Source organism: Mesorhizobium jarvisii (assembly GCF_003601985.1).
Taxonomy (GTDB): Bacteria; Pseudomonadota; Alphaproteobacteria; order Rhizobiales; family Rhizobiaceae; genus Mesorhizobium; species Mesorhizobium jarvisii.
In genome coordinates this window covers 114022-169056 of sequence record NZ_QZXA01000010.1, presented here as the reverse complement: position 1 = coordinate 169056, position 55035 = coordinate 114022, and the positions used below count along the sequence as shown (strand labels likewise).

Annotated in this window: 58 protein-coding genes and 1 tRNA gene (2 of these 59 cut by a window edge); 19 read left to right on the top strand and 40 right to left on the bottom strand. The window is 62.7% G+C overall.

The features are described from left to right. From D3242_RS24885 to D3242_RS24875, 3 genes are all read right to left on the bottom strand, one after another. On the bottom strand, positions 1-1349 hold the 5' portion of the coding sequence (locus D3242_RS24885) for an alpha,alpha-trehalose-phosphate synthase (UDP-forming) (RefSeq protein WP_064985535.1). 421 nt of this gene lie to the left of the window's left edge; only the first 1349 of its 1770 coding nucleotides appear in the window; its start codon is at positions 1347-1349; its stop codon lies off the left edge, out of view. 109 nt (positions 1350-1458) lie between these two features. Then, the gene (locus D3242_RS24880) at positions 1459-3621 is read right to left on the bottom strand and encodes an amylo-alpha-1,6-glucosidase (protein WP_064985730.1); all 2163 of its coding nucleotides are present in this window, start codon (positions 3619-3621) and stop codon (positions 1459-1461) included. Positions 3622-3668: 47 nt separating this feature from the next. Then, the gene (locus D3242_RS24875; RefSeq protein ID WP_019858244.1) at positions 3669-4730 is read right to left on the bottom strand and encodes a glycosyltransferase family 4 protein; all 1062 of its coding nucleotides are present in this window, start codon (positions 4728-4730) and stop codon (positions 3669-3671) included. A gap of 175 nt (positions 4731-4905) precedes the next feature. Here D3242_RS24875 and D3242_RS24870 point away from each other — a divergent pair, with 175 nt between their 5' ends. Continuing rightward, the gene (locus tag D3242_RS24870) at positions 4906-5454 is read left to right on the top strand and encodes a hypothetical protein (RefSeq protein ID WP_223217733.1); all 549 of its coding nucleotides are present in this window, start codon (positions 4906-4908) and stop codon (positions 5452-5454) included. Between the two features lie 261 nt (positions 5455-5715). Next, positions 5716-7782 (top strand): acyltransferase family protein, encoded by a 2067-nt coding sequence (locus D3242_RS24865; RefSeq protein ID WP_064985536.1) that lies wholly within the window; start codon positions 5716-5718, stop codon positions 7780-7782. Positions 7783-8112: 330 nt separating this feature from the next. Here D3242_RS24865 and D3242_RS24860 read toward each other — a convergent pair whose 3' ends face one another. After that, positions 8113-8610, bottom strand: a complete 498-nt coding sequence (locus D3242_RS24860; protein ID WP_051726796.1) for a cupredoxin domain-containing protein — start codon at positions 8608-8610, stop codon at positions 8113-8115. Between the two features lie 260 nt (positions 8611-8870). Between D3242_RS24860 and D3242_RS24855 the strand changes: the two genes are divergently transcribed. Genes D3242_RS24855 through D3242_RS24845 form a run of 3 tightly spaced genes read left to right on the top strand, consistent with a single transcriptional unit; the run spans position 8871 to position 10321 of the window. After that, positions 8871-9149, top strand: a complete 279-nt coding sequence (locus tag D3242_RS24855; protein WP_019858251.1) for a PepSY domain-containing protein — start codon at positions 8871-8873, stop codon at positions 9147-9149. After that, a complete protein-coding gene (locus tag D3242_RS24850; RefSeq protein WP_223217732.1) occupies positions 9127-9723 on the top strand; it encodes a cytochrome b/b6 domain-containing protein in 597 nt (198 codons plus the stop codon). Before D3242_RS24855 ends, D3242_RS24850 begins: the two co-directional genes overlap by 23 nt. Then, positions 9716-10321, top strand: coding sequence for an amino acid kinase family protein (locus tag D3242_RS24845; protein ID WP_223217731.1), 606 nt, complete (start codon positions 9716-9718; stop codon positions 10319-10321). Before D3242_RS24850 ends, D3242_RS24845 begins: the two co-directional genes overlap by 8 nt. Before the next feature lie 262 nt (positions 10322-10583). On the opposite strand, the gene D3242_RS24840 is transcribed toward D3242_RS24845, so the two are convergent. Both D3242_RS24840 and D3242_RS24835 read right to left on the bottom strand, forming a co-directional pair. After that, positions 10584-11834 (bottom strand): MBL fold metallo-hydrolase, encoded by a 1251-nt coding sequence (locus tag D3242_RS24840; protein ID WP_223217730.1) that lies wholly within the window; start codon positions 11832-11834, stop codon positions 10584-10586. Between the two features lie 104 nt (positions 11835-11938). After that, entirely contained in the window at positions 11939-13279 is a 1341-nt protein-coding gene (locus D3242_RS24835) for a glycosyltransferase (RefSeq protein WP_223217729.1), read from the bottom strand. Between the two features lie 163 nt (positions 13280-13442). Here D3242_RS24835 and D3242_RS24830 point away from each other — a divergent pair, with 163 nt between their 5' ends. Then, entirely contained in the window at positions 13443-14270 is an 828-nt protein-coding gene (locus D3242_RS24830) for a hypothetical protein (RefSeq protein WP_064985539.1), read from the top strand. Positions 14271-14420: 150 nt separating this feature from the next. Here the strand turns inward: D3242_RS24830 and D3242_RS24825 are convergent, their stop codons facing one another. The 3 genes from D3242_RS24825 to D3242_RS24815 form a co-directional block, all read right to left on the bottom strand. Beyond that, positions 14421-14747: a hypothetical protein gene (locus D3242_RS24825; protein WP_064985541.1), complete on the bottom strand. Its 327-nt coding sequence runs from the start codon at positions 14745-14747 to the stop codon at positions 14421-14423. Positions 14748-14844: 97 nt separating this feature from the next. After that, positions 14845-15135, bottom strand: coding sequence for a hypothetical protein (locus tag D3242_RS24820; protein ID WP_064985542.1), 291 nt, complete (start codon positions 15133-15135; stop codon positions 14845-14847). Further along, on the bottom strand, positions 15132-15914 hold the full coding sequence (locus D3242_RS24815) for a phage tail tip lysozyme (RefSeq protein ID WP_147377487.1): 783 nt from the start codon (positions 15912-15914) through the stop codon (positions 15132-15134). Before D3242_RS24815 ends, D3242_RS24820 begins: the two co-directional genes overlap by 4 nt. 294 nt (positions 15915-16208) lie before the next feature. On the opposite strand from D3242_RS24815, the gene D3242_RS24810 reads away from it, so the two are divergent. Next, positions 16209-17369: an acyltransferase family protein gene (locus D3242_RS24810; RefSeq protein WP_081296197.1), complete on the top strand. Its 1161-nt coding sequence runs from the start codon at positions 16209-16211 to the stop codon at positions 17367-17369. Between the two features lie 2267 nt (positions 17370-19636). On the opposite strand, the gene D3242_RS24805 is transcribed toward D3242_RS24810, so the two are convergent. The 12 genes from D3242_RS24805 to D3242_RS24745 all read right to left on the bottom strand — a co-directional run bounded on the left by D3242_RS24805 (position 19637) and on the right by D3242_RS24745 (position 35476). Next, on the bottom strand, positions 19637-22177 hold the full coding sequence (locus D3242_RS24805) for a hypothetical protein (protein WP_064985548.1): 2541 nt from the start codon (positions 22175-22177) through the stop codon (positions 19637-19639). A gap of 4 nt (positions 22178-22181) precedes the next feature. Further along, positions 22182-24401 carry a hypothetical protein gene (locus D3242_RS24800; RefSeq protein ID WP_064985550.1) on the bottom strand — a complete coding sequence of 740 codons (2220 nt, stop codon included), beginning with the start codon at positions 24399-24401 and terminating at the stop codon, positions 22182-22184. Continuing rightward, on the bottom strand, positions 24401-27253 hold the full coding sequence (locus D3242_RS24795; protein ID WP_064985552.1) for a phage tail tip lysozyme: 2853 nt from the start codon (positions 27251-27253) through the stop codon (positions 24401-24403). The genes D3242_RS24800 and D3242_RS24795 overlap by 1 nt, the downstream gene beginning before the upstream one ends. Further along, positions 27254-27817, bottom strand: a complete 564-nt coding sequence (locus D3242_RS24790) for a hypothetical protein (RefSeq protein ID WP_064985555.1) — start codon at positions 27815-27817, stop codon at positions 27254-27256. Further along, on the bottom strand, positions 27817-30306 hold the full coding sequence (locus D3242_RS24780; protein WP_064985557.1) for a phage tail protein: 2490 nt from the start codon (positions 30304-30306) through the stop codon (positions 27817-27819). Before D3242_RS24780 ends, D3242_RS24790 begins: the two co-directional genes overlap by 1 nt. Then, on the bottom strand, positions 30307-30948 hold the full coding sequence (locus D3242_RS24775; RefSeq protein WP_064985558.1) for a phage connector family protein: 642 nt from the start codon (positions 30946-30948) through the stop codon (positions 30307-30309). 27 nt (positions 30949-30975) lie between these two features. Then, positions 30976-31275, bottom strand: a complete 300-nt coding sequence (locus D3242_RS24770; RefSeq protein WP_081296198.1) for a hypothetical protein — start codon at positions 31273-31275, stop codon at positions 30976-30978. A 74-nt stretch (positions 31276-31349) separates the two neighbouring features. Then, entirely contained in the window at positions 31350-32231 is an 882-nt protein-coding gene (locus D3242_RS24765) for a phage capsid protein (protein WP_064985560.1), read from the bottom strand. 159 nt (positions 32232-32390) lie between these two features. Next, entirely contained in the window at positions 32391-33311 is a 921-nt protein-coding gene (locus D3242_RS24760; RefSeq protein WP_064985562.1) for a hypothetical protein, read from the bottom strand. Continuing rightward, positions 33295-33675, bottom strand: a complete 381-nt coding sequence (locus D3242_RS24755; protein WP_147377486.1) for a hypothetical protein — start codon at positions 33673-33675, stop codon at positions 33295-33297. Before D3242_RS24755 ends, D3242_RS24760 begins: the two co-directional genes overlap by 17 nt. Continuing rightward, complete coding sequence (locus D3242_RS24750) at positions 33672-35282, bottom strand: portal protein (RefSeq protein ID WP_064985565.1); 1611 nt, start codon at positions 35280-35282, stop codon at positions 33672-33674. Before D3242_RS24750 ends, D3242_RS24755 begins: the two co-directional genes overlap by 4 nt. Further along, positions 35282-35476: a hypothetical protein gene (locus tag D3242_RS24745; protein WP_064985567.1), complete on the bottom strand. Its 195-nt coding sequence runs from the start codon at positions 35474-35476 to the stop codon at positions 35282-35284. The genes D3242_RS24750 and D3242_RS24745 overlap by 1 nt, the downstream gene beginning before the upstream one ends. Here D3242_RS24745 and D3242_RS24740 point away from each other — a divergent pair. Continuing rightward, positions 35475-35861: a hypothetical protein gene (locus tag D3242_RS24740; protein WP_064985568.1), complete on the top strand. Its 387-nt coding sequence runs from the start codon at positions 35475-35477 to the stop codon at positions 35859-35861. The genes D3242_RS24745 and D3242_RS24740 overlap by 2 nt on opposite strands. 16 nt (positions 35862-35877) lie before the next feature. Here the strand turns inward: D3242_RS24740 and D3242_RS24735 are convergent, their stop codons facing one another. The 4 genes from D3242_RS24735 to D3242_RS24715 form a co-directional block, all read right to left on the bottom strand. Then, a complete protein-coding gene (locus D3242_RS24735) occupies positions 35878-37497 on the bottom strand; it encodes a hypothetical protein (protein WP_147377485.1) in 1620 nt (539 codons plus the stop codon). Between the two features lie 300 nt (positions 37498-37797). Then, positions 37798-38433, bottom strand: a complete 636-nt coding sequence (locus D3242_RS24730) for a hypothetical protein (protein ID WP_064985572.1) — start codon at positions 38431-38433, stop codon at positions 37798-37800. Positions 38434-39374: 941 nt separating this feature from the next. Continuing rightward, positions 39375-39599, bottom strand: a complete 225-nt coding sequence (locus D3242_RS24720; protein WP_064985575.1) for a hypothetical protein — start codon at positions 39597-39599, stop codon at positions 39375-39377. Positions 39600-39671: 72 nt separating this feature from the next. Continuing rightward, positions 39672-39893: a DUF768 domain-containing protein gene (locus D3242_RS24715; RefSeq protein ID WP_064985577.1), complete on the bottom strand. Its 222-nt coding sequence runs from the start codon at positions 39891-39893 to the stop codon at positions 39672-39674. Positions 39894-40028: 135 nt separating this feature from the next. On the opposite strand from D3242_RS24715, the gene D3242_RS24710 reads away from it, so the two are divergent. Both D3242_RS24710 and D3242_RS24705 read left to right on the top strand, forming a co-directional pair. Further along, a complete protein-coding gene (locus D3242_RS24710; protein ID WP_064985578.1) occupies positions 40029-40916 on the top strand; it encodes an ATP-dependent DNA ligase in 888 nt (295 codons plus the stop codon). Between the two features lie 105 nt (positions 40917-41021). After that, on the top strand, positions 41022-41252 hold the full coding sequence (locus tag D3242_RS24705; protein ID WP_120145534.1) for a hypothetical protein: 231 nt from the start codon (positions 41022-41024) through the stop codon (positions 41250-41252). Positions 41253-41254: 2 nt separating this feature from the next. Here D3242_RS24705 and D3242_RS24700 read toward each other — a convergent pair whose 3' ends face one another. From D3242_RS24700 to D3242_RS24650, 10 genes are all read right to left on the bottom strand, one after another. Further along, positions 41255-43129 (bottom strand): hypothetical protein, encoded by a 1875-nt coding sequence (locus D3242_RS24700; protein WP_064985582.1) that lies wholly within the window; start codon positions 43127-43129, stop codon positions 41255-41257. A gap of 94 nt (positions 43130-43223) precedes the next feature. Next, on the bottom strand, positions 43224-44180 hold the full coding sequence (locus tag D3242_RS33345) for a hypothetical protein (RefSeq protein WP_147377484.1): 957 nt from the start codon (positions 44178-44180) through the stop codon (positions 43224-43226). Between the two features lie 51 nt (positions 44181-44231). Beyond that, positions 44232-44468 carry an Acb2/Tad1 domain-containing protein gene (locus D3242_RS24685; protein WP_064985588.1) on the bottom strand — a complete coding sequence of 79 codons (237 nt, stop codon included), beginning with the start codon at positions 44466-44468 and terminating at the stop codon, positions 44232-44234. After that, complete coding sequence (locus tag D3242_RS24680; RefSeq protein WP_064985589.1) at positions 44468-45634, bottom strand: DUF7146 domain-containing protein; 1167 nt, start codon at positions 45632-45634, stop codon at positions 44468-44470. Before D3242_RS24680 ends, D3242_RS24685 begins: the two co-directional genes overlap by 1 nt. Then, a complete protein-coding gene (locus D3242_RS24675) occupies positions 45631-46461 on the bottom strand; it encodes an SAM-dependent methyltransferase (RefSeq protein WP_064985591.1) in 831 nt (276 codons plus the stop codon). Before D3242_RS24675 ends, D3242_RS24680 begins: the two co-directional genes overlap by 4 nt. Further along, positions 46461-46709, bottom strand: coding sequence for a DUF2312 domain-containing protein (locus tag D3242_RS24670; RefSeq protein ID WP_064985741.1), 249 nt, complete (start codon positions 46707-46709; stop codon positions 46461-46463). Before D3242_RS24670 ends, D3242_RS24675 begins: the two co-directional genes overlap by 1 nt. Before the next feature lie 20 nt (positions 46710-46729). Then, positions 46730-47257 (bottom strand): hypothetical protein, encoded by a 528-nt coding sequence (locus D3242_RS24665; protein WP_147377483.1) that lies wholly within the window; start codon positions 47255-47257, stop codon positions 46730-46732. Continuing rightward, positions 47190-47558 carry a hypothetical protein gene (locus D3242_RS24660; RefSeq protein WP_147377482.1) on the bottom strand — a complete coding sequence of 123 codons (369 nt, stop codon included), beginning with the start codon at positions 47556-47558 and terminating at the stop codon, positions 47190-47192. Before D3242_RS24660 ends, D3242_RS24665 begins: the two co-directional genes overlap by 68 nt. Positions 47559-47566: 8 nt before the next feature. Next, positions 47567-47749 carry a hypothetical protein gene (locus tag D3242_RS24655; protein ID WP_064985596.1) on the bottom strand — a complete coding sequence of 61 codons (183 nt, stop codon included), beginning with the start codon at positions 47747-47749 and terminating at the stop codon, positions 47567-47569. Then, a complete protein-coding gene (locus tag D3242_RS24650; protein WP_064985597.1) occupies positions 47742-47942 on the bottom strand; it encodes a helix-turn-helix domain-containing protein in 201 nt (66 codons plus the stop codon). The genes D3242_RS24655 and D3242_RS24650 overlap by 8 nt, the downstream gene beginning before the upstream one ends. On the opposite strand from D3242_RS24650, the gene D3242_RS24645 reads away from it, so the two are divergent. Next, positions 47942-48667: a helix-turn-helix domain-containing protein gene (locus tag D3242_RS24645; protein ID WP_147377481.1), complete on the top strand. Its 726-nt coding sequence runs from the start codon at positions 47942-47944 to the stop codon at positions 48665-48667. The two genes, D3242_RS24650 and D3242_RS24645, sit on opposite strands and share 1 nt — an antisense overlap. Positions 48668-48792: 125 nt before the next feature. Here D3242_RS24645 and D3242_RS24640 read toward each other — a convergent pair whose 3' ends face one another. Beyond that, positions 48793-49056, bottom strand: coding sequence for a hypothetical protein (locus D3242_RS24640; RefSeq protein ID WP_147377480.1), 264 nt, complete (start codon positions 49054-49056; stop codon positions 48793-48795). A gap of 138 nt (positions 49057-49194) precedes the next feature. Here D3242_RS24640 and D3242_RS24635 point away from each other — a divergent pair, with 138 nt between their 5' ends. The 5 genes from D3242_RS24635 to D3242_RS24620 all read left to right on the top strand — a co-directional run bounded on the left by D3242_RS24635 (position 49195) and on the right by D3242_RS24620 (position 51654). Further along, entirely contained in the window at positions 49195-49476 is a 282-nt protein-coding gene (locus D3242_RS24635; protein WP_064985604.1) for a hypothetical protein, read from the top strand. Continuing rightward, on the top strand, positions 49473-49742 hold the full coding sequence (locus tag D3242_RS24630; protein WP_064985606.1) for a hypothetical protein: 270 nt from the start codon (positions 49473-49475) through the stop codon (positions 49740-49742). The genes D3242_RS24635 and D3242_RS24630 overlap by 4 nt, the downstream gene beginning before the upstream one ends. Then, entirely contained in the window at positions 49739-49960 is a 222-nt protein-coding gene (locus tag D3242_RS24625) for a hypothetical protein (protein WP_064985608.1), read from the top strand. The genes D3242_RS24630 and D3242_RS24625 overlap by 4 nt, the downstream gene beginning before the upstream one ends. After that, complete coding sequence (locus D3242_RS33640; protein ID WP_155772708.1) at positions 49957-50106, top strand: hypothetical protein; 150 nt, start codon at positions 49957-49959, stop codon at positions 50104-50106. Before D3242_RS24625 ends, D3242_RS33640 begins: the two co-directional genes overlap by 4 nt. Before the next feature lie 216 nt (positions 50107-50322). Beyond that, positions 50323-51654, top strand: coding sequence for a site-specific integrase (locus D3242_RS24620; protein ID WP_064985610.1), 1332 nt, complete (start codon positions 50323-50325; stop codon positions 51652-51654). A gap of 32 nt (positions 51655-51686) precedes the next feature. Here D3242_RS24620 and D3242_RS24615 read toward each other — a convergent pair whose 3' ends face one another. Both D3242_RS24615 and D3242_RS33340 read right to left on the bottom strand, forming a co-directional pair. Then, the gene (locus D3242_RS24615) at positions 51687-52100 is read right to left on the bottom strand and encodes a hypothetical protein (RefSeq protein WP_064985611.1); all 414 of its coding nucleotides are present in this window, start codon (positions 52098-52100) and stop codon (positions 51687-51689) included. Continuing rightward, positions 52097-52426: a hypothetical protein gene (locus D3242_RS33340; RefSeq protein ID WP_147377479.1), complete on the bottom strand. Its 330-nt coding sequence runs from the start codon at positions 52424-52426 to the stop codon at positions 52097-52099. Before D3242_RS33340 ends, D3242_RS24615 begins: the two co-directional genes overlap by 4 nt. A gap of 285 nt (positions 52427-52711) precedes the next feature. Between D3242_RS33340 and D3242_RS24610 the strand changes: the two genes are divergently transcribed. Then, positions 52712-53464 (top strand): DUF3800 domain-containing protein, encoded by a 753-nt coding sequence (locus D3242_RS24610; RefSeq protein ID WP_147377478.1) that lies wholly within the window; start codon positions 52712-52714, stop codon positions 53462-53464. Between the two features lie 192 nt (positions 53465-53656). Then, positions 53657-53863: a hypothetical protein gene (locus D3242_RS24605; protein WP_064985616.1), complete on the top strand. Its 207-nt coding sequence runs from the start codon at positions 53657-53659 to the stop codon at positions 53861-53863. A gap of 127 nt (positions 53864-53990) precedes the next feature. Here the strand turns inward: D3242_RS24605 and D3242_RS24600 are convergent. After that, positions 53991-54066: transfer RNA gene (locus tag D3242_RS24600), tRNA-Lys, on the bottom strand. 302 nt (positions 54067-54368) lie between these two features. On the opposite strand from D3242_RS24600, the gene D3242_RS24595 reads away from it, so the two are divergent. Further along, a complete protein-coding gene (locus D3242_RS24595; protein WP_064985618.1) occupies positions 54369-54860 on the top strand; it encodes a BA14K family protein in 492 nt (163 codons plus the stop codon). 55 nt (positions 54861-54915) lie between these two features. On the opposite strand, the gene glpK is transcribed toward D3242_RS24595, so the two are convergent. Beyond that, positions 54916-55035: the 3' end of a glycerol kinase GlpK gene (glpK, locus tag D3242_RS24590; protein WP_064985743.1), read on the bottom strand. The gene runs 1371 nt beyond the window's last position; only the last 120 of its 1491 coding nucleotides appear in the window; the start codon falls outside the window, past its right edge; its stop codon occupies positions 54916-54918.

The window sequence follows — 55035 nt, the reverse complement described above, 5'->3', positions numbered from 1 at the left end:
TAGACCTGCTGCTGCGAGTGATGTTCGGTTATCATCAGGACGGGCGTGTAGCCTTCGCGACCATAGCGCCGGTTGAGATCCTCGGCATGGCTCAGGCACTCCTCGTAGAGTTGCTGATAGGCAGGCAAGGTGCCGCGGCTGGGCGCAGCGATCTGCAGGAACGCCACCTTGCCGATCCATTCGGGATGAAGCGTCAGCAGCTCATCGAGGGCATTGAAGCGATCGAGGATGCCCTTGGTGTAGTCGAGACGTTCAACGCCCACGCACAGCTTGACATTTTCGGCCAGGCCGAATTTCTCGCGAACCTGCCGGCGGCTTTGCGCCACGTCAGGCAGTTCGCCCAGTTGCGCCGGCGGCCATTCGATCGAGATCGGATAGGCATGGACCAGGCTGATCTGGCCGCCATAGGAAATGGCCGAATCCTCGCGCTCGATCCTGCTTTCCAGGAAACGGTCGACGCTGTCGATGAAGTTGTTGCAATGGAACTGGGTGTGGAAACCGACGATCGAACTGCCGAGCAGGCCGTCGAGAATCTTCTCGCGCCATGGGCAAATGCTGAATACCTCGGAATTCGGCCACGGAATATGCCAGAAGGTGATGATGATCGCCTCGGGCAGCCGCTCACGGATCATTCGCGGCAGCAGCGCGAAATGATAATCCTGGACCAGAACGATCGGCCGCTCGTTGCGGGCCTCCGCGACAACGGTGTCGGCGAATTTGCGGTTGACCGCCTCGTAGGCCTCCCAATCCGAGGCGCGGAATATCGGCCGGGTGAAAGCGATATGGCACAGCGGCCAGAGGCCTTCATTGGCAAAGCCGAGATAATAGCCTTGCTGTTCTTCCTCGCTCAGCCAGACACGGCGCAGCGTGTAGGAAGGGTTGTCCGGCGGCACCTCGATCCGATCGTTCTTGTCGACCACCAGCTTGTCGGCCGAACCGCCGCCATAGGCGATCCACGTGCCCGCACAGGCGCGTGTGATCGGCTCCAGTGCCGAGACGAGCCCGCTCGCGGGTACGACCAGCTGGATGTCGTCGCCCTCGCGGTTGTGGATATACGGTTCACGGTTTGAGACGACGATCACCTGGGCATCGGGAAGTTCGGTGGCCAGGATGTGACGCAGCGTTTCGGGCGACCACTGCACCAGTGCCGCGGCCGCCGACTGCCCGTTCTTCTCGAATTCCGGCAATGGGCCGCGAGCTGGGTCAACCTCCACAGCGGCCAGCCTGCTGCCCTTGCGCGCCCGCAACACCATCGTCACCAGCACAATGGCCAGGACGCAGACAGCCGCAACAACGAAGAGCCACAATGTGAAAACGGGAACGACTAGATACGAACTGTTGTCGGGCATTGAAATCGATTACCTTTCAATGGGATACCGCAGCGGCTTTATGGGCTGGAGTTTCGGCACCCCATGGCGTGGTGGTCCAACGCTCACGGTGCAGGATGGTTCCGATTTTTCAGCTCCTGACCACGAGCGGCACCAGCCCCTCATGCGGTTCGGCAAGGAAGGCGCCGACGCGATCCCCGACGCGCTGGAACGTCAGATCCACCGCCGCCTGCCCTACCGAAAGATGGCGGATGACGAGGTTGTCGATGCCGATCGGCAGGCGCGGCCGGGTCACATGGATTTCGCCTGTCCAGCCGTCGATCTGCAGGCCGAGGCACGATTGCATGAGCATGAAGGCGGAGCCGGCGGACCAGGCTTGCGGCAGGCAAGCCACCGGATAGGCGATCGGTGCTTCGCCGGCCGCGCGCGTGAAGCCGCAAAACAGTTCCGGCAACCGCATGTTGAAATGGACAGCGGATTCGAAGGTGCCGCTCATCAGCCGCACGACGCTGTCGCGGATACCGTACCGCGCCAGCCCGGCAGCACAGATCGCTGTATCGTGCGGCCAGATGGAGCCGTTGTGGTAGGACATCGGGTTGAAGAAGATCGCGTCGTCCGCCAGCGTCCGCAGCCCCCAGCCGGAATGAAACGAGGCCGACAGCAGCTGATCGGCGACCATGCGCGCGCGATCCGGACCGGGAAGGCCGACATAGAGCAGGTGACCGGCATTGGACGTGCGCACCTTGCAAGGTTGACCATCGCCGTCCAGCGCCAGCGCATAGTAGCCGAGGTCTTCCATCCAGAAATGGCGCTCGACTTCTTGGCGAATGGTGTCGGCGCGTATTTCCCAGCTCTCGGCGCGTTCCGCCTCGCCACGCAGCCGTGCCAGCTTCGCCAACCCCTGGAACGCCGCGAAGACGTAGCCCTGCACCTCGACCAGCGCGATCGGCCCCTTCGGAATGCGGCCATCGGCGTGAAAGACGGAATCGAAACTGTCCTTCCATCCCTGGTTGGCAAGGCCGGATTCCGCGGCGCGCTGGTAGGTGAGGAACCCCGTCGAACGGCTCGCCGTTTCGATCCATTCGGCCGCGGCGCAAAGCGATGGCCATAGCGTATCGATGAAGGCCGTATCCCCCGTGCGGTCCGCATAGGCGCAGGCAAGGTGGATATAGAGCGGCGTCGTGTCGACACCGCCATAATAGCGGCCGAACGGCAGTTCGCTTAGCGCCACCATCTCGCCCTTGCGGGTCTCGTGCATGATCTTGCCGGGTTCGGAATCGCTGAAAGGCGATGTCTCGGTCGCCTGGTGTTGAGCGAGAAACGCCAGGACGCCGCGCGCCAGACCGGGATTGAGCCAAAGCATCTGCAAGGCCGAGATCACGCCGTCCCGGCCGAAGGCGGTCGAGAACCAGGGAATGCCGGCATAGGGATAGGGCCCGGTCGCCAATTCCGTGGTGAGCAGCGCGACATCGGCGCGCGCGCGCTCCATCCAGTCGTTGAAGACGCGGCCGGAACTATGCAGCGTCGCGCCATGCCGGCGCTTGGCGCGCATGCCGAAGCGAGCGCGGGCGGCAGCCGCGCGAAACCGGCGGCTTTCGGGGCGATCGTCTGTCGCGTTGCCCACTTCCACATAAAGCGTCTGGCTGCTGCGCTTGGTGACGGCGATGACGAAATCGGCGCGCTCGGAAGTCAGTTGATCGGGCGTCTGTGAGAATGAAATCGCCGATGTCCGCACGACCTTGTCCAGGCCTTCGTAGCGAAGCACGACCGCGTTCCCCGTGATCTCGGCCTTATGGGCGGTTCCACGTTTCGATCGGGTCGAGCCGCGGACCTCGAACATGTCGCGGAAATCGGCGGCAAAACGCAGCGACAGCAGGATCGTAGAATGCTCGCGGCTGTAGTTGGACAGCGTTATGCGCTCATAAAGCCTTTCCTCCCACAACAGCCGGACGCGCTCGATATGCATAGCGCCTTGCGGAATCTGGCGGCCAGCGGCGCTCTCTATCGGCAGATTGGTGAGGTTGGTGGTGAAGAGCACGTTGTCCTGGCTGAGCGACGCGCCCAGCAACGACGTCGACCGCCCGCCGACGGTGAGGCGAAATTCGGAAAGCACGCGCGTGTCGTCGCGAAAAAACCCGTCGCCGACACCGCGTATATCGCCATAGGCATCGGCAACGGCAAAGCAATCGCCATGCTTGAGGGCGAACAGCCGATGCGGCTCCCTCGGCGCGGTTTCGTCCAGAGAAGCCAGAGCTATGGCAGGATCAAGCTTGCGCTCGTCGAGTTGGGTGATGGTCAACAGGATTGTCCCCGTGCTGGGTTTTTCGGACGGGTGAAGGCCTACGACGCTCTGCTTTGCTCATGGCCGTTGCGCAGCAGGGAATAAGCCTCGACGTAGTCCCTGGCCATTCTGTCGGCTGAAAACCGCCTTTCGAACACCGCCCTTATGCGCCGCCTGTCGAGCTGCAGGAGAGCCGGCATCGTGGCGACCGCATCCTCGATGGTTTCGACGACGAAGCCTGTAACCCCATAGTCGACGATTTCGGGCATGGCGCCGCAACTCCAGGCCATGACTGGGGTTCCACAGGCCATGGCTTCGATCACGGCAAGGCCGAAGGGTTCGGGCCAATCGATCGGAAACAGCAGGGCGGCTGCATTGCCAAGAAACCTGCTCTTCTGGTCCTCGCCGATTTCGCCGACATATTCGACCCGGTCGCCATCGATCATCGGTTGAACGACTTCCTCGAAATAGGCGCGGTCGCCATCGCCGATCTTGGCTGCTAGCTTGAGTTTCAGGCCGGTGCGGCGGGCGATGTCGATCGCCCGGTCCGGCCGCTTGTCGCGCGACATCCTGCCGAGAAAGGCAAGATAACCGCCATCCGAGCCTGCCTCGAAATCGGGTTCGTAGAGATCGACGGGCAGGCCGTGATGGATCGTGGCAAGCCAGTTGGCGGACGCAAACCTCGCCCGTTGGCTGCGCGATATGGAAACCATCGGGAAGCGCGGGAACCGGTCATAGGCCTGCGCGAGATCCGCGTAATCCAGCCTGCCATGCGGCGTCGTCACCGTGCGCTGCGGCATATCGCGGAAAAATGGGAAATGCAGGAAATGGCTGAGGTGGAAATGAATGACGTCAAAATCGTCGGCGCGTTTCCTCACCTCGTCGAGCATCGACAGATGCGCCGCGATCTCGGACTTCAGCGGGCGTGGATCAAGACGAAGCGCCCGCTCGCGGCAGGGCACGAGTTTGGCGGAAGTCTTCGTGTCGCCGCTGGCGAACAGCGTCACCTCGTGGCCGAGGTCGACGAGGGCTTCGGTCAGGTAGGAAATGATGCGCTCTGTGCCGCCGTAGAGCCTTGGCGGAACGGATTCGTACAGCGGCGCCACATGAGCGATCTTCATGGCCCGGCCTTCCCTCAATGCGCTGGTCATGGAACGAAATGCTTCAGCCGCAGGATCGTTCCGGCCCTTTGGCGGGTGCGACGAAATGGATCGAAGGACGTTTGATGTCCGATCAAGCCGCCCTATTTCTTTTTGGCTGCCGAATTTGTACGCACGGCAGCCTAGGGAGGCTCCGGTGGAACCCAAGGATGTGCAGGAACCCAGGGGCATTGCAGCCCGCCGCCTGAGCATGATCATCGAACAATATGTCGAGGCCAGAAAACGGCGTTATGACTTCGTATCGACGGATCAGGCCGCCAGGGTGATCCGCAAGATCCTGAAACCCGCGGACCCAGCCCTCTCCGACCGCAAGCTCGACGATATGGTCGCCGCCCTCGCCGTCAAGAACGGCCTGGCTGTCGTCTTCGATCGCGGCGTCCGAGGACCGGCCGACGCCGCCGAAGCCGACCTGAGCAGAAAGGAACCGACCATGCGAGCACCAACGGAGATTCCCGATGTTGCCGGCGCGGTGGACGCCATTCTGGCCACCCAGACCGCCCCGCTTTCCCAAGACACCCCGCTTTCCCAAATTACTTCGCTTTCCCAAATTGCTCCGCTTTCAATGAGCGCGGTGATCTCGCTGCTGCGCGAACGGACCGGCACCAAGCGATCGGACGCGGATCTGGAAGGCCTGATCGCCAAGAAGGCCGCCGTCCTGGACGTGCATCTGTCGCGAAACAGCTGAACGGTCGATCGCCACTGCTGCGGAGTCCTGCGAGCGAGACGAACGTCCTCGCTCGCGACATTCGGTTGCAGCGGAAAGCCACGGATCGACCCCACAACGCCGTCGAATGAAACAAATCCTGTGTCCGGCCTTTCCCATGATCGGCACATACTGTAATTGCCCGCAGGTTAAGGCTGCCGCGCTTCAACTGGGGCTGAACTGGCCTCAACCGGAACGTTATCCGATCTAATTTTTTACCTACAAGAACGTGTGTTTCGTCCAATGGCCGATAATTTTGGTTCGACGTCGGAACGCTCGTCGACGGACTACTTGGCTTTCCTTGACGGGCTCCGGGCCATCGCGATCCTGTCAGTCGTGTTCTACCATCTGTATGGCGACCGCCTCCCCAATGGTTTTTTAGGGGTTGATGTTTTCTTCGTAATTTCTGGTTTCGTCGTCAGCTATACGGTGTCGAGGCGCTACCGGGGCCAGTCCGCTTTTCATTTTGTCTTGGAATTCTATGCGCGCCGATTCACAAGAATCATGCCGGCGCTGTTGGTGTGCTTACTGTTTAGTGCGCTCGCCACCTTTCTGTTTGTTCCGGACGCTTGGCTCAGCACATCAATCAGCAAAACCGCCTCTTCCGCCTTTGTCGGCCTCAGCAATATCTTCCTGGCCAAGGGAACCGACTATTTTTCACCCGTGACCGAATTCAACCCATTCACCCACACGTGGTCTCTTGGGGTTGAGGAACAATTCTACGTCGTTTTCCCGCTGCTGTTTTTCCCTTGGGTAATAGGACCGCGCGGGAAGAGATTCTCCACGCTTGTTTATGGTGCGCTCGCCGTCGTGTCGGTGGCGATATGGCTTCATCTACTGGCTGCGAATCCGCTTCAGGCCTTCTATATGCCCTATGCCCGCTTTTGGCAGTTGGCATGCGGCATATTGTGCTTTCAGCTTGTCAGCCGGATAGGGGAACGGACGGGCTTCGAAAGGCATTGCAATCTTGCAGCCACGATCGCGCTGATCGGACTCGTGGCAACGTTCGCGCTCGACTTTGGCAAGGCCTACGATGGGCTTGAGAACATCGCTGCCGTTGCCTGCACCACTGTCTTGATCGGATGCCTCTACTATCTGGGAAGCGACCGTGCGCCACACTTTGCGGTGTTGGAAATAAAGCCGGTCAGATTCGTCGGATGGATCTCTTATTCTCTCTACCTGTGGCATTGGCCAATCTTGGTGATCGCAAGATGGACGATAGGCACCGAAACCACCGCCACAAAATTAACAGCGTTGCTGGCGGCCGTGGCGTTCAGCCTCGCTTCGTATTTCTGGATCGAAACACCGACGCGTCGATTGCGGCTTCTGAGAACCGCCCCCGACATAGCCGTTGTCGCCCTCTTTCTGGCTGTCATCGCTGCTGCATTTTTCGGCTTCAAACTGATGCACGACAATCGATATGAAATCGCCTTGAGCACGGTCATGAGGAATAGAGGCGAATGGTACGCGACCTCACCAGACACCTCTCCCCAGTCTCCTGGTTGCGCCGTCGTCACGGAAACTGTGGAAGAAGCGCAGTTCTTCACCAAAGGCGGGTGCCCGGGCGAAGGGCGTAGCGAGACCTTGTTCGTGCTGGGCGACTCTCACGCGGGAGCCTACATTCCTCTCCTGAAGCGCTTCACGCTCGAAACCGGTATCCGAACAGTGGTGGTGTCGACCGCTGGTTGCCCGTTTGTCAGCTTGGATCTTCGCCACGACACTGAGCCGACGTGCGCTCATGCCACGGCTGCCAGTGCAGCCTACATAGCCAAGATTGCCAAGCCTCGCGACCTGCTGTTCCTGCCCTCGCTCCGGCTGACCAGACTTAGCCTTCAATGGGCTGCTGGCCCCGACAGCAGCCTGCAGAGCAGCGAGCAGCAGACGGAACAAGCCGTCAAGAACGCTATCGATCAACTTACCCCCCTCTCCAAGGCGGGACTGTCGATTGTTTTCGAGGGCCCAAAGCCAATCTTCAGGGCCCCGGCCTTTCGATGCAGTGATTGGTTCAATTCAATGAATCCGTCCTGTGCCAACGGATTCGACATCGATCGAAAGCTGATAGAAAATCTTCGATCACCAATTTTGAAGGGCTACGCTGAGATATCAGCGGCTCTGCCGAACATTCACGTCTGGGACCCTTTGCCTACGCTCTGCCCGCAAGTTACATGTTCGGCATTCAGGAACGGACACCCGTTGTTCTTCGACGGCGATCATGTCACGGCCTATGCCAATTCGCTTCTGGTGGAGGACTTCGTGTCAGAGATCGAGTCCACAATCTCTAAAGACCAAACAGCACGCGTTAGGATGTGAACCACGTGCCGGCCGGCTTGGCGCCCATGGTGAGAATTTTTCAACCTGCCCGCCAACATTTTCGGGAAAGCCCGGACCGTCGAGAAAGCCAGCGTCTCACCGGGTCCAGCCATGGGATCGGGCCTGTCGACCAGCTTCAATGACACGCCGATGTTTTCGAGCACCATCGCTCTCATGACGTGTTCCATATTGCGCCGGAAAAACAAATCCCGTGACTGCCCAGCCTATTCCGCCGTGGCGCGGCCAAACCCACAAGGCCGGCGATCCCGGCAGGCTTTCGAAAACTGCGGCAGTCGCAGGTTCCGGCCGGGCGGCTGCCTGGTTCAGCATCTATGGCTCGACAGTGAATTCGGCCCACATGCCGGCTCCATAGTGACCTGGCACGTTGCAGATAAGCAGGTATTTTCCAGCCTTCAATTCGACTGTCAATGTGCCTGATTTTCCGGGATCAAGCTCCGAAACTTCGCCCTTGTCGCCAGCCCTATCTTCGTCGACGCGGTTCTCGGCATCAAGGTAGGGAAGCGGCTTGCTGGGATCAGCAAGGTACATGACGATCATTTCGTGAACGGTGTCCTTGGAATCATTCTTCACACTGAATGTGACCTCCCCGGCCTTCGCCGCTCCAGGGGAAGCCTTGATACCCATCGTGGCCTTGGAGAGATCGATCCCGGGCGTGGCATAGGCGAGCCCCATGGGCATTTCCACGCTTGCCCCCTTGTCCCACAGCGAGACCTGGACAATCGAAGCAGCCCGGGTCGCGTCGACGCTGCCGATCATAAGCATTGCGGCCGCAAGCCCGATCGTAGCTCTCCTCGATATGGTTTTCATGACTTTTCTCCTTGGGATAGCAGCAGAAGCGCTCTGTATCCGAGCCATCATCCTGCTCGCGGCGCCACCCGCGGTCCTTGCGCCAGATCAAACCGACCGGCGGTGAGCCCGATCGGCGGTGCCTATGCCGCTGTCAGCCAGTTGTCAGGTTGAATTGGCTATCCCGCACCAATGACGGTGATACCGCCGTCTGACCGAATCGGTCGAAATCCACCCCTCAAGGCGCAACATCCGCGCCCAACCTCTCGAATGGAGCCATCATGTATCGCACCCTCGTCCTCGCCGCGCTCGCCGGCATCATTGCAGGACCGGCGCTCGCTGCTGGCGGCAGCTGCAGCACCGCCTCGAAATCACAGTTCAAGCCCAAGGCAACGCTCGAGGCGCAATTGACCGGCGAAGGTCTTACCGTCCGCCAGATCAAGGTCGAGAAGGGTTGCTACGAAGTCTACGCAGTCGACAAGGCCGGCAAGAAAGTGAATCTGGCCTACAATGCCGAGACCCTTGAAAAGCTCGACAATGCCGAAGCCGGCGAAAACTGATCGCAACGCTTCAAGAGCGGCGGACGCGCAACCATCGCTGGAGATGGTGCGCGTCTGGGACCGGGTCGTGCGGGGCTTTCACTGGGCGCTGGTGCTCAGCTTCATCACGGCCTGGCTCACCTCCCATTCTTCGGAGGACGTTCACCATTGGGCCGGCTACACCGCTGCGGCGCTGGTCGCAATGCGGCTCTTATGGGGTGTTCTGGGCACGCCCTATGCGCGCTTCTCGCAATTCGTGCGCGACCCGGCGACGGTGCTGCGTTATCTCTCGGCAATACTGAGCGGCCGCGAAGCCCGGTACATCGGCCACAACCCAGCCGGCGGCGCAATGGTGGTCGCGCTGATCGCGGCGATGGGGTCAACCGCATTGACCGGTTGGCTGATGACGACGGACGCGTATTTCGGCGTCTCGTGGGTCGAAACGGCGCACAGCCTGAGCGCGCACGGCTTACTTGTGCTGGTCCTTTTCCATATTGGCGGCGTCGCGCTGGCAAGCTTTCGTCATCGCGAAAATCTGGTACTCGCCATGATCACGGGGCGAAAACGCAAGGCCGAGCCGGCGGACATTGCCTGACGACCTATTAACCGACCAAATCCGATTTGCGCCCTGGACGATTTCGGAGGCGCAAGTTGGTCGCTCCCTGTTCGACATGGTCCTGGAAGCACGATGCGACAAGGGCGGAGCGGATAAGATAAGAGCAGAACGCGGCGTGATCGTCATCTGCACCGGCGGTGGCGGGGTTCCGGTGATAGCCCGGGACGACGGCAGTCTTTCCGGCGTGGAAGCCGCCATCGACAAGGATCTGGCAAGCTCGCTTCTCGCTCGCGCGTTGAAGGCAGACACGCTGCTTATGCTGACGGATGTCGAAGGCGTCTATATCGATTACGGAACGGCGACTGATCGCCCGCCGCGGCGCTTAGGCCCGAAGGAGCTATCGGGGAAGAATTTTCCGGCTGGCTCCATGGGACCGAAGGACAGCGCAGCAATCGAGTTCATTGAAGCGACAGGCAAACCTGCCGCAACCGGCAAGCTCAATGACGCCATTGAAATTGTCAGAGGTGAGAAGGGGCACCTGGTTCGCCGGTCGGTAGGAGAGATATCCCAGCGGGACACGCCCACCTATCTGGGAACCACCATCACCGGCCAATCTGCTCGGCGCGAGCAAAATTAGAGGCCAGTCGAGAATAGCGATCCCATCAACCTGAGCCCTGATGCCCTGCCATGGTTCTTTCTCCCTCTCCGGCAATCCGGTTCTTGGCTGAAGACAAAATTGCTCGCCATGACGAACGCAAATAGCTGAGGGTTCATAGCGCTCGGCACCACGATCGCAGCTTCGATCAACCCGCGGATCAAAATGCAGTCGATATGCTGTCCGTTGACAGGCAGGCTTTCTCGCGCCCTTCTTGCCCTGAATCAATTGCCGGCCTTCCACCTTATGCGTCCTTGTTCTCGAGCGCCCTACGCATGCGCCTGATAATCGCTGCGCGGCCCCTCTCGTCGGCCGCAGCGCTCACCGCCTGATTTACGTCAAGGAGAAGCCTTGCAAGGTCGTTGTGCCAATCGAGGTGGGCAATCTTCTCCGACTTCAGACGGCGTGGCTCGTTGAGCTCGACCACCAAACTGCCACTGGGGGTCAATTGGAAGGCATCGTCCAGCCTTGGGATGATGATCTTGTCGTGGGGTATAAGTCCTGCAAGCCTTCCACGCAGGCCGCCGAGACCAGCGTCCTCCCCATGCGTCAGAAACACCCGCTGCCTCACCGGCGTTCGGGCCTTGAGCCAGGCGACCAGCTCGCTGGCGTCGGCGTGGCCGGAATAGAGCTCGAACAGGCTGATCCGCGCCTTGACGTCGACTTCCTCACCCTGGATGCGCACGCGTTGCGCACCATCAAGCAGAATCCTGCCGAGCGACCCCTGGGCCTGATATCCGGCCATCATGACCGTGGCGTTCCGGCGCCAGAGATTGGCCTTGAGATGATGGCGAAGACGTCCCGCGTCGCACATGCCGCTGGCGGCGATCACCACGAAGAAGCCGCTCAGGCGGTTGATCGCCTTGCTCTGCTCCACCGTCTCGGTAAAGCGCAATTCCTTCGAGTTGAGCGCTTGGCGCAGCACATCGCCCTGTTCGATCTCCTTGGCATGTCGCTCGAAAATCGCGCTGGCGCGTGTTGCCAGCGGCGAGTCGACGAAGACCGGCGCTGACGGCACCTGCCCTGCTTGCATAAGCAAATACAGATCGACCAGCAGTTCTTGCGTCCTTTCGACAGCGAAGGACGGAATGATAAGGGGCCCGCCGGCCTCTGCGGCGCCACGAACGATGTCGCCGAGTTGGGTTCGCCGCTCTTCTGGCGAAACGTCCGGGCGGTCGCGGTCACCGTAGGTCGATTCGCAGATCAGATAGTCGACGCCGGCGGGCCCCTCGGGATCGGTTTGAAGCAGCTTGTGGCCTGGGCCGATGTCGCCCGAAAACATGATGCGCAACGGGGCATCGCGTCGGTCGATCTCAAGCTCCACCGATGCCGAACCAAGCAGATGGCCCGCGTTCCAGAAGCGGGCGCGAAGGCCATCGGCGACGGTGGTCCATGCGCCGTATTCCAGGGCGCGAAAAAAAGTCATGCATGCGGCCGCATCCTGCAGGGTGTAGATCGGTTCAACCGGCGGCCGGCCGCGCTGTGCGTTGCGCATGCAGTCCGCCAAGGTCTCGCAGCTATTTGGAAAGGTTCTTCAGCCTGATTTGTTCCGGGTTGCGGCGCGGTGTCTGGAATAGCCGCGAACGCGCTCGGACGCAGTCAGCCTCGCCTGCGAACCCTGAGAAACATTCTTCTGATGAAAAGCGGGATCATGCCGTTGTAGAGCCGTTTGATCTCATTGACGAAATTCGAAAGGCGCGACAACTCGTCGTCAATTCGATGCAATCTGGCCTGGCTGTCCTGGGCCACCCTGTCGAGCGAAGCGGAGGCATCAAGGATCGGTTTTGCGATTTCGGGTCCGATGGCTTTGACCTGCTCGCCAAGCTCTACCAACGACGCGACATTGCTCTCCAGCGTTTTTGTGTTTGATTGCAGCAATTCCACAAGCGCGGTCTGGTCTGGCGAAACCTGCCATCCATGAACCTCTTTCACAATGTGGGCCCATCTGCGGGGCGCAACCGAAACGCCGATTTCCTCTATCCAGCGCGCGGTTGCCAGCGACCGCTCGTCGGCAGTCGTATTCGTCTGCGCCTGTATGGCCTGATTGTAGGCCTTGAGATGCTCTTGAACGAAGTGCGAGACATCAGCCACTTCACGGAAATAGGCACAAACCTTCGCGGCATCGCCGGCATCGAACCGCGAGATCGCCTCCATCAGGTTCTCGACGGTGGTCGGCCTCGTCAGAAGACCAACCCCGAGGTTCATGCGCCGCCATGCCTCCATGTTCGCTGTATCGAGCAGGCCGGCGAAGCCACGCGCGTCGCAGACGACGACCGAACAGCCCACCGCGGCCGCTTCAAGGGCCATACGGGCGGTTGCAAAGACGATGTCGTATTCAGGCAAATCCTTTTCGAGCTGATGGGAAAAGCGTTCGGTAGCCGGACCCACCTCATCCAACGCGATATTGCTCTTCGAGCAGGCCTCACGCACCGCCTGCTGGTGTTCGAAATTCTTGGTCAGCAGCAGCGCTCTGGCGGGCCTGGAAGGTAGCGGCAGGCGCGGCTTGAAACGGTGAAGGTCGACTGCGTTGTAGATGAGGTCCAACCTGTCAGCCGGTACACCACGCGACAGGCACTTGGCCTTGCACGCTTCGTCGACCGCGATCCAGCGGCGTATCTGCGGATGATGCATGGGAGCTTCGATCTCAAAGAAAGCGCTATGACAGGAAAACACGGCAGGCACGTCGGGAAACCGCGCCAGCGCCGTCAGGCAAGGCGTCAAATGCTGGCCATGGATGATGTCGGGCTTTTCGACAATCTCGGCAATCCGGTCCGCCACATGGTGTCCCCGTCTGCGCATTCTGTCGGCCATGTCGCCAAGTGTTGGCGCCAGCACCATGGTTTGATGACCGGCGCCGCGAAGCCCGTCGGCCAGCAATTCGACAACCACTTCGGTGCCGCTGTTGCGCGATACGAACAGATTGGTGATGAGAACCCGCAAATGCCGCCTCCGGTCTGTTTCGCAACCCACCACATTGGCGGCGAGGGACAACAGATGCTAGGCAGCGTTCTTAGTTTGAAGGCATCGACCAGACAAGTTTGTACAAAATTTGCCTCGGCGCCTGCTCCAGTGTTGGGAAGCCTTTGACGGCCGATCGCCTTGGATGCAATTGAAAAACACAGATATATGCCAAAGCCTGGATTGGAGCCGTTGTTTGCCCGAAAAATTACAACATGTGCTGATCCTTGCGCATCCAGGGCATGAGCTTAGGATTCATCATTGGATTGAGCTGAGCAAACCGCGAATCTACCTTTTGACGGATGGTTCGGGCGGACGCCATTCTGCCAGAACCCAATATTCACGCGACCTCGTGGAAGCTGCCGGTGCAACCGCCGGCGCGATGTTCGGCGATATGCCTGATGCCGTCTGGTACAAGGCGCTGTTGGCTGGAGACAGCGGCTTCTTTGCCGATGTGCTGGCGAGGATCCATGCCGATCTGTCTGATATGCAGGACGTGCAGATCGTCTCGGACGCCGTCGATGGCTACAATCCAATGCACGATCTGGCCTATGCATTCGGCAATGCCGTCAACCGGCTGCTGCAAAGGCCGGCTCGCAAGCAGCTTTGTTCCGCCGCGGTTCCCAACGTGCCAGGGGCTGTCGAGGTGGAAATCCAACTGGATTCGGCTGCGCGCGCCAGAAAGATGGCTGCGGTCAAAGCCTACACGCCATTGGCGGATGAAGCCCGCCAGATTCTGGATCGGGACCCGCAGTGCTTCGACCGGGAACTTCTCATCTCGCAGCACTTTGACTGGGATGCGCCGTGGACGCCGGACTGGGAGCGCATCGGCAAAGAGCGGGTGGCGAACAAAGTCTACGACAGATGCATCACCTACAAGGAAAATGTACAGCCGGTCGCGCAGCGACTGATGTCGGAAGGCGACCGAACTCACGCGCCGCGGAAAGTCCAGCGTCTGCCTTCCCGGGCCTAGCCAAGGGTCTCGACGATTGCCTGTGCATGAAACAATGGTGAGCGCGATGGGATTCGAACCCATGACCTACTGATTAAAAGTTCGTCAATATATAAGCAAAATCAATGGCTTACAAATTTGCCGCCGCGTTTGCCGCACGGTCTTGTCGCATCATGACCGGCGCCGTGACGGCGGCGGCGGCCCCATTTGCGGCTGCAGGGTGGTCAGCACCTGGTCGAGCCGGCGATTGATTTCGCGGGTGCCTTCGCGGCCTTCCTCGCGCAATTCCTTCACATTGGTTTCGATGCGGCTCATGTGGCTGTCGAGGTCGACGCGGCGCACATATTCGTCGCGCACGCGGTTGATGCGCTCATGCAGCGCATCATCCCCCTTCTGGATCTTGTCGCCCGTGGTGCGGTGCGATGCGACGATCGCCACGATGATGCCGACAATGGTGCCGGCGATGCCGATCAAAGCTGCGATATCACTGCCACTCATCGCTCAAGTCTTCCAGCAGCCTTGCGCGGCACCGTAGCGCCTAGTTGAAACGACCCACCGCGATAAAGGTTCTTCCTCGGCCGCCAGGCGCGCCGGGTTATTGGCGTTGGGCGGCGGCGTCCAGCCCGCGCAGTTGCTCGCACTCGTCGCGCAACCCGCCAAGCTCAACGCACAGATCAACCCTGCCAAGACTGTCCGTTTCATTGTCGATCCCCGTCCGTTTCTCGTAAGCCGCGACCGTGTCCTGCAGCTGCTCGACGCGGCCGGCGGCGCGGCCGCTGGAATAGGCGAATGCGTAAAGCCCGCCCAGCAAGCTGCCGGCAAGGAGAAGCGCGCCCAGCGCCTTCCCTGCCGGCGACAGCGCCGCCTTGAACAGCGCCGCGATCATCCCTCGATACTCGAGCACAGATCCCGCACCGCCTGGGCTAGCTGGGCGCGCCGGGCAATGCCGTAGATCCCGAACGCCACGATCAGGCCGATGATCACCAGCTGCACGCGGAAATCGAGCCCGCCGAACGCCGCGAGCGGCGCGCCCAGGATCGTCAGCAGCCACGTCCAGAACGTCTTGGTTTTAGTCACCGGCTTGTGCAGCTCGCCGGGGTCGGCAACGACAGGCTTTTCCACGACTTCGGGCGGGGCCAAAGGAGCGGGCTTCGTCGCCGGCGCCGGCTCCGGCGCCGCCGGAACAGGCTCTTGCGCGCTGGCGGGCTTCTCTGCGGCCGGGAAGGCCCATGCGGGCAACGTCGGACTGCCGCCGGCCTCGTGCCAGGCATCGAGTGCCACGGCCGCCCACTGGTTGCGGCTGGGATAGTGTTTCGCGCCGGCCCGCTCATAGGCCAGCTCGAAAGCCTTGACCTTGGCGGCGAGCCCCTTGGCCGCCACCAGCTTGCCGATCGCCGCGCGCTCCGGCCCTTTCAGCTCGGACCACATGTAGCCGAAATTGGCCTGGTCGCTGGCGGGGTTGAAGCCGTTGCGCTTGCAATAGGCCTCGAACTTGCGCCGGCGCGGGCCGGTGAACATCGCCCAGCCGAAGCCACCGCGCGAAGACGGCACGGTCGGCTTGATCTCCTGCATTGCGGTGAAGCCGGCGCATTCATGGCCGATATTGCCGAGAATGGCCGCCGCGTCATCCAGCTGCAGCTGAAAGTCGCGCATGAAAAGCGCCATCACCCACGGCGCCTTCGAACGAAACAGATCCTGTGCCTTGCCCTTTGCCATAGCTCGCCCACTTCGTTGGTTGGTGAGCGGAGGCTAAGGCTCGCACGAGGCCGTCAACTGCGCTGGCTAGCGGGAATGGAAAGCCATAGAGGTGAAAAGGTTGCTCGAATAGATCGCCGTGGCCCAATTGCATAACAACAGAAGCCGCGCTATCAGCTTGCGCATTATCTTGGCCGGGATTTGATATTAGTGTCGGATAAAATAACGCGTAAGAAATGAAAACTCGCAGAACTGAGACCGACGATGCTGAAAGCAGTCGAAGTCGAATCCCCGGCCATGGCAATCCAGCGGTACGCGGCACTCGACGGGCTTCGAGGCGTCGCGGCCTATCTGGTCGTCATTTCCCACTACCTTGGATCAGCCAACCCGGGCTCACGCTATCCGGGTCAGGAAATCTTCGGCTACTTTACGCTGGCCGGTCAGGTCGGCGTGATGCTGTTCTTCGTGATATCGGGCTTTCTCATGGGCGAATTGTACATGCAAACGCCCTTCAACAAGGAGAGTGTGCGCGCCTTCTACGTCAAGCGCATCGCCCGCGTGGTGCCGCTTTACTACTTGATCGTGCTAGCGAGCTTTGCTCTGCTCTTAACTAGAGGCGGCGTCTGGCCGCTTTATTACGTCGACCCTTTATGGCATTTCATGCTTTTCTGGCACGGTGGAGACAACGTGCTTTGGACGGTTCCCGTCGAAGTGCAATTCTATGCCCTGTTCCCCCTCATCTGGTGGGCATTCAGCAAGTACGGCAACGCAGCAACCCTCCTTCTGCTGATCGTCGGCGCCGTGATCCCGACGGGGTGGATAACCGCTCCAGCCTTGTTTCACTTCTATTTTCCGTACTTCGCTGCCGGACTTTTGCTCTCCGTGGTCACGATCCCATACTCGCGCCTTGTCGAGTTTCTGATCATTCCGGCGTTCATGGCGCTAATGCTCGCCATGCCCGATCTGGCCAAGGCTATGGGTTTCAGACCTACCGGATTGTGGGGGTCGCCCGTCTATCTGGTTTTGGCGCCGACAGCTGTCCTGCTCGTCATCAATTCGCGCTGGGCCGCTATCATACTAGGAAGCCGGCCCGCCGCCTTCGCCGGGATGATCAGCTATTCGGTCTATCTACTGCACATGCCGGTTCATTTCGTTTTTCGGCAGTTACCCATCTACGTGACGAGCCCGCTCCTGTTCATTTGCGTCGCGCTCGTCGGCACCACCGCCGTTGCGTGGCTTTCTTTCAGGCTGTTGGAAAACCCGGCGCGGCGATTGATATCAAAAGCTGCCCGCACTCCGTCAGCCAACGGCATACTCGCCGCTGATCACCATCGTCAGGGCACCGTTGGTGATGTTGATGGAAGTCGCGGCAGTCCCCGATACGGCTTGGCGGAGCAGGATGTTGGTGCCACCGCTGCCGATTAGAGCCTGTGGTGCGCCTGTGAAGACCGCACCTGCGCCCGCACAGTACACAGACAGGGCATTGCCGATGCCATTGGCCACCGAAGCGGTGTCCGGCATGTTCACCTGCATCGGTCCCGTACCGGAATGCCCGGTGTAGGCGATGTTGCAGCTAAACTCGATCTTGTTGCCACGGCGACGCTTGCGGCCTGCCACGGTGGCACCAGTCGCCGCCCCTGCGGTGGTGGCTCCGGTGACTATAGGCGTCCATGCTGCATCACGTGTCCAGTGGACGTTGTTGGCGTAGGAGGGATCGCTGCACTCGGTAAGCAGGGTGTCGCACGGGTTGTTAGCGACCGTGAAGCCACGGACGTTTGCAGCAAGGTTAACGGCCAAAGCCGGGTCAGTCCCGCCGACCTCGAACACGTTGCCAACGATCGTCGACCTACGTGTATCAAAGGTAGCTGCGTTCCAAGTGTTGGCCTTCACATCAATGCAGATGCTGTTCAAGCCTTGCGGCGCAATAGAGTTGCCGGTGATAGTCGTGGACGAGCTGTCAATCAACTCGACGACAGTGCCGCCAACGGTGTCAGTCCACAGCAAGCAGCCGGTGATCTGGCTCCACTCGACGAGGTTCAGACGAACGGCCCGAGTATGCACGTTGATGTGCGTACCGACCATGCAAAGCTGCGCTTCACCGCCACTGACGGTAGCATCCCAGTCAATGCCGTAATACCCCCCGACAAAGTCGCAGTCGGTGACGTGGACGCCTTCGATATAGGAGCCGGCACGGATGAAGGTTCCACAGAAATAACCTTCGCAGCCCCGGATATGGTAGGGCGAGGCATCATGTCCAGCGGAGGCGATGAGATCGACGAATATGCCAAGCGTGTTGTTCGCTTGAGCTCCATACCAGAAGGTCTTTTCGATAGTCGCAGAGCCGACAGAGGTGAGCTCTACGCCCTTCGCCCAAGAAGCGTTGACGGTTGTCGACCTGATTGAGCATTCACTGACAACGAGCGCAGGATTGAAGAAGTTGCCGGCCGATGTGCCATCGAGCGACAGAGCCCTGCCAGCAGCGCCAGTTGTTGCGGTGTTGACGAGGCCTAGGCGGTGAAACGTGACTGCGTTTCCAGAGCCGCCGACCCACGACCGGGGACCAGACGTCGTGATAACGATCCCGTCCGTCCCATTCCACCGAAGGTTGGTTTCGCCGGCACCGTCGCCGGTGACGTGGAGAGCTTGGCCCGACACGGTCATGTTGACCGAAATTGCATTCAGGTCGTAGTCGCCTCCCGGTATCCGAAGCGCTCCTATGCGGGCGATAACAAAATTCATCGCAGCGGTTAGGGCGGCGGTGTTCGCAGCCGCCGTGTTGCTGCGGTCGAGCCCGTACCATGCTGCATTGGCAACCCCATCGTTCTGCCGCACCCACGCGCCACTCGCGCCCGTAGGCGCGCTGGCCGGGGCCACATAGATGCCCTGCGCCGTGTCCGCCGTGACCGGAGTCGACAGATTGCTCGATGAGAACACGAAACGACCGTTGCGCCCGCCCTCGTTCCAGATGATCGCAACCTTGTCCTTTGCCCCGTCGAGCGCTGCAAGCTCGGCTCGACTGGCGACGTACGCCGGCGTATCGAGAAAATCGCGGATTTCCGGGACTGTGTTTTTGCCGATAACAGTTAGTCCGGCGGCGCCGACGATCGCATCGACGGGAAGATCGACGGGGCTCTTGTTCACGAGCCGGTCGCCGTCGTCATTCCAAGCCAGGACCTTGCCCGCCTCTGCCGGCGGCAATCCGGTCTGACCGACAAAATCGCGCGGGAAACTCGCAGCCCGATCAATATCCCGCCGCACCTCGCTTTCGACGCTGGCCTCTTTCGACAGTTCCTGTTCCAACTGGTTGGAGTCGAGCGTGCCGCCCCTGGTCACCGCCACCGATCGGTTGGCAACGCGGCGCGCCTGGTGGTACCAGGCGGTCGACGCCGGCACGGCCGCGCCGAACGTCACCGTGAAGAAATCGTAGGCGCTGGCAGGGTCGACCTTGGCGATGGTGCAGCCCGCCGTCACGTCGCTGAACACCGTTTCCCCAAATGCCTTGGCAAACACCTTCACATCGGCGATGTCGAAGATCCTGTAAGGCGACGGGGCATAAGGCCCGGCCGTGCCGTTGCCGACCAGAATGGCGGATTCACGGGTTTCACGCGGCAGAATGTAAGGGGTCGCGGCCATGGGCAGTCCTCGCTATTGGAGGCTGCAGCATGGGCCGCGCGCGCAAGTGTCAAATGGGGCTAGCGCCCTGGCGGCGTGAGCTGACCGGGCGCGATCATGTACGGCGTGCCGGCCTTCTTCGCCCGGCCGATCTGCGCCTTGAAACTCTTGTCGGCCTCCGGGTCGGTCAGCCATTGCAGATTGTCGAGCACCAGGCGGTTGTAGATCCCGCGCGTCAGCCAGTTCGAGGCGACGATCGGGGTGTAGCGCTGCAGGTATTTGCGCGCCGCTCGGCCGGGGTTGACCTTCTCGCCGGCGGCCGCCTGCTGCAGATTCCCCAGCACCAGGCCGGCCGTGTCGCCTACGAAGGCAAGGCCGGGCCCCATGATCGATTCCTGAAACGACTGGCCGAACCGGTTTTCCGTCGACTTGACGAAATCGCCGAACAGGCCGAAGCCGCCGCCCTGAAAGCCGGCCTTCAGCCAGAACGCCGGATTGGTGGCCGGGTTCATGTCCTCGGGCTTCTTGAAGTCGAGCAGGCTCTTGATCTGCAGATAGGCCGCGCCGCCCAGCGTCAGCATGATGGCCATCGGCGCGAAATAGGCCATGCCTGAGCGGCGAAAGCCGGTGCCCCCGCCGCGCGTCGCCGCCATTTCGCCGATCGCCTCAAGTTGAAGCGCGGTGAACGACAGGCCAAAGCTCTTGTATTGCAGCAGGAAGTCCAACAGCTCGCCGCCGAACGTGCCGCGCTCGGCCTTGCCGGTCAGCAGCGAACGGGCGTTCGGCGTGCCCGCCGGCACCGACCGCTCCGACCAGCTATTGATGACCTCGGCCAGCTTTTCGGAGGCGTCGCGATGCGCCAAGGCTTTAGCCTCGGCGGCGATGTCGTGCGGCGCGGCCGTGCGCATGTCGAGATATTGCACGGCGCCGCCATTCAGCTCGATCTGGCGCGGCGTGACAAAGCCGGCCGGGTCTTTCGCCTGGCGCCAGATGTCCCAATGCGCCGGCGTGACGCCAAAGCCTTCCAGAGCCGTGCGGAAGCGCGGGTCGAGTTTGTCGAAGGTCTTGGCCGCATTGTCGGCCACCGTCTTCTGCCAGGCGCGCGCCTCGAGGAGCTTGCGGCCGACCGTCAGCGGCTGCAGGCCGGAGAAGGTCACGCCACGATCGGCTATCCAGCGCGACCAGTCGGAGCCAACCGCCGGCCCGGCAAAGCGCAGCTCATCGTTCATGACGTGCAAATATTCTTCCCACATCACGCCAGAGCTGATGATGTCTTCGCGGTTGCCTTTCGAGACCATCTTGACCATGTCCATGATGGTGCCGGTGACCGGCAGGCCGGCGAGCTTGCGCGCGGCTCGCGCCACGAAAGGATCGGTGGCGGCGGCAAGAAACACCGTGCTGCCCAGCTGGGTGCCGGTCAGCACGTTCTTGATGTTGGATGTGGTGCGCGCGGCACCGCTCGCCACTTCCGGCCGGCCGCGCAAGGCCTGCCAGAGGCTGTCAATGCGATACTCGGCCACCTTGGCCTGACTGTCCTTGAAGATGGTGGCGCCCTTGGCCAGCGTCGGCTTGCCGGTTTCCAGCTTGCCGATTTCCAGCGCCACGGCCTGTTTCATGTATTCGACCATCGCGGCCGGGTTCGGCCCCAGCACTTCCATCGCCGCGATGTCGCGGGCCATGCCGTTGACGTGGTTGAAGATCGCCTGCACCACGTCGCCCTTGCCGAATTTGGCGTTGTATTCCATCCAGCTGGCGGCGTCGCGGAAGGTGAGGAAACGCTCCTCCTGCCGCTGCGAGGCAATGGCGCCCTGCCCGCGACGCACCATGGACGGCTGCAGATGAGCGCGGCCATTCGAAACGATCGATTCCCAGACATGGTCAAGCGCCTGGTCGAGGCCGGCCGGCGTCAAGGCCTGACCGGTCAGCGGATTGGTCATGCGGCTGGGGTCGAGATAACCGCGGATCTCAGCTTTCCAGGCATCGCGGCCGGCGGCTTTGACCTTCAGCCGGTCATGGATGTGCGGAAGGCCGAAATTCTCGATCTTGCCGATGGCGCCGCCGGCGGCGTTGAAGCGCTGTCGGAGATCTTCGAACACTTGGCCAATCGACTTTGCCAGAAACTTGGCCGTGGCGTCGTTCGCAGCCTCGCCGTGCAGCTCTTTCACCACGTCGCTCTGCAGCGCGCGGTTGGCGCGCTTGCCCAGCAGGCCCTTGCGCTCAAAGGAAAACATCACTTTGTCGAGGTTCTTTTGCGCGCCGATGATGATGGCTTCGGTCTTGCCGCGCACACTGGACGCGCCGCGAAAGCCGTAGTGCGACAACAGCCCCATGGCCGCTTCGAACACGTTCGCCTTGCCGTCGCGGCCGCGATAGCCCTGCAGATAGCCCTTCACGCCTAGGCGGCGCGCTTCGGTCAGGTCCGCCCGCCGGCGCGCCTCGGCCGCTTCCGCCTTCAGCTGGATTTCGAGATCCTTGCGCGCCTTGGCCTTCGCTAGATCGTCGCCCATGGAAAGCCGATGCTGCGCGAAGCGCTGGTCGAACTCATCCGACAGGAAGGACGCTTCCTCGCGCGTGATCGCCTTCTGCTCGACGGCGGAAATCAGGCAGTCTTTCAGGCCCATGGCCTCAATCCTTACAGCTGGCAATCAGGTCGCCGAAAAACTCGGTCCTGTCTGCATCGGCGATCATGGTTTCGTGGGTGGCGTGCAGAATGGTGCCGTCCGCGCCCTTGGCGGCCGGCATGGCGTCCCATATCGAAAGCTGCTTACGGGCTTCCAGATCGAACAGCCCGCCTTCTGGCGGCGCGGCATCGCCGCCGCGCAAAGGCTTGTTGCCCTGCGCATCAAGCTTTTCCTTGGTGGAAACGGGCTTCACGCCCTCGATCAGGGTTTGTTCGCCGGCGGCGGTTTTCTCGCTTGGCCGCCGCGCCTCGGTCAGCGCCAGCGCCGCCAGCTCGCCGGCTTCCGGCGTGGCCGGCTCCGGCGTTTCGCCTGGGCCTCTTAAGCCGCTTTCGCCTTCATCGCCGCCAACACGCGATAGCCCGCCGCCTGGCGCTTCAGTTCGGCCTGGTCCTCCGGCTGCGCCGTCTGCGCGCGCTTCTCCAACAGCTCGGCCAGTTTCAGGGCCTGCTCGGGTGTCTTCGAAGAATGGGATGTCTTGGACATCGGGCGCTTCCTCTCCGCGCTCGGCGAGCGCATCGGCATAATTCCTATAGTCTTCATCAAGCGCGCGCTCAAGCGCGTCGACGGGGCTAGTCTCATCGTCCACAAGCTCGGCCGCGCGCACAAGCACGCTGTCGTCAAGCCGATGCTCGATGCCGAGGGATGACGCGGCGTTGTCCACTTCCTCGACCAGGCGGCGATAGGCGGTCTGCGCGGCACGCTGGCGTTCATAGTCCAGCCAGGCGAATTGACGGCCGCCATCATTGCGCGCCGAAAACACCGGCTCGCCGCCGGCCTCCTGTCGCAATAGCCGCAAGAGATCGTCGGGCGTTGACTTCGCCACCGCCGTTTGGGGGTCGCCATAGAGGTCATCGAAATAGCCGGCCTCGGCCGCCGCCTCGCGCGCTTCGTCCAGCCGCTTTCCGCCCTTGCGCACCAGGGCGCCGCCGCCGGGCACGAATTTGCGCGACAGACCCATGGCCGCCAGCTCGCCGCTTTCATCCTTGATGCCGCCGACCGATCGGCCGGACAGGAATTGCATCAGGCTGACCGGCCGCTTTGGCGCCGGCCCGACCGGTGACTGCTGCGAGACGATGCGGTCGATTGCAGACGCGCGCACATCGTCCGGCGAATCGGCCGCCCGCAGGGCCTGTGCGGCCATGGCAGTGGCTTGCGCCTCGTCCAGCCCTTCCGGTGGCGGGCCGAAGGCGGCGGCGTCCAGCGCGGGCTGCTCGGCCGCCAGATCGGCGGCGCGGACCGTGGCCGGGTCCGGCGTGACGCCAAGCGCCTCGGCGATCGTGGTGAAGTCGCCGGGCTCCGGGTTGCCGTTGGCGGCGCGGCTCAAGACTTCCTCGGGCACGTCGCGGCCAAGCAGCCGCGCCACGGTGCGGCCGCCTTCCAGCAGGCCGCCGAAACCGCCGCCGAACAGCGCCGCAAGGCCGACCTGTTTCAGGCCCGTCGAAAGACTGGCGTCGACGCCGGCCTGCTGCTTGTAATCGTGGCTCGCCACCTGCACGCCGGCCTCGATGCCGCCATTGACTGCTGCTTCGCTGAACACGCTTTCCAAGAGCCGCCAGCCGAACGACCGCGCCGGCGAGGAGATGCCGCCGCCAAGGCCGAGCGCCGCAATCTGCATGGGATCGCGCAACGCGCCGACGATGCCGCCGCCCAGCGACGCGACCAGCTTCCGGCCAGTGCCAAGCCCGGCGGCTTCGGCTTGCGTTTCGGTGGCGGCCGCTGCCTTCTCGGCGCCGCGCGTGATCGCATAGGCGTCTTGCGCGATCGGCCGATCGGGCGCGATGATCCCGGCGAATTCCGGCTTGGAGCGCGCCAGCGCTGCCGCCTGGCTCTGCCAGTCGGCCTCACGCTTCTGCATCACCTTCCACGGATCGCCGCCGGCGTCGCCGATGCGGGCGCCTTCCTGCAAATCCTTGTCGGAAAAATCCTTGCGCGGGTTGGAGAGCTGCACCCCCGTGGCGTCGAAAATCGCCTTGTTGCGCCGCTCATAGGCCTCGCCGATCGCCGTGTCCTCGGCGTTCGAGTTGTCGCGATAGTCGGCAAGGTCTTTTGTCGTTTGCCACAGCGCGGCGGCCGCCGCGCGCTGGCCGGCTTCCTTGGCGATCGTGTCGGTATAGCTCGGCGCAAAGGTCGGCTTGTCGCCGAAGGAGGTGCCATAAAGGAACATTAGCGGAAGGCCCCCGGCACGCGCGGTTCAAGCCGGGTTCGCATCGCCACCAGGTCGAGGATGAACGGGCGCCCGTCCTCGGCCATGATCCATTGTGGATCGCTGGTGTTGATGTCGCCGGCGGCGAAAGCAAACCCGCCCTGCACCGCCACCGGCGTGGCGTTGCGGATGGTCGCGGCCGGGCTCTGCGCATAGCGCGGATCGCCGCCGCGCGCGCCACCGTAGATGCCAATGCCGGCCTTGGGCTGATGCGGCAAGGTTTTCAGATCATCGTCGGTGACGGCGTGCAGCAGGTCCTCGAAGCGATCGGCGCGGATATCGGACGGCACCAGCACCTTTTGGCCGGCCGAGAACACGCCGTCGCCAACAGTGGTGAAGCCGCCGAACTGCACGCCGCGATCGTAGACGGCGCCGGCGGCTTCCTGCACCGCCTGGGCGTGGACGCCAACGGCCTCGTCAGATGTCGGGTCAAGGCCTTCCTCGGCAATGCGCTTGCGCGCGATCGAGGCGGCGGCGCGCTCGATGCGGGCCGAATCGTCGCGTGCCAGCTCCAACGCGTTGCCGGTCACATTCTTGAAGCTCTGCTGCGCGGCGTCGGGTTTCAGGCCCTTCAGCGCCTTGCCGTCCGGCTTGCCATAGCCAAGGATCACGTCTTCGGCCGCCCGAGGCGAGCCGCCAAAGGCGATGATGGCGCCGCTTTCGGCAATCATCGGCGCGTCCTTGCCGAACTCGGCCAGCACTTGCGGCGCGGCATTGCCGGCGCCGGCGACGATTGCGCCGGCCATGGCGGCGCCTTGCTCCGGGTCGGCGCGCACCGCCTTGCCGATCGCCACCGCCTCGCCGGCCTTCAGGTAGCGCACAGGAACGCCCAATTCTGTTGCCGCCTGCTCGGCCGACTTCGCCCGCTGCGTCATGATCGCGCTCATGTCCTGCGGCGTGCCGGCATCGGTGAGCGCCGGCGTCTCCGGCACGATGCCTTGCCTTTCGGCGTAACTGACGCTGTCCGTGGTGATGTCCTTGCGCTTCTGCGCGACCATCTTTTCGGCAAAGGCCAGCGTGCGCAGCTGGCTATCGGTCGACTCCTTGCCGTATTGCTTGCGCAGGCCGGCGACATGCTTTTCGGCTTCCGGCAAGGTGAAATCGCGGATAGCGCGGCCGGCGGAGATCTTCGCCAGCGTTTCCTGCAGCACGGCCTTGCCGCCCGGCACGCTGCCGGCGTCGAGCATGTACGCCGACAGTTCGCCGGGGTTTACGTCGGCGCCGTCCTGCAGCCGCAAAGCCATCTTGTCGCCGCGCTCGCGATAGTCGTTTTCGCCACGCTTGGCCTCGGCGCGCTTGCTGCGTTCCAGCTTCTGCAGGCCGTTGTCTAGCGTGGAGAACCCTTCGCCGTCCAGCCCGGCAATGCCTCCATCGGCCATGTCTTTCTGCATTTCCTCGCGCATCGCCTTGACGCCATCGGCGTCCAGCGCATCGGCCTGCTTGCCGTAGTACGCAAGCGCTGCGTTGCGGCGGCTTTCCAGCTTCGCCTTGGCGGCGTCGTCGGGGTACATGATGCCCCTGCGCACGGCGGCGTCATAATGCTGATCTATTGCCGTTTGTGCGCTGGCGATGGCGTCGCCGGCGGCCGGGCTGTGCGGATCGAAGGCGGCCAGCTGCTTGGCCTGGTCGGTCTCGAGCTGGTTGGTCTGGTCGACGAAATCGGCGCGCTGCTGTAGCTCGACCTTTTTGGCGAGGTTTTCGCGCGCCTGGCCGAGATAGGAGCCGGCCAGCCGGTCGAAGCCGACCGAATAATCGGCCTCGATCTCGGGAAAGATATGATCCTTCTGCAGCTGGCCCTTGAGGTCGCCCAGGGCCTTTTGCAGCTGCACCGGATCGTCGCGGTACTTTTCATAGACCTGTTGCGTGGTCGAGCGCATTTCGGCGTCGACCTGCTGCAGATACACCTTGGTGCCGGCCTCATCGAAGGCGCGGCCGCGAATGGTGTCTGTGCCGGTCGGGCGGAAGGTGCCACCGCTTGTCGTCAGCTTCGGCGCGACTGTCGCGGGAGCATTGGCCGCCGGCGCATCGCCGGTCGGGATCGAGGCGGTTGCATCACCTCCGGCCGCAGCAGCGGCCACCGGGGCGCCATAGATCGAGCGCGCCGCCGCCAGGCGGTGTTTCCAGCCAAGCGCGGCCGTGGGGTTCTGCGGTGTCCAACCTTGCGGCCGTTCAAAGCCGACAGCGGCGGCGGTTGCTTCCTCGACGGTGCGAGCGGCGGCGAGGCGCCGGCCGACGCCGGCTTCCGACGTGTTCAGTTCGTGCATGGCGAAATCGAGCTGCGTCTCGAAGTCGTTGACCGGCTTGCCCTGCTTGGCCGCAAAAGCGCGCAACGCCTTGGCGCGGCGGCCGTTCCATTGGCCAATACCGATCGAGTGCGAGCCATCGGCACCGTCATTGCGGTTTATGGCGTTGACGTTGAAATTGCTCTCGGCGGCGAACTGGCCGATCAGGCCCGACGCGAATTCGTTGGAAACCTTGTATTTGTTGATCAGGTAGCTTTTGCCGCGCAGGGCAAGCTCGCTGCGCGACCCGCCAGGCGCGCTGGCGCCGGTCTCCCCGACCGACACGTCGCCGCCGGAATATTCGGCTTGCGGCGCACCGGCCAAGGCCGCCTGCTCGCCGGCAAGCGCGCCTTGCCGCTGCGCCTGCCGATCGGCGATCTGGCCTGCCTGGGTGGCGAGCCGGAACAGGCCTTCGGAGGCGCGCTGCAGCAGCTCGCCGCCGGGGCGCGCGACAGGCAACAGGCCATCGGCCAGAACGGGTTCGGTCTTGAACTGACGATAGGTGACCGGTTCGAGGGGCCGCGTTACCATTTAGCCACGCTCCTTGAACGACAGCACATTGTCGAGGCCGCCGGACAGGGCGTTGAAAATGCCCATGCGGCGGGCGTTCTTGGCGGCCGCGCGGTAGCTCGCGGCACGCTCGGCGAGGCGCGACACGCGCGACTGTTCCGTGCCGGTCGCCGTATTCAGCGCAAGGTCGGCCTCGCGGTATGCATCGGCTCGCGCCGCTTTAGCGGTGCCGAAGGAAAGGTCGACGCCAGATGCGGCATAGGCCACGTCCTCCGAGCCCAGCGCCTGCGCCATCTGCTTGCGGATCGACGTGCGCCGGTTGATGCCCTGCAGGCTTTCGCTCGCCTGCTCGCCTTCGGCATCAGACGCCGCCAGCTCGTTTTGCGTCGCCTCGGCATTGCCGGCGCCGATCGCCGAGACCACGCCCAGCACGGTGGCCGTTCCCTGCAGGATCGAGGCCAGCGAAATGCCGGACCCGGCGGCCGCCGCGCCCGCGCCGGCGGCACCCGCACCAGCGGCGGCGGTGCCGGCGGCGGCGCCGCCTCCGAACAGGCCGGCAAGTGGAGCAAGAAGAAGCTGAACCATCAGAGTTTGGTCCCCATTGCGATGTCGCGCACCCGAAGTTCGCCTGGGCGCTTTTGTGTGATGACGGCCGTGGTGCCTTCCATCATGCCCAGCAGCACGTCCCCGCCGACCGTCAGCAGCTTGGTTTTCAGCGGCATCGGCGCGTCGACCAGATCGGTCGTTTCGTGCAGGATGATGTCTTGCGGCGGCTCGCCATTGGCGCCGACCGCGATACTGTCGGTGTCGGCGATGTTGATGTGCAGCGTGTGGATGCGGCCCGGGCGCAGGATCACGTCATCATTGCCGACCACCAGCACTTGCGGCATCGATTCCCAGCGCGGCGCAATCCACCGGCCGACAAGGGCGGAAGCATAGGCGTCGCCCAGCGAGATCGAGCCGCCAACGCAGGTGAACGGCCCCAGCACATAGCCATCGGCATTGGCCCACAGCTCGGCGCCGTCCTCATAGTCCAGTCCGGTGATGACGCCGCCGAGGTCCGGCACCGCGGTGACCGCATCCTGCAGGTAAGTCGAGGTGTCGTAGATCTCGATCGAGTTGCCGCCGGCGCGCTCGTTCGCCAGCCACAGCCGGTTCTTGCCGTCGACGCCGATTTCGCGCACCAGGCCGCCGGAGGCGCACAGCCATTCGCAATAGCCGTTGATGTCCTGATTGCGGATCATCTGGCAGGCGATCAACCGGCCATCCGTACGCATGAGCCAGCCTTTCGAAGCATCAAGGTCGGTCGCCGGCTTTTGGGACGCGCTGCGGATGAGATTGTCCGCCAGATGCGAGGCCAGCAGCGACACCGGGTCGGCGTTGTAATTCGTCGTCGCCGAGGTCACCGCTTCGGTGATACGCAGCACCTGCTTGCCGCCGTTGGCAGCGAAAGCCAGGCCCTGCGGGTTGATGGCGACATAGTAGACCTCGCCTTCCAGCGTGAACGGCTTGCAATTGGGCTGGGCGCCGATCTCGCTGGCCGGCACGAAGTTCAACGGCGTGTTGCGCTCGATGGTGCGGTTTGGCACGAAGTACATGGCGCGATCGGTGAAGGTGAAGAGATAGCTCGACTCCTTGACGTGCACGATGGTTTCGGAGGTCTGCGAGCGCAGCTTGTCGAGGCGCGCTGTGGCGTCCGTTTTGCCCTCGATGTTGAGGTCGAAATATTCGGCAACCCGGCTCATGGCCATTGCGCCGGTCACCGCCGGAATGCGGTAGTAATCCAGCCGGTCCTGCACCAGCTCGGCGCCGCCGGGCCAGCCCCTCGCGGTCGAGAACACGGCTTCGGTTTCCGTTTTGCCGATCTGGGTATGATAGGGCAGCACGGACGCATCGCTGGTGTTGGCGATGATGGCGGAAAACTCATACTCCTCGCCGGAAAGGTCGCCGCCAAATGTGACAATGAAATTCTGGAAGCCGGGAAACCCCGAACCGACAGTGACCGTTAGCCCGCTCGACATGGTCGGCAGGGCTCGCAGCGCCGTCTGCACCCGTGTGGCGAACAGCGGCCAGTCGGGCGTGTCGGGGTCGATATCGGCCGGCGCGCCGTCGCCGGTGCGCGGCACGAACACCGCCGGTGTCGTTTCGCCATTCACCGTGCAACTGAGGCTGACGTAATTGACGCCCGCAATATAGCGAATGGAGAAATCCCATTTGTCGTCGGTCTTGGCGTAGACGCCACCAAGGTCGGCCGAAGGCACCGGATCATAGGGCCAGAGATCCTGCCGCCAGTCCTGCAGCTGGCCTGCTGTGGCAAGAAACAGCCGGACGGTTTCCAGCTGGGCGTGGAAAATGCCGATCGTGCTGCCTTCGGAATAGAAGCCGAGATCGGGCAACATGTCCGGTGTGACGGTCGCCAGGCGCGCCGAGCCCTTGAAGCCGGCTTCAGTGAAGAAATCGGCGATGCCGGCTGTAACATAACACGACAGCGCGTCGCCCTGATCGGTTGCTAGCGCGACATAGCGTGGCCGCAGCGCCGTGCCGCTTTCGAAAAAGGCGCTGACGGTCAGGCCGGAAACAGTCGTGCCGCCGGTCGAGAAGGTGGCGACGATGCGCAGCGACGTGGCGGCCTTCTGCTGGCCGGGCGCGTAGGCGGCCAGCCGCGTCACAGGTGTGCCGGTCTTCACCGCGAACGGTCCGCCGACCGCGACCCAACCGCCCCCGACAAACGCTTCAATGGTGAAGGTCGCCGTTCCGGCCGAGATTGCGAGGGTCGACGCCAGCACGGCGGCGACGGTGCCGGCAACGGTGCCGGTCCAGATGATTTGCGTGCCGGTGAACGGGCCAGCTGCCGGCGTCGGGCTTGTGATGGCGCGCACAGACAAGGGCTTGCGCCATTTGCCGACACGGCGCGACCCGCCCATGCGGCGGAAACCGGATTGCGGCACTGGCTCGACGCCCTTGAAGGCAAGGCCGGCCGAATAATACTGCTTGATGTCGATGCGGCCTTTCGCCTCCGGCGTGAATTCGCCGGCATTGCAGGAGCGCGTCGGGGACGAAGGGCGCGCGACCATCTACCAGCGCCCATACCACTCGCCGCTGGTGCGGCCGCCGTCGAGCGCGTTCGACACCGCCGGCGAGCTGACAGGCGCCGCCGCCCTATCCTGCGCAATCATGCGCCCGAACATGCCGCCGGCGCCGCCGGTCGACGGCGAGCCAATCGCCTTGGCTTCCTTGTCGGCCGCCAGTTCGGCGTCCTGCAGCAGCGGGATGGCGAGATAGGAGGCCAGCAGCGTGGCGAAGGCGTCGCAAAATTGCGGCTCCCAAGCGGCCGGTTCGACCATGACCTTGCAGCGCGCATAGACGGTCTCTTCGTCGCAGAAGACGGTCTTGCCCTCGACGGTGAAGTCGCGGATCGGCGTTTCGTTGCGCGGATCGGAAAGGTACTTCAGCACCGGCCCAAGCCGGTTGCCCGGCAGGTCGAAGCCGTAGCGATAGCCGGTCACCGGCGTTGCGACCTGCCGGTCGAGCCGAAAAGTCTGCCGGCAGAATGTCCAGTCATGCAGGCCGAACGACCGCGCCAGCGCGCGCGGCCAGAAGATGTTGACGAAACCGCCGAGCGACGTTTGATCGTCATCCGAGAATTTGGGCGCCAGCCCGAGTTCGACCAGCGCCCAATTCACGATCATCACCTTGGTAATCTCGGCCTCGGCCATGACTGTCCCTCTGCCGGCAAGCCGGCGTTACGCGCCCGAAGCGTCGGTGTTGATGGCGACAGTCACGTTTCCCGATGCCGGCACGGCCGTGACGATCAGCGACACGCGATCGCCGACGCCGTCAGCGACGCAAAGGGCGTCGATCACGCTGTTGACCTTCAGCTTGGCGCGGGCGCCGTTGAAGTAGCCGGCGGCGATGACGGTCGCGACCGCATCGGCGGTGGCGTAGCTGAAGAAATCCACCGTCTTCGAGGCAACGCCGCCGGTGTTGGCGCCGTATGGAACCGAGTTGTACAGCGCGAGTGAACGAGGTTCGAAACCAGCCATTGGAAATGCTCCTGTGATAGCGTTGAAGTTGGATACCCCGCCGGCTGGATTGCCGGCGGGAAATGGACGCGCTCCTAGGCCGGACGCGCCGGCTTGGTGATTTTGAGGAAGTCGAGACGCTTCACGGCAAGACCCTGGATACCGATCGCGGCACCGCCGAGCCCGGTCTTGACGAGGTACGGCGAGCCCTGCAGCAGCGGCTGCTTTGTGATGTCAGGGGTTTCCTGATTCCACGGGGTTTCGGCGCCCATCGCGTTCTTCGCCCACATGTAGGCGTAGAGTGAGGTGCCGTCCTTGCCGGTGAAATACTCGTCGGGCAGCTCGATATAGTTCACTCCCGAATAGGTGCGGGTCTTCATGCGCTGTTGTTTGGAGAACGGTGCATCATCAAGCCCGACCCAATGAGAGTCAGCAAATTCCTTGTAGAACTTGAGCTGGCTGAACCACATTGCCGGAAGGCCGCAATACACCTCGTCATCGACGGCGGCCCCGGCCATTTCGGCGCGGGCCTGTTCGAGGTCGAGGATGTCGATACGCGTAGTGCCGTCGCCGATCGTCTTGGTACCGTTGCCGCCGGCGGCAACGAAGGCAGCCAGTGCGTCCAGCTTGATGGTGTCGCGCTTGCGACGAACTGCGTTGACAAGGATCGTCGCCAAGGCGGCCTGCTCATTCGGTCCGGCCTTGTAGGCGTCCTGAGTGCGCCAGAAATCCGACGCTTCGAAATCGTCGAAGGTCATCTGGACAGTCGAGAGACCGGGGCCGCCGGCGGGCACGCGTTCGATGGCGCCGGTCAGCTTGTAGACTTCGGTGCGGCCGATGATCGGGAACTTGACCGTGTTGGCCACCACGTCGCCCGACATCATGGTGTTGTCGAGCATTCCGCCGTGCGCCTGGTAGGAGACGGTGACCTGGTCCTTGATCTTTTCGGTAAACCAGGCTGCGATATTCTGTGACATGGGAAGACCCCTTCTAAGGTTGCTGTTTGAAGCAGCCGTGGGGCCGATAGAGCCGGTTCTTTCGGGGTCCGGTGAAGGATAGCCCGATGCCGCCGGGTCGCTCCCTTGGTTGCGCCGGCCGAGAATGACCCGGCCGGCGCGGCGTCAATTGCGAGCCGGTCAGACGCCGACGACGCGCTGATACTTGGCGTTCAGCTCTTCCCATTTGGCGCGGTCGAACTTGGGATGCTGTGGGTTCATTTCGGGCGCGGCCAGCTCGGCGCGGAGGGAAGCGCGCGCGTCCTGGCCCGCCGGCGTCGTGCCGCTGCCGCCGAATGGCTGGGCCTTGTCGGCGCCGGTCATCTGGCCTCGCACGAATTCGAGGAACTGATTGCCGTGGGCAGTGTCCATCAGCATCAGCAGGGCGTTTTCGCCAACCTTGGGGTCAAGCTTCGACTTGCCGTCGGCGCCGGGCTTCATCAGCAGCTTGATGAAGTCTTCGTTTTCGGTAAGCCGGGCTTCGATCGCCTTGTCCTGCTCGGCCTTTGGCACGCTCTTGGCGCTTTCCGGCAGCAGTGCGGCGCGTTCCTTGGCCGGGTCGATGGCCGCTTCCAGAATGCCGGCCTCGGCCGCTTGGGCATAAAGCGCGCTGGTCAGTTTGTGCAGCACCGCCGGCGGCACCTTTTCTTCCATCGCCACCTTGGCGACGGCGCCGAACAGAGGATCCTTAGCCAATTCCTGCAGATGCGGCCGGATGGCTTCCGGCGCCTTGTCGATCTCGAAAGCGTTGTAGGCCTCGACCTTGTCTGGCACCGCCGAATCGCGCTTGCGGTAGCCGTCGAGCGCGCTGGCCATCTTGTCCATGGTCTCGCGGTCATCCTTGCCGAACATCGTATCCGGCAGGCCTTGCGGCCGGTAAGGCTGGCCAGCGGCTGCGGCTGCTGCGGCGGCGGCCGCGTCGTTGGAGCCACCTGCGGGCGCGGCCGCCGCCGCTCCGCCGGCACCGCCGGCGGGTTCTGTTGCGCCACCAGCCCCACCGCCGCCTGCGCCGCCGCCCTCGGCTTCGCGAACGGGCAAATATTTCTCAAGAAGATGCTTCATGGGTTTGGCTCCTTTGCTGCGTCCACAGTTGTTCGCCCTCGGCGATGGCGCGCAGCAACGCATAGCCAACGGCGGTTCGTGCCTCGTGCTTGGCGGCGGCCAGCGCCGCGCCTTCCATGAGATTGCCGACATGCGGGAACGGCGCCCGCACCGTCAGGTCGGCCATCCATTCGATGATGCGCCGGCCTTCCTGGGTGTTGTAGAAATGGAAAAGCACCTGCTTCATGTCGTCGCCGGGGTCGAAATTGTCGGCGGTCTTGCTCGGGAAAAATGCCTGGTTGAGGCCTTCCCATGTCGGCGTGCCGGCAAGCAGCTGGTCGATGGCCATCATCGGCCGGGCAAAAGGAAAGGGTCCGCCGCTCATGCTGCCTGTTGCTCCGGCTGGGTTGCGGCCTGCACCAGCTGGGGCGCGGCCTTGACGGCGGCTTGCGCAGCAACCATGGCCGCCTGGCGCTGGGCATTCTCCTGCTGCGCCGCCGTCTTTTCGTCTTCCGTGGTGACAACGTCGATCGGCACCAGTAGCCCCTGCCGTGTGCGGTCAAGGTAGCGGTCGACCGAAATATACTCGTTGACCCGATCCGGCCCGACCGTCTCGGCCACCAGGCGGTAATAGTTCACCGAGGCCTGCAGCTCGTCCGCCTTCAGCGCCGCCGCCATCGGCGAATTGATGTACATGGACACCAGCAGCTGGTTGAAGCTCATCAGTTGCGGCAGGATTTGCCACTCATTGAGGATTTCCATGACGCGCGGCACGATGACGCCGGTGCCTTCGGTGTTCAGCCGGCCATAGGCGCCGATGTGGACCTTGGCGTTCTGCGCCTGAATCAAGGCCACTTCCGAGGCCGAGGGCGGCGTGCCGCCATCATCGAACAGGCGGGTGTCCAGCAGCGCTTCGCGAATCTGCCGCTGGCCATCGCCGATGATCATTTTCGCCACGTCGATGCGGCCGCCGGCGGGGTCGAGCCGCTGCACATCAGGGCCGAGCAGGCCGCCGGTCGACTGCATCGGCCAGAACTCGCCGGGGCCAAGTCGCACCGTGTCGGGGTTGAACGTGCCGCCGGCCCGGAAACCCCAGATGCCGAGCAGTTGGATGGCCGCCGCCTTCAGCGTCAGTTCCTGCGCCTTGTTCACGGTCTTGATGGTCGGCAGCGCGAACAGCACCGGGCCGCGCCCATAGGCCTCGCCCGGCCAGCGGTAGAAGCGCATGACTGCCACCGGCTGAGTGGCGTACTCTTCCTGCGCGATGAAGCCGCCTTCCGTCTCGAGATAGACGCAGAACCGCCAGCGCATGTTCGGCAGGCGGTAGAAATCCTGATAGACGGTGATTTCCTCGTAAGGTTTTTCCTTTGCGGCCTTCTTGAAATCGGCGCTGAAGACGCCCTTGGGCCATGCCTCGACGATCGCTTCGCGGCCGAGGTTGCAGCGCTTCCACGACACGAAATTGACGCGGCCCCACGCATCCTGCCCGATTGCCACTTCATCCTGCGGAATGCAGGCAAAGCGCACCGGTTCGTTGATCGACGGGCCTTTGAGCGGCAACACCACGCCGGTGCCGAGCGTCAGGTCGGTGCAGGCCTCGTGCATGGCGTCGTCATAGTCGCCGGTTTTCATGAACGGGTAGACGAAGCTCGCCACGCCCTGCAGCTTCTTGTCCCAGGCGACCTTTTCGCTGGCCTTCAGTTGCTGCGCCACGAGCGGGCCGGTTTCGGCGACGAAGGGCGTCGAGGCCGGGAACATCTGGCGCTGGATTTCGCCGGCGCAATGCATGGCCGAGTTTGGCCCGGTCATGTCGAAAATCATCTGCGTCGGGCGCTTCGCTTTGCCCGTTCCGCCCGGCCGCCGGTTCGGCAGCACATAGTCGTAAGCCTCGCAATACATGGCATCCCAGCCGGTGCGGTTCGTCCACACCTGCTTGGAGCGCATGCGCTGCTTGTCGACCGGCGTGCCGGTCCCGGCGGCGACTTCGGCCATTAGCTTAGATTGGCTTTGGAGGCGGCATCGGCGACGAACAGGCGGCGGCCGCGCGGATTGCGCCTGGTTGCGTCAGTGCTGGCATCCTGCTGGCGCAGCTCGGCCAGCTGCCGGTCATTCGCAACCGCCTGGCTGGCCTTCTGTTCTTCGGCCGCTTTGCGCGCCGCCTTGCCGGGATCTAGGATTGCTGACATGTCCGCCCTTCCTCAAGATCCACACGCCGGGCTCGAAATCGCCGTGCGGGTGGAAGCCAACGAGCATCGCCATGCGCTGGCCGGCGGCGTTGAAGCCCCGGATGCGGGTGATGATGAGGTGAGTTTCGGCCATGGCAAAAAGCGTCAATTGCGCGATGCGGACCAGCCGGCCCATGTGGTTGGCGGCCGCCGGCGATATCGACAGCGCCATTTCGATGCGCCGCCAGCCGTGCCGCCCGAAGTACACCACGGCCATGCACTCATCGCCGCGATAGATGCCGACCGTGTCGACATGCTCACGGTTGCGCGCCTGGGCCAGCAGCAGCCGCCTCCCACGCGCACCTGCGCCCGCGAGGGCGAGCGCGGCAACGCGCGGCGCCGGTGAGACGATGCGCCAGGAGTCAGGACTTGAAGACATCGAAATCCGACTTGGCGGTGATGGAGCGGATCGGCACCACGTTCGCCGGCCGGCCGAGCTGGGCGGCGTCTTTCCTAACCTTTGCGCGGCCGCGATAGCCGTAGAGCAAATATTGCCAAGCATCTTGGATGTGGGAATATTCGTTCTTGTCGATCTCGACGCTTTCGGTCTTGGCCTCGCTGGAATGTTTGGTCAGGTGATACTGCGAGACGAAGCCCCGGATCGTGTACTTCAGCGAAGGGCACCACAGCGAGCGTGGCGTGTTGGCATCGAGATCACCGTTTAGGTAGAAATCGACGGCCTCAAAGCGCGACTTGAAGTCGTTCGTTTCTGTCGGATAAATCGGAATGTTCAGCGCCAGCGAAACGGTTTCCATGTGCGCCAGCTCGCCGCGCTGGCGATCGGCACCATCCCACGCCGAAGGATCGCCCCAGGCGCCCCCGCAGGCCATGCCGGCAAAGTCGCGCAACAGAACCTCCATCACCGCTTCGGCGTGGCGGCGCGGCCCGGTGATGATGTCAGGATCGGAAATGATTTCGCGCAGCGCGCGGAACTGGCCGGTTGGCATGAACTGGCCGATTGCGCAGGCCGGCCGGCCGCCGGCGTCGAAGCCCATGAAATACGGAAGGTTGCGCACCGGTTCTAGCTTTGTGTCAGCGCGATGCTTAGTGAGCGCAAAATTGCTGTAGACGACTGTTCCGACTTTCTTCGCCGCATACTCGCCGTGCACGTTTCGGCGTGCATCAGCCGCCTTCGGCCCGCCGAAACTTGTTTCTTCGTCCTCATAGTCTTTTCTGGTTTTGCCGCGGCGGTTCTCGCCCTGCGGCGACAGGCCGGAAGGCTGCGCAAAGAACTTGTAGCCAGGCCATTTTTCCGGCTCTTCGATCTCCCGCTTGTAAGTCCAGTTTGACTCGTCCGGTGGATTGAAGTCCCCCATGATGATGCGCGGCAATCGGATGACCTGATGCCCCGTTTCTTCATCGGTCTCGACGCCGAGGCGATCTGCCTCCCACTCGGCGATTTCGGCGCGCGGCGGAAAGCGCGCTGTTCGACCAAAGAACCGTGCCGGGGCGTCCTCGTGGATCAGGTCGCATTCGTTGATCCAGCCCATGGAAATCTCGTAGCCCTTGAAGAAGCTGTCGAGGTTTTCGTTGCCGATCGCTCCGAACTCCATTTCGAGCCGCACAAGGGTCTTCTTTGGGCCGTCTGGCCATTTTCGCACCACGTCCCATTCAAGGATGTGTTTGACCGGTCGATCCTGCCCGCCCGAATAGGCATCGGCTTGTGGGGCCGTAAACGGGCCGCGCTTGGGAAAGAACTGGTGCCACGACGCCAGCGCCGTCTTGGCCATTTCCCGATAGGTGTCGCGGATCGCAGCGCACCGGACATGCACCACGCCATCCCTACAGACCGGGAAAACCGTTCCGGCGTGCCTCGCGATCTTGAACACGGTCGCGACAGTCTTCCCGCTTCCCCATGGGCCACGGATGAAGTTCATGGGCCCTTCGGATTGGATATAACTCGCAGCCACTGGCCCCGGCGGAATGAACTGGAAGATGTTGAAAAGCGCTTGGCGATCGTAATCTTTTTGCGACTGACCCATGACCCTCGACCCTTCTGCGGCGCGCGTCCCGCGTGCCCGCGTCCCGATTCAACGCAGCGAATTTATTTCCGCCGCCAGCGAGTCCAGTGCGAGCCGCCGAAATAGGCGGTGTGTGTGAGGCGCAGCCCCCGTGGGCGGTGGGGGGTGGGGTCCGTTTTTGAAATTCGACCGCGCCGGTTCTGGCCAGGCAAGGCAGGGGGGCGGGGTCGAGGCGATACACCAGGCGGCGCGCCGCTCACGTGCACGTGCACGAGAACTGCCCCGACGATTCCGGTTTTCAATATCGCAACTGATTTGCAATCAGTCGCTTGACCCCGGATTGTCGTTATCTTTGAACGCGTTAGCATTCTCGTGCGACTGGCCCTCGCTTAGTCGCACGGCAGCACCATTGATTTCATTGGGTTTTTCGTCCGGCATCACGCCAGCCGACATGAACCCGCCATCGCCGTTGATCTGCGTCACGTTCATTTCGCCGATCACCATCAGCGGCCGCAAGTCGCCGGTCGGCAGCTCGATCTGTTGCGGCTTCTTCGCGTGGTGGTACGGCATCAGGTCGGCCGCCGCGCCTCGGATGATGCCGAGGACCGCGATCTTTTGTTTCGCGCCGGCGGCGCCGACCATCTTGCACAGCGCGCCGAAGTCGGCCGACTGGATCATGGATAGCGTCACCATCGGGTCGCGGTGGCCGCGCGCCTGCAGGTAGCGGATTAGGTCGCCGTTCTTGCGGTTGGCGGCACCCATCGGCCTCCCCCGCGCCCGCGCTGGCGCAGCAACGATTTCCGCCGCCAGCGCCAGAACGTCTTCGCCCTCGCCATCTGGCAAGCCGGCCAAGAGGTCGAGCGGATCGGCGCCCGGCAGCTCGGCCGGCGGCGCATTGTCGCCGCCTGGGCGCGGTGTGTGGGCGTCGCGATGCCCCTGATTTGCGTCATCCGCCATGAAAAGCGCTCCAAGGCCAATTTTTTATTCCGGTTCCCGATCGAGGCGCCGGGTAACCGTTCGGGAACCGGCTTTTCGATAGATAATTCAAATGGATATACCCCTGCGGTTACCGGTTACGTGGTTACCTCATACAGCGCATGCGCGCGCGCGTGTGATGCGAGGTTGCATTAGCCGGGGAACCGGTAACCGAAACAGTCATGTTATTGATTTCCTTGGCTTTTCTCGGTTACCCATGCGGTAACTTTGGGGCAACCCGGTAACCGCTCCCGAACCCGTCAGCGGCTCAATCAGCCTCGCCGAAACCGCCTATCGTCAATTGCAAGCCATGGTTTGGCGCGGCGGAACTCGTCTGAAACCGGACTGGGCGGGGGCGCAGGGCGTCAAATGGGGCGCGGGAAAACGATGACAGAATGTCACGAAATGACCCGGCGAAACGGGCGCGGGATCGGCTCAAATCGCCCAAAAATCGCGAATAAATCCATCCCGTGGCGGCGGGTATAGGGAAAGCGGCGCAGCCCTGCCGGGCTGCTGGTTGTTTCGGCGTGACGCATTGCGGCCGGCACGCGCACCAGGGTGGCGCTCGATGGCAACGCCGGCGCCGGGTGCGCTCACAGCCTCACCTATCAGCCTTGGCGCGCTGCAAGGCGCGCTGGTCGCGCGCCTCCTCCGTGGGCTTGTTAAAGATTTGCGCGAAATCAAAGCCGGCAGGGACGATAGGCGCATCATTTTCTAATGTGGCAGACCATACTCAATGCCCCCTACTTTCGGAGCCTGGAACTGGCCGTTCTGGACGAAGACGGCATGCATACGCTGGTATTTCCGTGCAGACGCGCCGTCGACGGGTGGAAAGACGCAATAACCGGCCATTTAGTGGATGTGGAGCCTACTCATTGGCGATATTGGGGCGAACAGGATGAGGAAGCCTAAGCACCTGATCGCTAGGCCGAACCGCCCCCAAACCAGCGGATGAACTCGACTTCCTTCCCGGTGACTTCCCGCACGGTCTTCAACAACACCTCATGCAGGACACGCGTTGACCGGTAGTGGTCGCAATGCGGTGATATGAACGGTTTCACGATGCTCTTGTGTAGCGCTTCCGCTGCCGCCAGGAAGCACTCGATTTCAGCCTGCGATAACTGCTTGGAGGGTTTGGTTCTGGCCATTTGGCGACTCCGTTTGAGGGGTTCGCCGCAACGAGGAGGATTATATTCCTCGTCTCGATCTTGGGGCAAGGCCTATTCGGGCAGGCCGGGGTCGTAATGCACAATCGCGTCGAGGATCGTGCGGTAGAGGCTGTCGACCTCTTCGTCGATCTCGCCCCGGTTGATGCCGGCCGCTTTGGCGTCGGCGATGAGCCGGTTAGTCAGATTGTCGACCGAGATGACGTCGGCGCCGGCCGTCTCGGGAACGTTGTTGGCGATCCATTGGTCGAGGAAGTTGATTCCGCGCGTGCTCATCGACTCTAAAGCTCGCGAGCGGTCGTCGGTTCCGTCAGTCGGTTTCGGTGATGTTGCCGGCCGGCAGCGGCGGTGAAAGTTCCGGAACTATTTTAGCTCAATCTTATTAATTGGCGGGTGTGGGAGTAGGCGTGGATGCGTAGCGACCAAACGCGGCTTAAATTCATTAAACCGCAGGAACCGCTGCTGGTACTCGAAGTGCCCCTGAGCGATGACTGGTTGCATGAAATCAAATATGACGGCTTTCGTACCCAGCTAATTCTCGATTGGGCCGGCGGTCGCGCCTTTACCCGCACCGGCATTGACTGGTCGAAGCGCTACTGGCCGATCGTCGCGGCGCTGGAAAAGCTGCCGGCGAAGACGCTCATCCTCGACGGCGAAGTGATAGCGCCTGAGGCGGACGGCCGGCCAAATTTCCATCAAATGCACTCTCGCATGGCCTGGAACGCCGAGCTGTTGGCCTTCGTCGCATTCGACATCTTGCACAAGGATGGCAAAGACCTTCGCGCTCTGCCAACGATCGAGCGAAAGGCGATCCTTTGGAACGTGGTGAAGCCAGCGGAAGGCATCATCCAGTACAGTCAGCACGTCGAGGGCGGTGGCGCCGAGTTCTTTGCGGCCGTCGATAAAATGGGACTCGAGGGTATGGTCTCGAAGCGAAAGAACAGCCCCTATCGTGCCGGCAAGTCGGATGCCTGGGTGAAGGCGAAATGCTGGGACGTTGCCGATTTCGAGCTGATTGGGGTCAAGCGCGAGCGCGGCAAGCAGACCGAGGGTCTCATGGCCCGAGATGGGAAATACGTGGGCAGTGCTGTCATAGCGACAAACCGTTCCATCAAGGAACGGTTGCTGCGACGGTTGGAGCGCGCCCGCGCCGAGCAGCCGGCGGGCGTACCTAAGGCGATAGCAGGCCCGAGCGTTGAATGGGTCAGCCCTGGCATAACGGCCCGGGTGCGGTATCTTCGCGGCGAGTCAAAACTTCGTCACGCTTCGGTGCAAGATTTGCACGATGAAGGAACCTAACCGGCACGGCGAGCTGTTGGTCAACAAGCTCGAATCCACTCGTAAATCAGCCCGTTTTTTGATATCGTCCCAATCCGCTCATTGGCACCCATGAGGGAGGTTTCGATGTCGGACTTCGTATCACAATTTCAATTCCTGGGACCGCAGGACCTAGCCATATGCCAAAGGGTTTTCGACAAGTTGTGCGTCTCTGCCAACTGGGAGCGGACGGCGATCGAAGGCGAGGAACTGGCCTTTAGGATTCTCGTCGCTTTCCAGCACGGCATTACTAACGAGGAGGCATTGCTGGCCGAAATGTACGCGCTACTCGACGACCAGAAAAAACGCGTGGGATAACCTCACAGCCCCGCTCCAACATGCCGCTCGAACGCTTCCAGATCGATCAGCAGGCAATGCGTCGTGCTGCCGTTGATCTTGACCTTGCGCGCCGGCAGCACGATGCCCTTGGGCGCCTGTTTCAGCGCCGTATACCAGCCGCCCTTGTGGAAATCGGTATCGCCGAAGATCCTGTGCAGCGCCGGCCCGCTCGCCGGCACCGCCAGCACGGCACCGGCGTTAGCGTCGACCTTGCCGCGATCGAAGCAGCCGAGGCTGACCAGCTCCAAGCGCTCGCGCGCGCCCTTGGCGTCCCAGCCGCCGGCTTGCGGGCCGATGCGCAGCAGCTCGCACACGCCGCCGATCGTCGGCTTGACGCCGTCGCGCCAGGCATCGATTTGGCTCTGGAATAGCGTGTCGATGCATTTGTGCCAGTGGTCGAGGTTTTCGGTGCGGTCGGCCGAGGTGGCCTCGGCGATCAGCTCGCCCAAATGCGAGGCGTCGGCGACCGGCAAGCCGATCTCTTCCAGCACCTTGTCGCCGACCAGCAGCCGCGCGGCCGCCAGCAGCGTTCCGAAGGTGTCGATCGCGCGCGCCGACATGCCTTGCTCGCCCAATATGGTGGCCATGTCGGGCATCAGCACATCGTTGAACTCTTTCCAGCCGTCCATAATCTGCCGCAAGATCATGCGGCCGTCCGTCTCCGGTTTCAGCACCAGGTCGCGGCCGCTCTTGCCCGGCCGATCGAGCTGCGAAAGGTTGAGCATGGCCATGCGCGTCTTGTCCTGCGCGCCCATGGGCGGCGGGATGATGGCAGAGAAAAAGAACGAATTGCGCGCGGTAAACGTGGTCGCCTCGTGGTCTTGGCCGCCGCGGCTGATATCGCCGCCGGTGTAGGCGACTCGCGCCAGCTCGATGACGCTTTCCGCCCTGGTCGAGCCGGGCTTTGATTCCAGCTCGTCGATCATGAACGGCAGGCTGTCGGTCTTGGCGCGCTGGTAGATGCCGGCGGCCGTGGTGTTGACCGATTGCGTCACCGCGCCCGCCAGCGCCGAGCGCACCACTTCCTGCAGGCGCGACTTGCCGACGCCGGCGCCGCCGGTGGCAAAGATGATCGGCCGCGCCTTCAGGGCGCCGCCCATCAGCGCCGTGCCGATCCAGCCCAGCACCAGCACAGGGTCGAGGTAGGGCCGCTGCCAGTTCCATGTTTGGAGATCTTCGAGGATGCGCCGCGCGGGGCTTTCCTCCTGTGTCACCGGCTCGGCCCAAGGCTCGATCGTGCCGGCCTGCTTGGTGTAAAGAAAACCGTCATGCTGGGCCGGTCGGGCCTGTTCCAGCCGCTTGCCATCGACCATCCACAGCCAGCCGCCGGAATGCCAGACGAAGCGGCCATGGCTGTCCTGCCAGCCGCCACGGCCGCGATGCTGCGTATGCGGATCGAAATCCGGCTTTCGCGCGGCTTCATTGATGATCGCCATCATGGCCTTATCGCGCTCGACACGGTTGACCACGAGCTTTTCGACCATGCTGTCGGTGTCGGCGTCGTACACCTTTTTCTTGCCGAAGCCGGGCCAGCTCCAAAACAGCGTGTTGAGCTTCGGCGCGAACAGGTCGGACAGTGCCGGCATGTCCCAGCGCTCGATCTTGCGAAGATTGCCGGTGGTCGAAATGCAGTAGACCAGCCCTTCCGAATCGCGGCCGACGACTTTGACCGGGCAGTCCGGCGGCATGTTGTCGAACGGCGCGCCGGGCCACTGGCCGGGGTTGATGCCTTCGCGCGGCAGGTTCGGGTCGGGGTCGATCACGTTGAGCGCGTCGGCCTCGTCCTTTGCCCGCTTGGCGTCGGCGAATGCCGCGCGGATTGCCTTGCTGCCTGTCTGTGTCTGCGCCTTGGCCACTGCTCATTCCATGCTGTTCGGTGTCTAAAAAGACCCGCCGGCGTATTCACCCACCGGCGGGCCAAGGGCGCTAGGCGTCTTGGGGCAGTCGGACCTAGCGCGGGGAAAAGCCGGACGGCGAGAACGCTTCCGGCTGTGGTCTCATCGCCTGTTCGCCCGGCCAGCCACCGGCCGGCGCCGGCTGGGCCGTCCGCGCCGCTTCCTCGGCGTCGCGATCGGCCTCCAAGCGGAACGCGACCTTGCAGGCGGCATGAAACAGCGTCAGCACGAACAGATCGTCCCGGTTTGGCACCGTGCGCGGGTAGCGCTTCTGCAGGCCAAGATGGATGAACATGGCTTCCACCGGCGCCTCGGTATTGCCGCGCACGAAATCGGCCATGATGGCGGCTTCCTCGCGTTCGAAAATATCCGGCTCGCCCACGGCGCCATCGGCGAAGAAACGCGCCGCCGCCGCGACGCCGCGCGCCAGCTCGGCGACATCCAGCGGTGACTTGAAGGTCAGTTCGTCTTGATCCGCCGGATCGCCAGCCCCGTTGCCGTGATCGTGATCTGCCGCACCGCCGTCCCCTGGATCATTTCCAGCTGTGTCGGCCAAAGCTTCTGTAGTGTCTCCGGCGGCAGGAGGAAGGTTTTCAGGATCTCCGCTCTTGCCTGTTCCAGCATCGTCTTGCCCATCGGTCAGCTCTTCCGTTTCCGCTTGTGCAGCCCTGGCCGGCTGTGGCTGTGCAGCCTGCGCTTGCCCGGCCTTACCGGCGGCCCCCGCCGCGTCTTCCTGTTTCGCATTCGCAGCGCCAGTCTGAAGCGCAGCCCTTTCCAAAGGGCCAGCGTCTGGGCGTTGTACGTCCCCCAGCTGAAGCCCGGTTCCATCACTCGCCGTGTCGCCAGCGGCGGCCACAGGCCGATCGCCTGACAATTCGTTGCCTTCAGAATTGCTGGCGTCAGCCGCCTGCACTGCCGAAACCGCTTCGCTGGTTTCAAGAGCAGTATTTCCTTGCGGCGCTGCAACATCAGCTCGGGCACCGGCATTGCGGCTTCCTCTCTTGCGTCCCATGGTCTTGATCCTTTCGAGGAAATAGGCGGCATTCGCGCCGCCGGTTGAGGCCTAGCGCGGCTGCTTGGTGACGGCCTTGACCGCCCACATCGCCGCGCTTTCGATTTCCGTCATGGCGATCGAGGCGCAACGGGCGCCGGGATGCGCGCGGTTTTCCGAGATCGGCTGCAGGATATCGATCAGCTCGGCCGCCTTGCCCTTGATGAGGTCGACGGCGGCATTGCCCCTCGGGTTGAACGACACGCCGACGCGATAGCCGCCTTCAGTCAGTTCGCTTTTTTCAGTCATCACTCTTCTCCTTGCGCCAGGTCGTTGAAATCGTCTCCCACGTGGCTGGCTTCCACGCTGACGTGCTTGCCGTGGCGTTCCAGCCCGGCGAGTGCGGTATCGAATTGCTTTTGCGCCTGGGCGTTGCCGTTGTTGTTGTCGCGCGCGAACAGCACCCACTCGACGCAGTCGAGATCGACCGGCGCCGATCCGACGCCGGCGAGCGAACCGGCCGCCCACACGCGCGCTTCCGGCACCGGCGCGCAGAAGCTGGCGGCAGTCTCGATGCCTTCGCCGATCACGGTAGCGTCGGGCACCAGGCCGTCGCGATCGGCCATCCAGAACGGGATAGCGTTCGGCCCCATGGAAATTTCGATGACGGCGCCCAGCGCTTCGCCCCACATCAGTTTCGCCGGCGCCAGAGGCGCTTTGTTCGGCTTGATCGGATCGAAAAAGGTGACATGGCAGGCCGTCACGATGCCCATGCGGTTGCGCATGGCGCAGTGCATGGCGGGAAACAGCGGCCCGCGCTCGGCCTTCCAGCGCCGGCCGTTTGCGTTGTCATAGCGCGCGCCCTTCCACCATTCCGTCGCCGGCGAGAACCGGAAGGAATAGCGGTTGAGGTTCGGCACCGCGTCGAGGTCGAGGCCTCGCCCACGAAAGTAAGCCTTGGCGTGCAGCTCGGCCGCGCTGCCCTCGCCATAAGCGAACGTGCCTTGCGGGCAGTAGGCCGGGCCGGTTTCCTTGCTCGACGGCTTGGCGAAAAACAGCTGGTCGGCCGTCTGCAGTTTGAACAGCCGCGCCCGCTCGGCCTTTTCGTCGCGCTCCTTCTGGCGCACCACTTCGGCCTTGCGCAGGTTTTGCCGCTCGGCCGGCGACATCGAGCGGATGCCGAGGAAGTCGCGGCCCCACGCCAGCGCGCCCTTGATGTCGGTGCGCTCGACATAGGCCACCAGCTTCAGCACGTCGCCCTTGGCGCCAGAACGCCAGCAGCTCCACGCGCCGATATCGCCGTTGCGAACGCGCACTTTCAGCGCCGGCAGGCGGCCGGGCTTTTGGTCATGTTCAACCGGGTTCCACGCCACCCACAGGCCGCCCTCGGGCTTGCCGTCCGGCAGCAGCCTTTCGCATACGCTCTCGATGCGATCGATCAGCCCCGACTTGATGATGTCGAGATCGCCATTCACAGCAGCGCTCCCAGCTCGCGGGCGATGTCGCCGATCGTCGCCGGCCGGCGTTCGCGTTCCAGCTCGGCGCGCACCTCGGCCAGCGTCAGCGCTGGCGCGCGATAGGGCTTCGGCTTCTTCAGTGCCTCGATCGCGCGCATGACGGCATGGGTTTTCGGCACGTCCATACAGCCGTTAAAGCGCAGCCAATCGTCGTGTCGGGTCAGCGCCTTGCGGCTTTTCGGGATCCACGAAAACGCCGGGTCGGCCGGGCGCGGGCTGTATTTGTGCCAGACCAGCCAGCAATAGCTGGTCGCCGTGGTGCCGTTGATGACCCACCGGCCGCGATGCATGGGCAGGCGCTCGATGAACTGGCCGATCAGGTGCGGCGGGTTGCGCCGATAAAGTTTTGCAAACCGCCCTTCCCCTTCCAGAAACGCCGATCGCACCAGCATGGCGACGCCGCGCCGGGCGATATCGAGCGCGGCCAGCACGAATTCCGGCCCGAGGTTGAAAGGCGGATTGGTGATGATCCAGTCACGCGGCGCGGTTTTCGCGTCCGGATGCAGGAAGTCGGCGACGCCGCCGAAGCCGTAGTCAAAGATATCGCTGGCCGTCACCAGCGGGAAATACTCGCGCAAGGCAAGCGCCATGTGGCCTTCGCCACAGGCCGGGTCGATCGCCAGCATGGGGAAATAGCCGGTGATGGCGTCGCGGGCTTCGAACCGGGGCAGAATGTGTTCGCAGACCGCCCGCGTGCCCCAGGGCGGCGTCGGAAAATAATCCAGGCTGTCGGCCGGCTCGACCCGCCGCGCCATGACGGCGGTGTTTTCCAGCCGCGCGTTCATCACAGCATCCCGAGCGCGGCTTTGTAGAGGTCGAGGATGCTTTCTTCTTCCTGCCGCTCGGCATGGTCCTTGCCGCGCAGCTGGATGATGGTCTTGATCGCCTTGACCGAAAAACCATTGCCCCGCGCCTCGGCGAAAATTTCCTTCTTGTCCTCGCCGATCGCCTTGGCTTCTTCGTTCAGCCGCTCGATGCGCTCGATGATGGCGCGCAGCTGGCCGGCGGCGACCGTCTGGCTGGTGTCGGTCATGTCTTCCTTGTCCCGCGCGCTCACGAAAACACCTCCTCGATATGGCTCAACAGCCGGTCCAGTTGCTTGTCGGTGTCGCGCTCGTCTTCGAGCTGCTGCACGGCGGTGCTGACGGCCGCGCGCGTCACGCCGGCGGCGCGACCGACATCGGCTTGCGCGAAGCCCAGCAGCCGCGTGGCCAGCCAGAAGGCCAGCCGCCGCACTTCCGCCGCTTCCAGCCATTGCGGATCGCTGGTCGCCTTGCGGCTGGGGTCGCTGGCCAGCACCGCTTTCGGGTTTCTGTTCAACTCGCGCGCGGCATGCACCAGGCACAGCTTGTAGGCACCGTGAGTCTCGGCCGGGCCGGGCTCACCGGCCAAGGCCTTGGCGCCGCGCCCCAGCGCGGCGTTCAGTTTGGCCAGCGTGACGGTCCGCATTTTCGTCGTGCCGCGCATGGCCTTGAACCATGAGGTTGCGTCGACACCGGCCTGTCGGCACAGCCTAGCGATCGGGATCTTCTTCACCGCCCGCTTCCTGTTGATTTCCCAGATCGTCAGCGTCTCCGCCATCGAAGTCCTCTTGTTGGCGTTCAAAGGCTCCCGCCGCGTGCGAGACGCGGAACAGCATGGCGACGGAAGCGGAAAGGATGCGGGCAAGGCCGGGCGTGGTTTTCGCCCTGGCGTCGCCCGAAAGGATCAGCTCGGCCAGGCGCGCGGCCTCGCCCAAATTGAACTCGAGTTCGGTGTTGACGATGCGGTCACCGTCACGCATGGCGCAGACGCCGACCGTGGCGTTGTCCTCCATCAGCCCGACGACGCGCCGCGCCCCCACGCCAAGTTCGCGGTTCGGCACGTCGACCATCACCGCCATCGAGCGCATCAGCGCTTCCGCTGGTACGCGGCAACCGCCAACGGGCTGACGGTCGAGGACAGTTCGTAGTGGCTGGCCGCCAGCTTCTGGCGCAGCGACGGCGCCGGCAATTCGCCAAGCGTCTGCTGCATCACCTGGTCGCGCACCAGCCGCGCGGCAAGCGCCGGCGACGGCGTGTAGAGGCTACCCATTGTCGTGTTCCCTTTCCCTGGTCAGCTCATCCAGAGCCGCCGACAATTTGCGCAGCGTCTTGGTGTTTGGCTCCGTCTCGCCGCTGGCCGAACGCCGCCAGGTCTCGCCGTCGACCCCGGCGCGCTCATAAATGGCCTTGCGGGTCAGCCCTGCCGCTGCGCGGCGCTTGTCGATTTCCTCGAAGCTCAACATTGATCGCGAATCACCCATGTGCTTTAACTGCGGAACTGTCCCGCATTTGTGCGGCACGTCAAGGTGTAGCTGTGTATAGGAGTGCCGCATCCCCTGCCGCTAACTTGCGGGTCATGGTGACCCCCAAGGAACAGCAGCTTGCCTGGGTTCGCGCCGTAATGGCGCACCTCGGCATTTCGCCCAATGAGCTGGCGACCCGCGCCAAAATGGCGCCGTCGACCATTCAGAAGCCGCTGAACGATCCCGCCTGGCCGCACATGCTGTCCGGCCGCACCATGGCGAAGATTGGCGAAATTGCCGGCCTGCAGCCGATGGAATTCCCACCGCGCAGCGGCGGCGGGTTCGGCGAGCCGGAAGCGACGCCTTACGTTTTCAACAAGGAAACCGACGCGATCGGGTCGAACCTCGACCGCGCCGTGCGCGAGTTATGCCGTGGCCGTAACGGCCGCGACCCGTGGGTGATGCGCTCGCGCGTTCTGGAAATGAGCGGGATCTTGCCGGGCGATATCCTGATCGTCGACATGAACCTGCAGCCGCGCCCCAAGGACATCGTCTGCGCGCAGCTCTACCAATGGCAGCTCGGCAAGGCCGAAACCGTCTTCCGCGTCTATGAGCCGCCTTACTTGCTGACCAATTCCGGCACCACCAGCAAACCGGTGCCGGTCGATGATCAGGACGTCGTCATCAAGGGCGTGATCGACGGCCTGGTACGCCCTCGGCAATAGCACCTGACAAAAGCCATGGCCCGCCGCACCTGACAAAAGCCATGGATTTTTGCGAATCGCGCACCTGACAAAAGCCATGGCTTTCCGCGAATCGCGCACCTGACAAAAGCCATGGCTTTTGCAGATCAATCATCTTCGCCGTGATAATGCTCAAGCATGGAAAGGGCGGTCCATTTCTCTGCCTGAAAGGTCACGAGGCCGGCGTAGATGAAAACGACCACGGCGGCCGCCTTCGCCATGCGTGGCCGCCCGTCTGGCCCCGTAAGCCGCCAGGCGCAGTATCCTAGCCAGCCGCTGACAGCGAGCGCGCCAATCGCCCAGAACTGACCAATCAGGGCGCCCAGCAGGTGGGCCGGGCCGTCGATCATAAATAGCAATATTTCCCTCATGGGCCGCATCTTCCCACGCGACTCGCCCCGCACGCCAGCGCGACCGCTGCGGCGCGCGCGGCATAATTCTGCGGGTCTATGTTGACGATACCGCATAAATGCGGGATACATGTCGCGACTCATCGCGAGGCCCCAGAAATGCTCACCGACGAAATCGCGCCGCTTGAAGAGGTCGCCCAGGCGATCGGCCGGCCGGTGCCGTGGCTCATGCGCAACTGGCTGAAGCTTCATCAGCGCGAAGGCTTCCCGCGAAAAATCCCGACCGGCTGGGTATGGCCGCGCCGGGCTGTCGAAGTGTGGCTGCGTACGGCCGGGCAGTTCGTGCCCGCGCCTTTGCCCGCCAACCAGAACGGGCAGGCCGTCGACGCCGTCAGCGCCGCCGCCGACGCCCTTCGTCAACGCTATGGAGTGAACCAATGACGGCACTTGCCGCCGCTCAGGTTGATCCGTCGATGCTGTCTTCGCAGCAGCGGCGCGCCGTCAACCTCATCAAGCTACACCGCCTCTATCGCCGGCCCAATGGCTACGGCAAGCCGCCGGCCAGCGTCAGCCTCGACATCGTGCGTTCTCTGCTCGCCCTCGGCCTGGTGCGCCTCGACACGTCGGGCATGTCCTGCCCGGTGCTGACCGGCTCCGGCCTCAACCTCCATGCCGTCATGGAACAACGCGCGAGGAAACGCACGTGAAGCTTTCCGGCACGGAACTGGCAGCAATGTCTGATGCCCAATGCGGCCCGCTGGTGCGCGGTCGTGGTGGCTGGACGCTTGAAGGCCGCGCGCACGGCTGGAACAGCAACACGATCGACGCGCTGGAGCGCAAAGGCCTGCTGACGGTTGTGCACGGCCCCGGCCAGAAGGGCGTTGCGACGATCAACACCGAAGCATGGCTGGAGGCCCTGACATGAGTGAAGACACCGTCACCAACGCTTACTGGCTCATGGTCGGCCTCGGCGCCGTCTGCGCGCTCGGCCTCGCCGGCGCGGTCACCTTGCTCGGCTGGCTCATGCCGCGCCCGAAGTGCTTCGGTTTCGACGTCAAGGACGATCGCTGACCCCGCCGGCCGCGTTCCCCCACGCGGCCGGCAAGCCCGGCGGGATGGCAACCCTCCCGCCAGCGTACCCGCCGGGCCTGAATTCTCGAACCGCCCTGACGAACGTCGGTAGGGGCGCAGCTGCCGGGGTGGCCGTGAATGGCGCCCCGGCAATTTTTTTGACAAGTCCGGCGAAGCGATTCACCCTCGCGCGCAAAGCATCAACGGAGCCACCCGATGCCGATCAACATCAAGCACGTGTCATGGCGCGACGGCCGGCCGCGCTTCCAGCCGAGCAAGACCCTGCGCGAGGCCGGCCACACCGGCAAGGATCTTCGCCACGAGGACGGCCGCTGGTTTAGCCGCGGCGAGGCCGTGGATTGGTCGGACGCGTTCAGCAAGGCACTCGAGAAGGCCGCCAAACAGGCAAAGGGCGTCACCAGGCCGGCGCCGGCGCGCACCGCGAAATTCTACACGGTCGCCCAGCTCGGCGAGGACTGGCGGAAGTCGCGCAAGTTCCAGCTCCCCACCGACAAGGGCGAGCTGCGCCGGCAGGTAGCGGAAAAGATCGTCTACGCGCCAAAGACAGTGGTTGACTACAAGCAGAAGCTGCGCGTCGTCGAGGAGTTCGACCCAACGCTTTGGGCCTCGCCCGTCGACGCCCTGTCGCAGCCCGTGCTGTTCGGCCTCTATGAAGAACTGGTCGCCAGGCGCGGCATTTCCACCGCGCGCGGCGCCATCGCCACGCTGTCGATCGCGCTCGGCTGGGGCAAGCGGCGCGGCAAGTTCACATTCCGCGAAAACATGGGCGTCAACCCGGCGCAGGATCTGCAGATGGCAACGCCGCCGCCGCGCATCCGCTTCGGCACCCGCACCGAGATCGAGACGCTGGTTGCCGTCGCCGACCATATCGGCGTGCCGGAATGCGGCGACATGACCATGCTGGGCGTGTGGAGCGGCCAGCGCCAGGGCGATCGGCTGGCGCTGGAAGACTTCGGCCTGATCAAGGGCCGCCGCCATTTCCGCCAGGCCAAGACAGGCGCCATCGTCGCCGTGCTGGAAGCGCCCGAACTGGAACGCCGGCTTGCGGCCTCGGCCGAGCGACGCCGCGCCGCCAAGGCCGAAGCGCTGCTCGGCGCCGATCCCGACCAGCGGCCGGCGATCGAGCGCCGCTTCAAGCGCGTTATCCTCAACGAGCATTTCGACAAGCGCTACGGCAAGTGTTTCTGGCGGCCATTCGAGGGCCAGCACTACAGCCACGTCTTTGCCCGCGTGCGCGACATTGCCGTCGCCGGCATCCGCGCCGACAACGGCGTCGACTGGCTGATAAAGCCCTGCAAGACGCTGGCCGATTTCGTCGAGCCCGACCTGCGCGACACGGCGGTGACATGGCTGGCGCTGGCCGGCTGCACCATCCCCGAAATCTGCGCCATCACCGGCCACAGCCTGTCCAGCGCCACGCGGGTGCTGAAACACTATCTGGCCGTGCACCCGGAAATGGCCGACGCTGCCATCAGGAAGATGGTGGCGTGGTACGAGGCCGACGGCGAAACGGAGTTTGGGCTCTGACCCACGAAGGCCCAAATCTGTCAGCGAAAAACTCAAGTAAGGAGAACTAGAACAATGAGGGCTGCTGCACCAAACGTAGTCACATGCCTTTTCCACCTGAAGGCAAATTCAGCTGTGCGATAAGAGAAGGATTCTTTTTCGTAGTTCAAATTTTCTTTTTTAAGCGCAGTGTCGACGCTGTAGTAATTTGCATTATATTGAATATAGTCGAGAAATATTGAAATAACCCCTGAAATACCGACAATATACAAGATAAGATATTGGGCAGGGGAAAAACCTTTATAGGCAGCTCCGTTCTTAATCGTATAGAATACGGCAATTAGACCAAGACCTATAAATCTAACGATATCGCTAATCTTCGTAGTAACTTTCTCTTTGAAGTCAAATCTGCGTTTCCTTTTAGCTTCCAGCTCATCCTCGGCTGGCCGGCTGCTATTTTCGGTCATGGCTTGACGCCCTTTTTCTGATCTGACCTCATAGGAGGATTCTCGTCTGTTTCTGTGCCGCCCTTAATCTTCTGCAGCTTCATGGCATCGAGGCGGGAATATAGGTCGTAGTATTTGTCACTGGGGTTCAACGGCGCAAGCTTAAACGTTACACCATCTTTGCAGCTGACAAGCGAGTTTTGGTCTTTTGTCCAAAAAGACCCATCAGGGCAATTTGGCGGTGGTTGGCCATTAAAAACACTAATAACCTCCGCAAGCATTTTGGTTTCAGTGAAGAGAACTTTTGCCGGTTCGCTTGACGTGCCGGGTAGAAAGACGGCCTTCACTCCCTCTTCTCCGAAGCAAGCGCCGATGCCCAACAATGTTGCACAGGCTGTTAGCCAAATCCGCCTCATACGCCCCCTCCAAAGTTGTCAGGAGGGAAGCATATTTCCTCTACTTTAGCGAATCGGATTTTTTGTCTTGCCTTCGCTCGCCGGCAGCGCGCGCTTCGTCATTGGCACAACTTTACTAGGCAGGTCGTGCGACCTGGTATTGTACTTCGCCTACCCCCCCGATACGCTGGGCGGAAGGCGGGTAAGCGATGAAGCTTCTTCAGTATAGGAGACGGCTTGGGTCGTCTTGGGATCACCAGTGTCATGGCCATTATTCGAGCTGCATTCGATAGTTCCAAAGACCAGCCGGCCGGTATTACCACTGTCGCCGGCTACTTGGGAAACGAAACTGCCTGGTTGGGCATCGAGGAACGTTGGAACAACGCGCTTGGTGTGGCTCGCATTGCGGACTTCCACCTGAAAGACATCAAACATCGGTTCAACGACTGGGTGGATGTCATCACACCGTTCGCTGGGATACTTGCGCAGTCGAACCTTAGATCCGTGACCGCTTCAATGAAGGACACCGATTGGAGCGACTTCGGCTATCATGCCGCATTCCGCGAGGTTCTGCCAACACGCGAAGCCGCCTGCCTCTATCTCCTATTCGGGGTGCTGGCAGACGACGTGCGGCTTACCTTCGACAATGCCCCAATCGTTGTCGTATTCGACAACGATTGGGGCGGAAAACGCGAAGGTGTTGTGCGCGTTCATGACGCTTGGTGTAGGGACACCGGCCACCCCGGTTTCAATATCTTCATGAAGGGCGGCGTCTCCTGGGATTCGATACCACTTCAAGCCGCTGACTTGATTGCGGGGTTGCTACGGCAAAGTGCTTTCTGGCGACGAGGATTAGATATGCTTCAGGAGCCGGGGCCGATCGATCCGCTAAGCGACCTGACAATTCGCGCGCTCAATCAATCTCGCGGCGCAATCTGGTCGAAGGCTTATGCCGATAAGGTTGCGGAAGTGATGCGCGGGCGAGCCTAGCTATTCGAAGCCCGGCAGAGGGATTGAGATTAGGTTGCGGCGCCGCCGGCCTTGCCCGCTATCCACAACTGTCCACAACGATGTTGTCTAAAGCCGCCGGTATCGTTGACCCTGCGATCACGAAGCCGTGAAGTGACGGCCAAGCCGCTTGAAGACGGTAGGGATCGTCATGAGACAGGAAGGAAGAAGGAAGTGCCTGAAGACCCGTTGCATCGCATAGACCAGCAGCTGGCCGAGATCGACCATCTGCTGAACGCTCTTATCTTCATTTCGGAAAACGTAGAGGACCACCAGCACGAGCTGATGCGCCATTCGGCGACCAGCCTTTGCTACATCGCCCACGACAAGATCGCGGCCGCCAACCGCGACGTGTCGCTGCTCTTGCGCCTCGCCGCGTGAATCGGTCGGGAACAACGCAGGAACGCCCGTGCGACTTTTGAAGTCGCACGGGTCGAAAAAGTCGCACAGGTTCCGGCTCTGTTCTTTTCGCCAAAACCGCAAGTGCTTGATATTTCACGTGAAACGTTGGTGAGCGCGTCGGGGTTCGAACCCGAGACCTACTGATTAAAAGTCAGTTGCTCTACCGGCTGAGCTACGCGCTCCCGCGGGCGCGAAAGGGCGGCCCTCGAAATTGCGCGGAACATAGGGAGAGTGCCTCGACCGGTCAACCGGAAAAAGAGCATCCGCAAGCCAGACCTCGCAAGCATTCCCACTGTGGCACCTTGCCTGCTTCGATCAACGGCGCAACGCCCCCGGCGAAGCACTGGCATCACCTCTCGCCGGCTTAGGTGGGAGGCCGGAGAAACATTACAAATCAGCAACTTGGGATTTAGCGAGGAACCTTACCCCATACTGCCCGTTGTCTCGCCACAAGGGACGTCAACCACCCTTCAAGGAGAAGATCATGAACAAGATCATATCGGGTATGCTGGCGGCCACTTTGTCCGTTTCGTTTGTAGCGGCCGCGATTCCAGCCAATGCCGCTCAGATGTTCGTGCCGCAGGCACCGGAGGCCTCATCCAATATCCTGAACGTTGAAGCCCGCAACGGGGATCAGAATTTCCAATGGCGTCACAACCGCCATGGCAACCGCAACTTCGGCGTCCGTCGCAACTTTGCGCGGAACAACGACGGCGGCGCCTACTGGAACGGTCATCGCGGCTATCGTGAGTACCATCGCGGCTATCGTCGCCATGGCGACAACTGGTTCCCGCTGGCGGCCTTCGCGACGGGCGCGCTGATTACGGGTGCGATCGTCAACAGCGAGAACAACCGGGTCCACGAAGGCAATGCGCATGTGCAGTGGTGCTACGACCGCTATCGCAGCTATCGTGCTTCGGACAACACATTCCAGCCGAACTACGGACCGCGCCAGGAGTGCCGTTCGCCTTACTAACCCCAGGTATCGGTAGCTAAGACAAGGCCCGCGTCGGAAACGGCGCGGGTCTTTCTTATGCGCTCAGCGTCCTGCGCACAGCATCGCGCCAGCCTGCCAGCTTGGCGGATCGTGTAGCGATATCCATCTCCGGCTTGAACCGCCGCTCGAGCGCCCAGCTCTTGGCGAATTCCTT

Bases quoted from the DNA above. Each gene is read 5' to 3' on its own strand.
- D3242_RS24875 (WP_019858244.1), bottom strand. From the start codon at position 4,730: ATGAAGATCGCTCATGTGGCGCCGCTGTACGAATCCGTTCCGCCAAGG.
- D3242_RS24865 (WP_064985536.1), top strand. From the start codon at position 5,716: ATGGCCGATAATTTTGGTTCGACGTCGGAACGCTCGTCGACGGACTAC.
- D3242_RS24860 (WP_051726796.1), bottom strand. From the start codon at position 8,610: ATGAAAACCATATCGAGGAGAGCTACGATCGGGCTTGCGGCCGCAATG.
- D3242_RS24855 (WP_019858251.1), top strand. From the start codon at position 8,871: ATGTATCGCACCCTCGTCCTCGCCGCGCTCGCCGGCATCATTGCAGGA.
- D3242_RS24850 (WP_223217732.1), top strand. From the start codon at position 9,127: ATGCCGAAGCCGGCGAAAACTGATCGCAACGCTTCAAGAGCGGCGGAC.
- D3242_RS24840 (WP_223217730.1), bottom strand. From the start codon at position 11,834: ATGCGCAACGCACAGCGCGGCCGGCCGCCGGTTGAACCGATCTACACC.
- D3242_RS24830 (WP_064985539.1), top strand. From the start codon at position 13,443: ATGCAATTGAAAAACACAGATATATGCCAAAGCCTGGATTGGAGCCGT.
- D3242_RS24825 (WP_064985541.1), bottom strand. From the start codon at position 14,747: ATGAGTGGCAGTGATATCGCAGCTTTGATCGGCATCGCCGGCACCATT.
- D3242_RS24820 (WP_064985542.1), bottom strand. From the start codon at position 15,135: ATGATCGCGGCGCTGTTCAAGGCGGCGCTGTCGCCGGCAGGGAAGGCG.
- D3242_RS24815 (WP_147377487.1), bottom strand. From the start codon at position 15,914: ATGGCGCTTTTCATGCGCGACTTTCAGCTGCAGCTGGATGACGCGGCG.
- D3242_RS24810 (WP_081296197.1), top strand. From the start codon at position 16,209: ATGCTGAAAGCAGTCGAAGTCGAATCCCCGGCCATGGCAATCCAGCGG.
- D3242_RS24805 (WP_064985548.1), bottom strand. From the start codon at position 22,177: ATGGGCCTGAAAGACTGCCTGATTTCCGCCGTCGAGCAGAAGGCGATC.
- D3242_RS24800 (WP_064985550.1), bottom strand. From the start codon at position 24,401: ATGTTCCTTTATGGCACCTCCTTCGGCGACAAGCCGACCTTTGCGCCG.
- D3242_RS24795 (WP_064985552.1), bottom strand. From the start codon at position 27,253: ATGGTAACGCGGCCCCTCGAACCGGTCACCTATCGTCAGTTCAAGACC.
- D3242_RS24790 (WP_064985555.1), bottom strand. From the start codon at position 27,817: ATGGTTCAGCTTCTTCTTGCTCCACTTGCCGGCCTGTTCGGAGGCGGC.
- D3242_RS24780 (WP_064985557.1), bottom strand. From the start codon at position 30,306: ATGGTCGCGCGCCCTTCGTCCCCGACGCGCTCCTGCAATGCCGGCGAA.
- D3242_RS24775 (WP_064985558.1), bottom strand. From the start codon at position 30,948: ATGGCCGAGGCCGAGATTACCAAGGTGATGATCGTGAATTGGGCGCTG.
- D3242_RS24770 (WP_081296198.1), bottom strand. From the start codon at position 31,275: ATGGCTGGTTTCGAACCTCGTTCACTCGCGCTGTACAACTCGGTTCCA.
- D3242_RS24765 (WP_064985560.1), bottom strand. From the start codon at position 32,231: ATGTCACAGAATATCGCAGCCTGGTTTACCGAAAAGATCAAGGACCAG.
- D3242_RS24760 (WP_064985562.1), bottom strand. From the start codon at position 33,311: ATGAAGCATCTTCTTGAGAAATATTTGCCCGTTCGCGAAGCCGAGGGC.
- D3242_RS24755 (WP_147377486.1), bottom strand. From the start codon at position 33,675: ATGAGCGGCGGACCCTTTCCTTTTGCCCGGCCGATGATGGCCATCGAC.
- D3242_RS24750 (WP_064985565.1), bottom strand. From the start codon at position 35,282: ATGGCCGAAGTCGCCGCCGGGACCGGCACGCCGGTCGACAAGCAGCGC.
- D3242_RS24740 (WP_064985568.1), top strand. From the start codon at position 35,475: ATGTCCGCCCTTCCTCAAGATCCACACGCCGGGCTCGAAATCGCCGTG.
- D3242_RS24745 (WP_064985567.1), bottom strand. From the start codon at position 35,476: ATGTCAGCAATCCTAGATCCCGGCAAGGCGGCGCGCAAAGCGGCCGAA.
- D3242_RS24735 (WP_147377485.1), bottom strand. From the start codon at position 37,497: ATGGGTCAGTCGCAAAAAGATTACGATCGCCAAGCGCTTTTCAACATC.
- D3242_RS24730 (WP_064985572.1), bottom strand. From the start codon at position 38,433: ATGGCGGATGACGCAAATCAGGGGCATCGCGACGCCCACACACCGCGC.
- D3242_RS24720 (WP_064985575.1), bottom strand. From the start codon at position 39,599: ATGGCCAGAACCAAACCCTCCAAGCAGTTATCGCAGGCTGAAATCGAG.
- D3242_RS24715 (WP_064985577.1), bottom strand. From the start codon at position 39,893: ATGAGCACGCGCGGAATCAACTTCCTCGACCAATGGATCGCCAACAAC.
- D3242_RS24710 (WP_064985578.1), top strand. From the start codon at position 40,029: ATGCGTAGCGACCAAACGCGGCTTAAATTCATTAAACCGCAGGAACCG.
- D3242_RS24705 (WP_120145534.1), top strand. From the start codon at position 41,022: ATGTCGGACTTCGTATCACAATTTCAATTCCTGGGACCGCAGGACCTA.
- D3242_RS33345 (WP_147377484.1), bottom strand. From the start codon at position 44,180: ATGGGACGCAAGAGAGGAAGCCGCAATGCCGGTGCCCGAGCTGATGTT.
- D3242_RS24685 (WP_064985588.1), bottom strand. From the start codon at position 44,468: ATGACTGAAAAAAGCGAACTGACTGAAGGCGGCTATCGCGTCGGCGTG.
- D3242_RS24675 (WP_064985591.1), bottom strand. From the start codon at position 46,461: ATGAACGCGCGGCTGGAAAACACCGCCGTCATGGCGCGGCGGGTCGAG.
- D3242_RS24670 (WP_064985741.1), bottom strand. From the start codon at position 46,709: ATGACCGACACCAGCCAGACGGTCGCCGCCGGCCAGCTGCGCGCCATC.
- D3242_RS24665 (WP_147377483.1), bottom strand. From the start codon at position 47,257: ATGGCGGAGACGCTGACGATCTGGGAAATCAACAGGAAGCGGGCGGTG.
- D3242_RS24660 (WP_147377482.1), bottom strand. From the start codon at position 47,558: ATGGCGGTGATGGTCGACGTGCCGAACCGCGAACTTGGCGTGGGGGCG.
- D3242_RS24655 (WP_064985596.1), bottom strand. From the start codon at position 47,749: ATGGGTAGCCTCTACACGCCGTCGCCGGCGCTTGCCGCGCGGCTGGTG.
- D3242_RS24650 (WP_064985597.1), bottom strand. From the start codon at position 47,942: ATGTTGAGCTTCGAGGAAATCGACAAGCGCCGCGCAGCGGCAGGGCTG.
- D3242_RS24640 (WP_147377480.1), bottom strand. From the start codon at position 49,056: ATGAGGGAAATATTGCTATTTATGATCGACGGCCCGGCCCACCTGCTG.
- D3242_RS24635 (WP_064985604.1), top strand. From the start codon at position 49,195: ATGCTCACCGACGAAATCGCGCCGCTTGAAGAGGTCGCCCAGGCGATC.
- D3242_RS24630 (WP_064985606.1), top strand. From the start codon at position 49,473: ATGACGGCACTTGCCGCCGCTCAGGTTGATCCGTCGATGCTGTCTTCG.
- D3242_RS33640 (WP_155772708.1), top strand. From the start codon at position 49,957: ATGAGTGAAGACACCGTCACCAACGCTTACTGGCTCATGGTCGGCCTC.
- D3242_RS24620 (WP_064985610.1), top strand. From the start codon at position 50,323: ATGCCGATCAACATCAAGCACGTGTCATGGCGCGACGGCCGGCCGCGC.
- D3242_RS24615 (WP_064985611.1), bottom strand. From the start codon at position 52,100: ATGACCGAAAATAGCAGCCGGCCAGCCGAGGATGAGCTGGAAGCTAAA.
- D3242_RS24595 (WP_064985618.1), top strand. From the start codon at position 54,369: ATGAACAAGATCATATCGGGTATGCTGGCGGCCACTTTGTCCGTTTCG.